The sequence below is a fragment of the Variovorax sp. P4_B11 genome, assembly GCF_056402355.1.
The window spans coordinates 1-56,253 of the sequence record NZ_JBFUHO010000011.1 but is presented as its reverse complement, the minus strand read 5'-3'; the positions used below and the strand labels follow the sequence as shown (position 1 = coordinate 56,253).

General features: G+C 64.5%; 52 protein-coding genes and 3 pseudogenes (1 of these 55 only partly in view). 27 read left to right on the top strand and 28 right to left on the bottom strand.

Annotation, left to right across the window (positions count from 1 at the left end; genetic code table 11):
• From AC1DYD_RS12995 to AC1DYD_RS12980, 4 genes are all read right to left on the bottom strand, one after another.
• Positions 1-187, bottom strand: the beginning of a protein-coding gene (locus AC1DYD_RS12995) for a metal ABC transporter substrate-binding protein (protein WP_478173148.1). 731 nt of this gene lie to the left of the window's left edge; only the first 187 of its 918 coding nucleotides appear in the window; it begins with the start codon at positions 185-187; its stop codon lies off the left edge, out of view.
• 41 nt (positions 188-228) lie between these two features.
• Positions 229-1,623: a hypothetical protein gene (locus AC1DYD_RS12990; RefSeq protein WP_478173147.1), complete on the bottom strand. Its 1,395-nt coding sequence runs from the start codon at positions 1,621-1,623 to the stop codon at positions 229-231.
• Between the two features lie 508 nt (positions 1,624-2,131).
• A complete protein-coding gene (locus AC1DYD_RS12985) occupies positions 2,132-2,305 on the bottom strand; it encodes a hypothetical protein (protein WP_478173146.1) in 174 nt (57 codons plus the stop codon).
• A 414-nt stretch (positions 2,306-2,719) separates the two neighbouring features.
• Complete coding sequence (locus AC1DYD_RS12980; RefSeq protein WP_478173145.1) at positions 2,720-2,890, bottom strand: hypothetical protein; 171 nt, start codon at positions 2,888-2,890, stop codon at positions 2,720-2,722.
• Between the two features lie 77 nt (positions 2,891-2,967).
• Between AC1DYD_RS12980 and AC1DYD_RS12975 the strand changes: the two genes are divergently transcribed.
• The 3 genes and pseudogenes from AC1DYD_RS12975 (at position 2,968) to AC1DYD_RS12965 (ending at position 4,330) form a co-directional block, all read left to right on the top strand.
• Complete coding sequence (locus AC1DYD_RS12975; RefSeq protein WP_478173144.1) at positions 2,968-3,534, top strand: hypothetical protein; 567 nt, start codon at positions 2,968-2,970, stop codon at positions 3,532-3,534.
• Positions 3,535-3,683: 149 nt separating this feature from the next.
• Positions 3,684-4,016: pseudogene (locus AC1DYD_RS12970) on the top strand (hypothetical protein); the annotation flags it as partial.
• Between the two features lie 8 nt (positions 4,017-4,024).
• Complete coding sequence (locus tag AC1DYD_RS12965) at positions 4,025-4,330, top strand: NIPSNAP family protein (RefSeq protein ID WP_478173143.1); 306 nt, start codon at positions 4,025-4,027, stop codon at positions 4,328-4,330.
• A gap of 41 nt (positions 4,331-4,371) precedes the next feature.
• Here the strand turns inward: AC1DYD_RS12965 and AC1DYD_RS12960 are convergent, their stop codons facing one another.
• The 3 genes from AC1DYD_RS12960 to AC1DYD_RS12950 all read right to left on the bottom strand — a co-directional run bounded on the left by AC1DYD_RS12960 (position 4,372) and on the right by AC1DYD_RS12950 (position 6,848).
• Entirely contained in the window at positions 4,372-5,025 is a 654-nt protein-coding gene (locus AC1DYD_RS12960) for a glutathione S-transferase family protein (RefSeq protein ID WP_478173239.1), read from the bottom strand.
• A 170-nt stretch (positions 5,026-5,195) separates the two neighbouring features.
• Complete coding sequence (locus AC1DYD_RS12955; protein ID WP_478173142.1) at positions 5,196-5,603, bottom strand: putative quinol monooxygenase; 408 nt, start codon at positions 5,601-5,603, stop codon at positions 5,196-5,198.
• Between the two features lie 207 nt (positions 5,604-5,810).
• Complete coding sequence (locus tag AC1DYD_RS12950) at positions 5,811-6,848, bottom strand: hypothetical protein (protein WP_478173141.1); 1,038 nt, start codon at positions 6,846-6,848, stop codon at positions 5,811-5,813.
• A 67-nt stretch (positions 6,849-6,915) separates the two neighbouring features.
• Between AC1DYD_RS12950 and AC1DYD_RS12945 the strand changes: the two genes are divergently transcribed.
• Positions 6,916-8,232 carry a M16 family metallopeptidase gene (locus AC1DYD_RS12945; RefSeq protein ID WP_478173140.1) on the top strand — a complete coding sequence of 439 codons (1,317 nt, stop codon included), beginning with the start codon at positions 6,916-6,918 and terminating at the stop codon, positions 8,230-8,232.
• A gap of 144 nt (positions 8,233-8,376) precedes the next feature.
• On the top strand, positions 8,377-8,802 hold the full coding sequence (locus AC1DYD_RS12940) for a hypothetical protein (RefSeq protein WP_478173139.1): 426 nt from the start codon (positions 8,377-8,379) through the stop codon (positions 8,800-8,802).
• A gap of 27 nt (positions 8,803-8,829) precedes the next feature.
• Here the strand turns inward: AC1DYD_RS12940 and AC1DYD_RS12935 are convergent, their stop codons facing one another.
• The 5 genes from AC1DYD_RS12935 to AC1DYD_RS12915 form a co-directional block, all read right to left on the bottom strand.
• Positions 8,830-9,141 carry a type II toxin-antitoxin system RelE/ParE family toxin gene (locus tag AC1DYD_RS12935; protein WP_478173138.1) on the bottom strand — a complete coding sequence of 104 codons (312 nt, stop codon included), beginning with the start codon at positions 9,139-9,141 and terminating at the stop codon, positions 8,830-8,832.
• Positions 9,138-9,437 (bottom strand): YlcI/YnfO family protein, encoded by a 300-nt coding sequence (locus tag AC1DYD_RS12930; RefSeq protein WP_478173137.1) that lies wholly within the window; start codon positions 9,435-9,437, stop codon positions 9,138-9,140. The genes AC1DYD_RS12935 and AC1DYD_RS12930 overlap by 4 nt, the downstream gene beginning before the upstream one ends.
• A 156-nt stretch (positions 9,438-9,593) precedes the next feature.
• Complete coding sequence (locus AC1DYD_RS12925; protein ID WP_478173136.1) at positions 9,594-10,226, bottom strand: PIN domain-containing protein; 633 nt, start codon at positions 10,224-10,226, stop codon at positions 9,594-9,596.
• Positions 10,227-10,247: 21 nt separating this feature from the next.
• On the bottom strand, positions 10,248-11,417 hold the full coding sequence (locus tag AC1DYD_RS12920) for a hypothetical protein (RefSeq protein ID WP_478173135.1): 1,170 nt from the start codon (positions 11,415-11,417) through the stop codon (positions 10,248-10,250).
• Between the two features lie 230 nt (positions 11,418-11,647).
• Positions 11,648-13,492 carry a 3'-5' exonuclease gene (locus tag AC1DYD_RS12915; protein ID WP_478173134.1) on the bottom strand — a complete coding sequence of 615 codons (1,845 nt, stop codon included), beginning with the start codon at positions 13,490-13,492 and terminating at the stop codon, positions 11,648-11,650.
• 542 nt (positions 13,493-14,034) lie between these two features.
• Here AC1DYD_RS12915 and AC1DYD_RS12910 point away from each other — a divergent pair.
• Positions 14,035-14,460, top strand: coding sequence for a hypothetical protein (locus AC1DYD_RS12910; RefSeq protein ID WP_478173133.1), 426 nt, complete (start codon positions 14,035-14,037; stop codon positions 14,458-14,460).
• Positions 14,461-14,833: 373 nt separating this feature from the next.
• Here AC1DYD_RS12910 and AC1DYD_RS12905 read toward each other — a convergent pair whose 3' ends face one another.
• Positions 14,834-15,649, bottom strand: a complete 816-nt coding sequence (locus tag AC1DYD_RS12905; protein WP_478173132.1) for a DNA-binding transcriptional regulator — start codon at positions 15,647-15,649, stop codon at positions 14,834-14,836.
• Positions 15,650-15,772: 123 nt separating this feature from the next.
• On the opposite strand from AC1DYD_RS12905, the gene AC1DYD_RS12900 reads away from it, so the two are divergent.
• From AC1DYD_RS12900 to AC1DYD_RS12860, 9 genes are all read left to right on the top strand, one after another.
• Positions 15,773-16,765 (top strand): Bug family tripartite tricarboxylate transporter substrate binding protein, encoded by a 993-nt coding sequence (locus tag AC1DYD_RS12900; RefSeq protein WP_478173131.1) that lies wholly within the window; start codon positions 15,773-15,775, stop codon positions 16,763-16,765.
• A 19-nt stretch (positions 16,766-16,784) separates the two neighbouring features.
• Positions 16,785-18,560 (top strand): FAD-dependent oxidoreductase, encoded by a 1,776-nt coding sequence (locus AC1DYD_RS12895; RefSeq protein ID WP_478173130.1) that lies wholly within the window; start codon positions 16,785-16,787, stop codon positions 18,558-18,560.
• The gene (locus AC1DYD_RS12890; RefSeq protein ID WP_478173129.1) at positions 18,560-19,510 is read left to right on the top strand and encodes a 3-carboxyethylcatechol 2,3-dioxygenase; all 951 of its coding nucleotides are present in this window, start codon (positions 18,560-18,562) and stop codon (positions 19,508-19,510) included. Before AC1DYD_RS12895 ends, AC1DYD_RS12890 begins: the two co-directional genes overlap by 1 nt.
• Positions 19,511-19,525: 15 nt before the next feature.
• Positions 19,526-20,314, top strand: coding sequence for a 2-keto-4-pentenoate hydratase (gene mhpD, locus AC1DYD_RS12885; protein ID WP_478173128.1), 789 nt, complete (start codon positions 19,526-19,528; stop codon positions 20,312-20,314).
• A 46-nt stretch (positions 20,315-20,360) separates the two neighbouring features.
• Entirely contained in the window at positions 20,361-21,311 is a 951-nt protein-coding gene (locus tag AC1DYD_RS12880) for an acetaldehyde dehydrogenase (acetylating) (RefSeq protein WP_478173238.1), read from the top strand.
• An 11-nt stretch (positions 21,312-21,322) separates the two neighbouring features.
• Positions 21,323-22,390, top strand: a complete 1,068-nt coding sequence (gene dmpG, locus AC1DYD_RS12875; protein WP_478173127.1) for a 4-hydroxy-2-oxovalerate aldolase — start codon at positions 21,323-21,325, stop codon at positions 22,388-22,390.
• Positions 22,391-22,423: 33 nt separating this feature from the next.
• Positions 22,424-23,293, top strand: a complete 870-nt coding sequence (locus AC1DYD_RS12870) for an alpha/beta fold hydrolase (RefSeq protein ID WP_478173126.1) — start codon at positions 22,424-22,426, stop codon at positions 23,291-23,293.
• Positions 23,294-23,464: 171 nt separating this feature from the next.
• A complete protein-coding gene (locus tag AC1DYD_RS12865; RefSeq protein ID WP_478173125.1) occupies positions 23,465-24,577 on the top strand; it encodes an alcohol dehydrogenase catalytic domain-containing protein in 1,113 nt (370 codons plus the stop codon).
• A gap of 20 nt (positions 24,578-24,597) precedes the next feature.
• Positions 24,598-25,137 (top strand): cupin domain-containing protein, encoded by a 540-nt coding sequence (locus AC1DYD_RS12860; protein ID WP_478173124.1) that lies wholly within the window; start codon positions 24,598-24,600, stop codon positions 25,135-25,137.
• 917 nt (positions 25,138-26,054) lie between these two features.
• Here AC1DYD_RS12860 and AC1DYD_RS12855 read toward each other — a convergent pair.
• Genes AC1DYD_RS12855 through AC1DYD_RS12840 form a run of 4 tightly spaced genes read right to left on the bottom strand, consistent with a single transcriptional unit; the run spans position 26,055 to position 30,303 of the window.
• Positions 26,055-27,470, bottom strand: coding sequence for an FAD-binding oxidoreductase (locus tag AC1DYD_RS12855; protein ID WP_478173123.1), 1,416 nt, complete (start codon positions 27,468-27,470; stop codon positions 26,055-26,057).
• The gene (locus AC1DYD_RS12850) at positions 27,467-28,372 is read right to left on the bottom strand and encodes a DUF1932 domain-containing protein (protein WP_478173122.1); all 906 of its coding nucleotides are present in this window, start codon (positions 28,370-28,372) and stop codon (positions 27,467-27,469) included. Before AC1DYD_RS12850 ends, AC1DYD_RS12855 begins: the two co-directional genes overlap by 4 nt.
• Before the next feature lie 36 nt (positions 28,373-28,408).
• Positions 28,409-29,293 carry an amidohydrolase family protein gene (locus tag AC1DYD_RS12845; RefSeq protein ID WP_478173121.1) on the bottom strand — a complete coding sequence of 295 codons (885 nt, stop codon included), beginning with the start codon at positions 29,291-29,293 and terminating at the stop codon, positions 28,409-28,411.
• 17 nt (positions 29,294-29,310) lie between these two features.
• Complete coding sequence (locus AC1DYD_RS12840) at positions 29,311-30,303, bottom strand: Bug family tripartite tricarboxylate transporter substrate binding protein (RefSeq protein WP_478173120.1); 993 nt, start codon at positions 30,301-30,303, stop codon at positions 29,311-29,313.
• A gap of 170 nt (positions 30,304-30,473) precedes the next feature.
• On the opposite strand from AC1DYD_RS12840, the gene AC1DYD_RS12835 reads away from it, so the two are divergent.
• On the top strand, positions 30,474-31,706 hold the full coding sequence (locus tag AC1DYD_RS12835) for a LysR family transcriptional regulator (protein WP_478173119.1): 1,233 nt from the start codon (positions 30,474-30,476) through the stop codon (positions 31,704-31,706).
• A gap of 621 nt (positions 31,707-32,327) precedes the next feature.
• Complete coding sequence (dctA, locus tag AC1DYD_RS12830; RefSeq protein ID WP_478173118.1) at positions 32,328-33,653, top strand: C4-dicarboxylate transporter DctA; 1,326 nt, start codon at positions 32,328-32,330, stop codon at positions 33,651-33,653.
• 748 nt (positions 33,654-34,401) lie between these two features.
• On the opposite strand, the gene AC1DYD_RS12825 is transcribed toward dctA, so the two are convergent.
• On the bottom strand, positions 34,402-34,611 hold the full coding sequence (locus AC1DYD_RS12825) for a transposase domain-containing protein (RefSeq protein WP_478173117.1): 210 nt from the start codon (positions 34,609-34,611) through the stop codon (positions 34,402-34,404).
• A gap of 63 nt (positions 34,612-34,674) precedes the next feature.
• The gene (locus AC1DYD_RS12820; protein ID WP_478173237.1) at positions 34,675-35,112 is read right to left on the bottom strand and encodes an IS66 family transposase; all 438 of its coding nucleotides are present in this window, start codon (positions 35,110-35,112) and stop codon (positions 34,675-34,677) included.
• Between AC1DYD_RS12820 and AC1DYD_RS12815 the strand changes: the two genes are divergently transcribed.
• Positions 35,111-35,182 (top strand): hypothetical protein, encoded by a 72-nt coding sequence (locus AC1DYD_RS12815; protein WP_478173236.1) that lies wholly within the window; start codon positions 35,111-35,113, stop codon positions 35,180-35,182. The two genes, AC1DYD_RS12820 and AC1DYD_RS12815, sit on opposite strands and share 2 nt — an antisense overlap.
• Before the next feature lie 229 nt (positions 35,183-35,411).
• Positions 35,412-36,101, top strand: a complete 690-nt coding sequence (locus AC1DYD_RS12810; protein ID WP_478173116.1) for a TetR/AcrR family transcriptional regulator — start codon at positions 35,412-35,414, stop codon at positions 36,099-36,101.
• Between the two features lie 651 nt (positions 36,102-36,752).
• Here the strand turns inward: AC1DYD_RS12810 and AC1DYD_RS12805 are convergent.
• From AC1DYD_RS12805 to AC1DYD_RS12775, 7 genes are read right to left on the bottom strand one after another with little or no spacing between them, the layout of a single operon-like run.
• Entirely contained in the window at positions 36,753-38,720 is a 1,968-nt protein-coding gene (locus AC1DYD_RS12805; protein WP_478173115.1) for an AMP-binding protein, read from the bottom strand.
• A 53-nt stretch (positions 38,721-38,773) separates the two neighbouring features.
• Positions 38,774-39,583 carry an SDR family NAD(P)-dependent oxidoreductase gene (locus AC1DYD_RS12800; RefSeq protein ID WP_478173114.1) on the bottom strand — a complete coding sequence of 270 codons (810 nt, stop codon included), beginning with the start codon at positions 39,581-39,583 and terminating at the stop codon, positions 38,774-38,776.
• A 56-nt stretch (positions 39,584-39,639) separates the two neighbouring features.
• A complete protein-coding gene (locus AC1DYD_RS12795) occupies positions 39,640-40,812 on the bottom strand; it encodes an acyl-CoA dehydrogenase family protein (RefSeq protein WP_478173113.1) in 1,173 nt (390 codons plus the stop codon).
• Complete coding sequence (locus AC1DYD_RS12790; RefSeq protein WP_478173112.1) at positions 40,793-41,935, bottom strand: CaiB/BaiF CoA transferase family protein; 1,143 nt, start codon at positions 41,933-41,935, stop codon at positions 40,793-40,795. The genes AC1DYD_RS12795 and AC1DYD_RS12790 overlap by 20 nt, the downstream gene beginning before the upstream one ends.
• Positions 41,922-42,866 (bottom strand): acyl-CoA dehydratase activase, encoded by a 945-nt coding sequence (locus AC1DYD_RS12785; protein WP_478173111.1) that lies wholly within the window; start codon positions 42,864-42,866, stop codon positions 41,922-41,924. Before AC1DYD_RS12785 ends, AC1DYD_RS12790 begins: the two co-directional genes overlap by 14 nt.
• A gap of 28 nt (positions 42,867-42,894) precedes the next feature.
• Positions 42,895-44,238, bottom strand: coding sequence for a 2-hydroxyacyl-CoA dehydratase subunit D (locus tag AC1DYD_RS12780; RefSeq protein ID WP_478173110.1), 1,344 nt, complete (start codon positions 44,236-44,238; stop codon positions 42,895-42,897).
• Positions 44,239-44,292: 54 nt separating this feature from the next.
• The gene (locus AC1DYD_RS12775) at positions 44,293-45,438 is read right to left on the bottom strand and encodes a 2-hydroxyacyl-CoA dehydratase subunit D (protein ID WP_478173109.1); all 1,146 of its coding nucleotides are present in this window, start codon (positions 45,436-45,438) and stop codon (positions 44,293-44,295) included.
• Positions 45,439-46,549: 1,111 nt separating this feature from the next.
• Between AC1DYD_RS12775 and AC1DYD_RS12770 the strand changes: the two genes are divergently transcribed.
• The 4 genes from AC1DYD_RS12770 (at position 46,550) to AC1DYD_RS12755 (ending at position 48,426) form a co-directional block, all read left to right on the top strand.
• Positions 46,550-46,849 (top strand): hypothetical protein, encoded by a 300-nt coding sequence (locus AC1DYD_RS12770; protein WP_478173108.1) that lies wholly within the window; start codon positions 46,550-46,552, stop codon positions 46,847-46,849.
• Between the two features lie 135 nt (positions 46,850-46,984).
• Positions 46,985-47,146 carry a hypothetical protein gene (locus AC1DYD_RS12765; RefSeq protein ID WP_478173107.1) on the top strand — a complete coding sequence of 54 codons (162 nt, stop codon included), beginning with the start codon at positions 46,985-46,987 and terminating at the stop codon, positions 47,144-47,146.
• A gap of 399 nt (positions 47,147-47,545) precedes the next feature.
• Entirely contained in the window at positions 47,546-47,686 is a 141-nt protein-coding gene (locus tag AC1DYD_RS12760; protein WP_478173106.1) for a hypothetical protein, read from the top strand.
• 221 nt (positions 47,687-47,907) lie between these two features.
• A complete protein-coding gene (locus AC1DYD_RS12755; protein ID WP_478173105.1) occupies positions 47,908-48,426 on the top strand; it encodes a phasin family protein in 519 nt (172 codons plus the stop codon).
• A gap of 140 nt (positions 48,427-48,566) precedes the next feature.
• Here AC1DYD_RS12755 and AC1DYD_RS12750 read toward each other — a convergent pair.
• Positions 48,567-48,935: pseudogene (locus tag AC1DYD_RS12750) on the bottom strand (transposase); the annotation flags it as partial.
• A gap of 232 nt (positions 48,936-49,167) precedes the next feature.
• Positions 49,168-49,932: a ParA family protein gene (locus tag AC1DYD_RS12745; protein ID WP_478173104.1), complete on the bottom strand. Its 765-nt coding sequence runs from the start codon at positions 49,930-49,932 to the stop codon at positions 49,168-49,170.
• Positions 49,933-51,225: 1,293 nt separating this feature from the next.
• Here AC1DYD_RS12745 and AC1DYD_RS12740 point away from each other — a divergent pair.
• The 4 genes and pseudogenes from AC1DYD_RS12740 to AC1DYD_RS12725 all read left to right on the top strand — a co-directional run.
• Positions 51,226-51,633, top strand: a complete 408-nt coding sequence (locus tag AC1DYD_RS12740; RefSeq protein ID WP_478173235.1) for a VOC family protein — start codon at positions 51,226-51,228, stop codon at positions 51,631-51,633.
• A 337-nt stretch (positions 51,634-51,970) separates the two neighbouring features.
• Positions 51,971-52,558, top strand: coding sequence for a hypothetical protein (locus tag AC1DYD_RS12735; RefSeq protein WP_478173103.1), 588 nt, complete (start codon positions 51,971-51,973; stop codon positions 52,556-52,558).
• A 594-nt stretch (positions 52,559-53,152) separates the two neighbouring features.
• Positions 53,153-55,216, top strand: coding sequence for an NHL repeat-containing protein (locus AC1DYD_RS12730; RefSeq protein ID WP_478173102.1), 2,064 nt, complete (start codon positions 53,153-53,155; stop codon positions 55,214-55,216).
• Between the two features lie 204 nt (positions 55,217-55,420).
• Positions 55,421-56,038, top strand: a pseudogene (locus AC1DYD_RS12725) (IS91 family transposase); the annotation flags it as partial.
• Positions 56,039-56,253 lie beyond the last annotated feature (215 nt).

Below are 56,253 nucleotides of genomic sequence, written 5' to 3'. Positions count from 1 at the left end.
GGATCTGGTGCGGATCCTGCAGCGCGTTGGTGGCGACCGACACCTCGACGAGGCTGCCGCCGAGCTCCTTGGCCAGCGCGCCCCACTCGGGCTCGCAGGCGAAGACACGAAGCGCCGCGTGGGCGGGCGCCGTCAGCAGCAGCGGCGCGGCGATCAATGAAACGAGGGAGAGGCGATGGAGGTTCATGGCGTTTGCCTTGTGTTTCGATTGGGATGGGAATGGTGCCGTCAGTAGCTGTGTGCGCCGTGCGCGCCCAGGCTCATCTGGTATTGCAGGAAGACCTGGTTGTCGACATGTCCGATCTGCGCACGGTCCTGCGCGAACTGCAGTCGGATGCGGGAGAACTCGCTGGGGTTGAAGTCAACCATCACCGAGTTCTTGCTCGGGCGATAGTTGCCGAGGAACGCGATCGAGGCAGGTCCGAAAGTCGGCGTGCCGGGATCGAGCCGTTCGGTGCGCAGACCGACGCGCCAGTTCGGCATGAACTGGTAGACCCCTTGCACGTACCAGCCCGACTGCGCCACGCTGTAGTTGCCGAAGGCGTTCGCAAAGCCGACGTCGTAGAGCAGGTTGCCGTTGCGCGCGCTGTGCAGGTACTCGCCCTGGAGCTTGAAGTTGGTCCGCGTGGCGTTGCCGTCGGGTGCCCATTTCCAGACGCCGTCGATGATCCAGACGCGCGTGTTGCCGCTGAAGACATCATTGACCGGGAATCCGGCTGCGTTCATCGCGACCAGCTGCTGGTCGGTGGCCTTCGCGTTCAGCACCGAAACGCCTGCGCGCCAGTTGTTGCTGTCGCCGATGTCGCCGCCGGTGTGCAGGGCCAGCGCGCTCATCCCGGCGCCATTGCTGCTCGGCGCGGTGCCGGGGTAGCTGCTGCTGCCTCCGACCTCGGCGCTGAGCTCGACGTACTGCTCGATCGGTGCCACCCAGCTCATCTGCAGGCCGTTGTTGATGTACTGGGTGCCCAGCATGGCCTGGTAGGCCAGCGGGTTGTCCGCGAAGTCCCAGGTGTGCGCGTGCTGCGGGTTGAGATAGCCGATGTTAGAGAAGATGCGCCCCGCCTTCACCGAGAGCCCGTTGCCGAGCGAGGTCGTCTGGATGAAGGCCTCCTCGATCGACACCGAGTTGTCGGACTCGAGCGCGATGCTGGCCGCGCCGCGCAGCCATGGATCGATGTTGGCCGCGAAGCCCAGCTCGGTCTCGCCCAGGCTGAAACCGCGCTTGCCAGGCCCGATCGAGGCGTCCGCCGGCAGCGGGAAACCGGTGATCGCGTACTTCGTCGGATCCTGCGACGTGTCGATGTAGCCGCCCGAGAGAATCAACGACAGCGACGGATTGAACGCGTTGGCGCCGGCGGACGTGGCGCCGGCGGAAGCCACGGCGGTGGCTGGCGGCGGCGCGACCGCAGCCGGGGTTGCCGTTGCGGCCGAGGCCGCGGCGGACGATGTCGCTTCGGCTGCCTTCACTCGCTGTTCGAGTGCCTGCAGGCGCGCCTCGTAATCCGCGCGCATCGCGTTGATCTCCCGTCGAAGTGCGTCGACATCGGAAGACGAGGATTCGGCCGTCGCCGCGAATGGCACGGCCAGGGCCAGCGCTAGGCTCGCCCGATAGAGCTGGTTCATGGATCGACGCTCGCGGCAAGGACGTTGCAATGCATCCGCCCGGAGAAGGGCGGGTCGGTCAACAGTCAAAGCGAAGCGTGCGGTGGGGCTCGACTCCTGTAGGCAGGGGCCAGCAGCGCCTGCCAGGTGCCCCCCGAGGCGCCTTGCGGTGCCTCGTGGCGGGCGGTGAAACAAGGGAGGCACGGCGGCTCGGAGCGGAGCGCGCCGCCATGCAACGCTGCCGCCGTCAGGCAAAGCTCACATGCGAAAGAATGGGGAGGCCCTTTGTCGCCGATCTTCTGCTCGACTGTGTGCGACAGGGCATGCACGACAGAGGCGAACTGGGCCACCGGCAGCAACAGCGCGAGCCACAGCACCCACACCCGGCGGCGCGGCGAACCTGGGCGATGTCGAGGATTGCGCATGGAGGCCTGCATCTTAGTCTTGGCGCGAGGCGCCGTGATGGGCGTTGCGCATCGGCATGGCCTTCGTTGCCTACAGGCTTGCTGGCGCCGGCCGCGGCCAGCGCTCATTGAGGCGGCCTGCTTCTTCGTAGACCTGCGCCAGCCTCGACCATGCGCTGCGCCGCCTCGGTGGCAACGGAGATCTTGCCCTGTTCTCGAAGGGCGACGACCTCACGGTCCATCGACTGGATGGCCCGTACTTCAGCGGTTTGGGCGTTGACCAAGATGGGTGCGGCCAAGAATCGTTCTTGCGTTGTCCTCGGTGTTGCTCGACCAGAGCCGGCTCATGACCGCAGGCAGTCCTCGTAGTCGGGCTGCCCGCCGCGTTGCTCGATGGCTTTTGGGGGCTCCGCAAACGCCCCTCCAGCGGAAATGGGGCAGATTGACTTACAGCCAAGGCGCGAGGACGATTCGAGTTTTTTCACGCCCACAGGCGCTGGCGCGTTCGCCCAATTGAAACCACATATTCATGGAGGTCTCAATGAATGAACAGCAAGCCGAGCAACAAGCGGCTGGTTCCGACTCGACCGCGTCGTGCTCGCTTTCACCTCCCTCCCACAGCGCGGCGTTTGCGCGCATCAGCGAGCGCCGCGGCCTGTTGCGCCGCATGTGGACGTTTGCGGCGGTCAGCATGACATCCGGGTTTGCAACGCTCACGTCCTGTGGCGGAGGCTCCGGCGGCCAGACAACACTCGCTGCTCCTCAATCGCCACCTGCTCCTTCGCCTTCGCCTTCGCCTCCACCTCCACCTCCACCTCCACCTCCACCTCCACCTCCACCTGCACCTCCACCTGCACCTCCACCTGCACCTGCACCTGCAACAACGACGCCCGCCCTCGGCGCCCACGCGATCGTCTTCAACCATGACGGCGTGTCGTCCTCATCGCTGTCCACTTCCGGCATGTCCACCCGCACGACCGGAAGCACCGTGTTGGCCTGCGTCGGGCGGGGTGTGCTTTCTGCCATCGCGCCGACGGACAACGCGGGGAATTCCTTCGTCCAGCTCGATGTGGCGCACACCTACACCTTCTGGCCAAGCTCGGGGACGGTCTTGTATGCCTGCGCGCAGGCCCGGGGCCTGGTCGGTCACACGGTCACCGTGGCGAAGCCCACAGCCACCGACGAGACGACCCTGAGCGTTGTCGAGATCACCGGTGGTGGCTTCGTGCGGGATGTGCAGTGGCGCGAGGTGCTGTCTGGTCAGCCCTTGACCAGCGCCAGTGTCACCACCACCGGCCCTGCGCTGCTCGTCGCATGGTGGTGGGGCGACGCGGGTGTCGGCCCGGAGCAGACGGCCGTGCCCAACAACGGGTTCACGGTGATCGATTCGGTACTGGAATCGGGTCCATTGGTGCAGTGCGCCGTTGCCGTCAGACAGGTTGGCGTGGCCGGCACTTACAACGTGACCTGGACCCCAACGCCACAGCAAGGAGCGCAGCTGTGGGTCGTTGCCGTGGAGGCGGCCTGAGGTATCGATCGCACGTCAAGTAGATCTCGTGATGCTTGCCGGCCCGGCCACTTCGCGCATCGATGAAATCGTGCAGTCGTTCCACCGTGGGGCCTTCGTCCGAGAACGGCCCGACGTGCAGTCCCTGAGCGCACAACCCCTCCGAAACACTCGCGATGGGATCGTCGACCTACGAATGGATGCTGCGCCACGTCGTCGAGCCGGGGGCCGCATGGCCCTACACGCAACCCACATGGGTGTTCAGCAGCCGCGCGCTGCCCGGCGTGCCCTCCGCGGCCGTTCACTTCGTCCGAGGCGATGTGCGGCCGGTGCACGGCAAACCCTTGCTTCCGCGTCGCATCGTTTCGCCGTCCTCGCAACTCAAGAAGGCCAGGTTTGTCGGGCCGGGTTTGCGGAGCTCACCTGCTCGGTGTCGAGAAGGCAATCAGCCGATACTCGGCACTGACCTTCGGGCAGTTGCCCCGTTCAAACACCCAACCTGATCTCTCCCATGGTCACCTGCTACCTGCGCTATGTCATCGATCCGTTCAAGCTCAAGGAGTTCGAGCACTACGGACGGATGTGGATTCCTCTCGTCGAAAAGTTCGGAGGACAGCACCATGGCTACTTTTTGCCATCGGAAGGCGCGAACAACATCGCGCTCGCCATGTTCACGTTTCCGAGTCTCGCGGCGTACGAGGAATATCGCGCCTTGTCTGCTGCCGACGCAGAGTGCCAGGCGGCGTTCAAGTATGCGGAAGACACCCGCTGCATCCTCAGCTATGAGCGCAGCTTCTTCAGGCCTGTCTTCGAGTGAGTCGGCCGGGATGACGGCTTCGAAGCCAGCACGGCACGCATTCAGGCGGCCGGCGGCTTGCCGGTGTTGGTCGCCAATTGAGCGGCGAAAGCTCGCTGGTAGGCGGGCCGCGCTTCGCCGCGGGCGACATAGGCAGCCAGGTTCGAGAATTCGCCCAGAAGGCCCGATGGCTTCAGCCTGAGAAGCACCGACACCATCATCAGGTCGCCCGCGCTGAAAGCACCGTCGAGCCAGTCGGCATTGCCCAGGCGAGCGGAAAGCGGGTCCAGCCGGTTGCGGACACGATCCGCGACCAGCGGGATGCGCTCCTTGCTCCAGGGCTTGTCGCCCTCCACAAGCCGGGCGATTGCGAGCTCGAGGATCGGCGGCTCCACCGTATTGAGCGCGGCAAACATCCATGTGATTGCGCGCGCCCGTGCATTGGCATCCTTGGGCAGCAGGCCCGCACGATGCTCGGCGATATGGAAGACGATCGCGCCTGTCTCGAACAGGGCGAGATCGCCTTCCTCATAGGTCGGAATCTGGCCGAAAGGATGAAGACCCAGATGCGCAGGTTCCTTCATCGCACGGATCGAAACAAGGCGAACCTCGTAGGGTTGGCCCACTTCCTCAAGCGCCCACCGAACGCGCGTATCACGCGCCAGCCCCTTGCCGCCATCGGGCGATCGTTCATAGGCGGTAATGAAGATGGTCATCGCGAGGCGCCTCCTGCCGAAATCATCGGCCAATGGGCACCGCGTTGGCAACAATGAGCCGCGCAGTCGCCCGCCGCTCACGGGGTGCAGCAGCGGAATGCCATCGTCGTCCTTCTCCTGCGGGCGCAGCAGCTCGGTCGCCATCGCACGCCGGGCATCGCCGACAACGATCATTCGCCCTGCGAGGAATGTCCCCGGGGGCCCTTCGGCACGTCATTGAGAGGCGGAACGAGCGCTCTCCACGCCTGAGGCATGGTCCCGACCTTGTTCGAGCTCGTGACCTCGTAATGGCGCACGGTCGGCTCGCGGTCGAGAAGTTTTCGCTGGTCCGACGGATCGATGGTGGATCGTCGAAGGTCGTCCCCGACATGGGCGCCGATGTCTTCCATGGAGTTCCAGACGGAGACGAAGGCGACCTCCGTGCTTCCATCACCGAGATCCCGAAACAATGCGACGGCACGCTGGCAGCCTGAAGCGGACCGGTACTCCTTGAGCTTGGTCCGCTCGAGGTGTTCCCGGCATTCTTCGCGCAGGGGCGTCAGTATCCAGAACGTCCACGCGCGAAGAATCATGTCCATCCAATGTTTTTGTGTCGATGCGGTTCGATGTGGCGCCTGAAGGCTGGCGCTTCGCCACCCGCCCTATCTTGCACAAGATGTCAGAATCTTCGCAGGGAAAAAGTCGCGCTTTGCGCTTCCGTGTGGGACGACCTTCCGATCTCCGGCTGCGCCGCGATGGACAGCGTCTTCGCGTGTCCGATCTGATCGGTCGGGCCCAGCGGCTGTCTACGAGCGCTTGGCATTGGAGAGCAAGGCCTTTGCGGCTTCTATCCGGGAAGCCAAAGGCGCCGTGTCGTCGTTCATGACGCCTCTCAGAAAACGTACCGCTTCGGCGTCCCCTTGCTCGCACGTCCGCACTTCGGCCGGCACGGGTGACTTCAAGGCAGCCGGTTCGCGAGACGCATCCCCTTCGATTGCGCCAAGCTGATTCAACGCGGCTTCGAAAGCAACTTCTTGGATGGGCTCGAGCACGCGCAGAATCGTCGCCTGGCCTTCGCCGCTGGGCGGAAAGTCCAGCCACGGCGTATCGGCAAACACCGACGCCAAATCGGGGGCGACGAACGCCGACCAGCGATCCGGGCTGATCTCGACGGGCGGCGCAGCCGGGAATCCAGCCGCCTCGGTGGCCAGGCGTACCTGCGTCGACACGACGTCTGACAGGTATCGTGCACGGAGGCCCTGCAGAAAGTGCTCGCCGGCACGCCGCGAAATCGGCGACGCAAGGGAGAACCACAGCTGCAGTCCGTCGACGCCCGAGACCGCGATGGCGGGGGGAGGAAGGTCGAGATCCGATTGGACACCCTTCCAGACGGAAGAAAGCTGTCCCCAGCCCCCGGGTAGCGCCAGCTCCAGCACCAGGGCGCGGATGCCACGCTGGCGCCCCACATCTCCGACACCCGGGGCGGCGCCATCTGCGGCGTTCGCGCCCAGTCCGTACAGGCGATCAAGTTCGAACTGCAATTGATTCATGCCAAGCATGCTAGTCGACGAGGGTTTGCGCACCGCACTTCTCTCGATCTGCGAGCACCCACCGGCATCGAGCCCACAGAATTGGGAACAAACGGATCCAACGCCTCCGGCGCTGCGCGCCAGCTGCTCTTGCTGCAGGCTCATCACGCGCAGGAAGTCGGGGATGGTGGCGGCTTCATCCGCATCGAGCATGCCTTGCCACTTGCCCTCGTGAACGATCAGCTGCGCGTCGCGCTTGAGGGCATCGACCACCTGCAGCGTCTGGTGGCGCGGGCGCAGCGACAATGCACCCATGACTCAAGGCAAGCGCATCTCGGCAGACATCGGCGTCAGGCTGCAACAGCCGGAAGGCCGCTGAGCCATGGTCCCACTGCAGGCGGAGCGCACCACCACGGTCCTCCACACGCTTCCCAACGGGGTGAGGCTGCTCGCCATTCACATTCCCCATGTGCAGAGCGCCAGTGTGGGCGTGTTCCTGCGTGTCGGCTCCCGGGACGAGACGCCGGTCAGCAACGGCATCGGCCATGTGCTGGAGCACATGGCGTTCAAGGGGACCGCCACCCGCTCCGCTCAGGCCATCAACCTGGATGCGGAGCGGCTGGGAGCGGATGTCAACGCGTTCACGGGCAAGGACACCACCGGCTACTTCATGACCGGCCTGGGCCGGCACGCGGCGCAGCTGCTGCGCATGACGGCCGACATCGTCTTGAACAGCACATTTCCCGACGGTGAATTGCAGCGCGAGCTGGAAGTGATCCGCCAGGAGGCCATCGAGTACGAGGAGGATCCGCTGGATAGCGCCAGCGAACTGCTCGACCGCGCGATCTGGGGCGACGACCCGATGGGCATGCCTGTGATCGGCACCGTCGGCAACATCGAAGGCTTTACCCGGCACGACCTGGTCCGCCACGTGCAGTCCCACTACGTGGCGGAAAAAACCGTCGTCGCGGCGGCCGGGAACTTCGACGTCGAAGCCTGGGTGGCGCTCGCGGGGGAACTCTTTGCAGCGATGCCCGCGTCGGCCGACCTGCCCGTGCCGCGACAGCCGACGCCCGCGAAGTACGTCGGTCATGCCATGGCCCGGCGCTTCACCCAGGTGTCGCAGGTGTTCCTGAACATGGCCTACCCGCTGGCGCCCGCGCGGCAGGAGGAGATGCCGCAGCAGCGCTGGCGCCTTGCGGCATCGCTGGCGGCCAACCTGTTTGGAGGCGGGATGTCGGCGCCCCTGGTCGACACCGTGCGGGAGCGGCTCGGCCTGGCCTACACGGCCGATGCCACGCTGGACAGCGGGGACGTCTGGGCCAACTTCGTGGTGCATGCGGTCACGACCCCGGACAAGCTCGACGCGCTGGTGACGGCGACCGGCGGCCTGCTGCGCGCGCAGGCCGCCACCATCGATCCGGTGCACCTGGAGCGGGCGAAGAACCAGCTGATCGTGTCCCGCGTGCGCGCAGGGGAGCGGACCTACGCGGCGATGGAGCAGGCCGTCGAAGAGCTCTTCGCCAGCGGGACCGTGACGCCGATGGCCGAAGCGATGGCGATGATCGACGACATCGGCGCGGAAGAAGTGCGGGCGGTCTTCGAGCGGATGCTGGCCACCCCCCCGGCGCTGGCGATCACCGGCAAGGGCGCCAGCGCGCGAACCGCGCGGCAGCTGGCAGCGCGCCTGGCTGCCTGACGCCGTTCTGCCTGCGAGCAACTGAACGGCATCGCGCCCACAGAATTGGGGATTCGGGCACCGGCGCTCGGGCCTAGCCTACTCGGCGCTGGCAACAACCCGCCCAGGCGCGCCTGTGGGCCATTTCCATAGAGGAGGAAGTCGATGTCCGCAAACCCGAACGCGAACTGGAGTGCCTTCGACCTCTGGCGCCAGTGGTTGCGACAGCCGCCTGGTGCCTTCGTCCAGCCCATACTGCCCGGCTGGTCGCTCAACATCAACAGCCACAACTCCACGGCGCCCGAGACCGAGGTCGACATCGTTGCCAAGCACAGCTACGGTCGCCAGATCGGCCGCATCTCGGATGCGCTTCGCGTGCTGATCCTCGATGCGCACCCCAAGCCGCCCGAGACCGGACCGCTGGGGGAATTCATGACGATGTGGGACGAGATCGAGAAAGTGAAGCTCGACGGCGCGGCGGAACGGCTTGGGCGGATCGCGTCCGACCTGGCGTTGCTGAAGGACAAGGACCACGCTGAATACCTGCAGCTGCGCGATGCCTTGCGGCGGGCGCTGAAGCAAACGGATTGAACGGCTCCGGCGGCGCGCCGACAAAAGCTAGTGGTCATCGTCTTCACGCTGGTGGCGGATCGCGGCAACCACGATTTCCTTGTCGCTGACGATTCGAAACAAGGCCACATACCCCGACGCTCCAAAGGGAATGAACAACTCTCGCTCGAGTCGGTCTTCGTCAGCGATGCGGCAGGTGAAGGGATTGGTCTCCAGGATTCTGATTTCCACGCGAATCGCGGCGACAGCGCGACGCGGCAGATCGAAGTCTCCGTATTGCAGCGCTGCTTCAATGAGAAAGTCCTCAAGACGCATGAGATCCTCGTGGGCTTCATGCGTGAGGGCGACGGTGTAGGTCACGAGCGAGAGGCCGTGCCGCGCTTCGCCTGCGCGAGCTCAGCGACTCGCGCATCGAGGCGTGCCTGCATGGCGTCGAGCGCATCCTTCGCCGAGTAATACTCGCCGCTCTTGCTCGCGCGCTTCAAGGATGCGCGGCCTCTCTCGAGAAAATCCTGCTGCGATCTGCGCCGCTGTGCGGCTTGCACTGCTGCGTTCTCCGCAAACTGCGACAGCGTTTCTCCCGGTCGCAGGACGCTTTCAATTTCTTCGCGCACGGAAGGCTCCACACGCACGGGCGGCAACTGGGCGGTTTTCATGGCTCAGCTGTAGTGCAAATGCTATGCAGAGCCAAGCCCGTTTCCCATGGAACTGGACTTCACGCCACCCGCATCACCCGACGGGGCCGCGTGGGATTGCGTCCCGCCGATTCGCTGGATCGCCGGCGCGGCGGCGTGGGCTCTTCCCAAGCGATCTCAGCCCGCCTTGAACTCCTCCGCGGCTTGAACGTAGCTCAGGGTGCCATCGACGACCTCGATCACATCCATGGTCTCCAGCTTGGCAATCACGCAAGCCACTTTGTCAGGCTCCGGCTGCTGGCCGATGCGCGACTGGATGCGTGTCTTCAACGCTGCCAGGTTGCGCGGTCTGCTGGAGCCGCGAATGTCCTTCAGCATGCCGTCGCACACGATTTCCACAGACCTCTGCTTCCCGCCCTCAGGTCCGCACTTCGGTGCGGGTGCGATGGCCACGGGAACGACATCCAGGCTGTCCACACGCTCGACCGCCACCCCCTTCGATCGGGCATGCGCAACCGCGGGGTCATAGTCGCCGTCGCCGGCGACGATCAAGAATCGTGCGTTGCCCTCGCGCCTGCCAACCAGGTAGCCGAGATACAGCACGAGGTGGAAATCGAGCGAATTCTTGCCGGGCCTGGAGATGTCGACGATGGATACCTGCACGCCCAACTCCTGGTACCGCGGAAGCATGTTGATTTCATGCTCGCCGAAGAAGATCCAGGCTTCGCCGTTGGCGCCCATCCACGACGCCACGCACTCCGGCGACGGCTTTCGGTTCTGCAGATCGATCAGCAGGTAGGTCTTGTTCATTGCCGCACGCATGGGCAACTTTCAACCGAGGCGACTGAAAAGCTCAGCCGCATCCTTGTGTGCCTCCGCATCCTCGGTCGGCTCAAGAGGTTCGAGGCGGACGCCCTCGATGCCGTCGACGTACAGGGGCCCGCCTTGGTCGTCGTCGTAGAGCTCGCCGTCATAGAGGCCGCCATCGTGATAGGCATTCAGGTTGTTCTTCATCAGATCGACGTCCAACAGCCGCGCAAAGTAGATCCATTTCCAGCATGTCCGCAGATCGTGGTCATTGAACTGCTCGATCAACGTGCGCATCGCCTCGCTGTCTCCGGCTTCGGCAGCACGAGTCAGCCAGTACTCGACATTCGGCTGATCGAAGCGATAGGCGAGATCGACGAGGCGGCTGGGATCGCCGCCCGCCTCGGCGGCCCGATGGAAGCAGGTCGCGTCATCTCTCTGTTCTGCCAGATCCATCAGCGCGTCAGGGTTGCCGAGTTCGGCGGCTCGTTCGAGATGCTGCTGGACCACTCGATCAGGGCGCTCAGGCGATTCGCTTCGGCGCAAAGCAGCCGCGTAGGCGTCCGCCCATTCCTTCTCCACGCCGTGAAGCTCCGTCCCCTCTTGCTGAACGCGGTACCAATGGGCACTTCCCTCCTCCGCTTCATCGTCGAAGTCATCGACGTCAGAGCTTGCCAACAGCGCCAACGCGTAGTGCGCGCGGTGATCGTCCGAGGCAGCGGCACGCTCCAGGCTCTCTCGCAGAACAGCCGAGTAGGCGTCAGCATCCCAAAGCGCCCGATCGAAATCTACGTCCCTATCCTCGTCGTCGAATTCCTTACCCTCGTGATTCGCATGGAAATCGTTGACGAAGCCGTAGCCCTCTCGGGCCGACGCCACCACGTCGTCGAGATGGCGCACGCGGATTCCTCTTTCTTCGACGGCGCGCCTGATCGTCGCAGCAGCGACAAGCGCCACTTCCGGCGCGTGCCCGAGCTCAAGGGCTCGTGTGCCGGCGTCGCCGAAGGATCGCTTCTTTGCGCGAACGCGATAGTCGGGGTCTTCGTCGAAGACATGGTTAGCGCACAACGCGGCGTACGAGTCGAAACCCAGCGTCGCGGCCAGAACCTGGTAGACGTGTCCGAGCGAGAACGAGGAACCCGCTGCCGCCTTGATGGCGCATTGCGCCTCAAATGCAAGCTTCTTGATAGTCATGGCAATCCTTTCGTAGTGGCAACACCGCGACGAAGCGAACGCACACGTTTAAAGCCTCGACGCGGCAGCGCCAAAAGGAAATTGCTGATGACTGAGAAGAGGGAGAGCCTTGTTTTACTCGTGTGCAAGTACGGTGGGCACCGGCGCAAAGTTTAGCGATTTGGCCGATGGTTGGCACTTCTGCGTTGCAGTTTCGCAACCGCTACGCGGCACGAGAACGCCTTCGACGGTCACTGCCTCACCGCATTCGCCACGATCAACCGCGAAGTCGCCCGCGTCGCCCCCACATAGAACAACCGCATCTCCTCCAGCGGATCGCCCTCCTCCGCCTTCGCGCCGGCCGGGTCGCCCGCCACAGCCTGCCGCGCCCCCATCACCGCCACCACCGGAAACTCCAGCCCCTTGCTCGCATGCAGGGTCATCACCTTGATGGTGTCGGCCAGCGGGTCGAAGTCGTGCGTGCCCTTGCGCACCTTGTGCGGCAGGCGGCGGCGGGTCAGGGCCTTGGCGCATTCGTCCATCAGCGCCCAGCTGCGGCACAGCACCGCCATGTCGCCCCAGGCGTGGCCTTCGTTGTGGGCGCTGGCCATCAGCTCGGCGATGCGCTCGGCCTGCTCGCGCGGGGTCGGCAGGTTGATGACGATCGGCTCGGCGCCGTCGCGGCCGCAGCTCACGGGGTGCAGCAGCGGGATGCCGTCGTCGCCGTTCTCCTGCGGGCGCAGCAGCTCTGTCGCCATCGCGCTGGCGACCTGCAGGATCTGACGCGTGTTGCGGTAGTTGATTTTCAGGATGGTGGTGCGGCCCTGCGCCTGCACGCCCACGCTCTTGAAGCTGAAGGGCTTACCGCCGCGCCGCTTGTCGTAGATGCTCTGGGCATCGTCGTACAGCAGCAGCAGGCTGTTGGTGTGGGGGTCGACCATCTGCGTGACCAGCTTGAGCCATTCGGGCGCGAAGTCGTGGCCCTCGTCGACCAGCACCGCCAGGTACTGGCCCGAAGGGATCATGCGGCGGTCGACGCCGTCGATGACGTTCTGCACCATCTGCTCCATGAACGCAGCCGTGGGCAAGCCATTGCGCGGCAAGGGCTGGCCGAAGGCCACCAGCTGGTCGCGGCACCACTTGTGGAAGTGCCGCACATGCACGCGCCCGTCCAGCTGCTTGGCCCGCATCACGGCCTGCAGCTTGACCGCCAGCGGCTCGTTGTAGCAAAGCACGAGCACCGGCTTGGCCGCGTCGGCGTTGCCAAAGGCCTTGGCCAGGTACTCGGCGCGGTAGCCGAGGATCATGGTCTTGCCGGAGCCGGCCACGCCGTGGATCACGCGGTGGCCGTCGCCGAGGCTGCGCGCCAGCTGCTCCTGCTGCAGGTCCATCACGCGCAGGAAGTCGGGGATGGTGGCGGCTTCGTCCGCATCGTCGAAGGGCGACGCAGCGAAGAGCGTGCCCTGCTCGGCCACGCGCACTTCGGGGAACAGGTTCCAGCGCACGCGGTCGATCTGGGGCAGCGAGAGCGTGCCGCGCATGAGCCGCGGGAACATCTCCCACAGCCGGCGCTGGAAGGGCTCGGGCTCGCATTCCTCCAGCATCTCGTCGGAGCAGATCACGCGCTGCGGCTCGATCGCGTTGCCGAGGCCCGCCGCATCGAACTGCTTGCGCGTGATGCGCGTGAAGACCACGCCGTAGCTCCACGGGAAGGTGAGCATGCCTTGCCACTTGCCTTCGTGAACGATCAGCTGCGCGTCGCGCTTGAGGGCATCGACCACCTGCAGCGTCTGGTGGCGGGCCTGCTCGATGGGGTTAGGCACGCTCTTGGGCACGCCGTCGGGCGCGATCAGCCAGTCGCCCCGGCTCGCCTTTCGGATGGTGTCGAGGCGCCAGTCCTTGGTCTCCAGAATCAGCAGGCCACGGCGCGGGTGCAGCACGACGAAGTCGGGATGGCACTGCTTGGGGCCGATGGGCACGTCGTACCAGAGCAGGTAGTCGTCGTCGAGCTTCTGCTGCAGGCGCTCGGCGAGGCGGCGCTCGCCGGAGGTCATGCGGGCGACGCAGGTGCTGAGGGCGGGGAGGAGGACGGCCATGGGGCTCTGAGGGCGATGAACTGGGCATCATGGCGGTGTCGAGTCTTGCTCGGCCGCGTCTTCGTGATCATTCAGGCCGGGACTGTGCAATATGACCGACCTTGAGCGGGGGGCGAAGCTGATCTCGATAGATATGACAGCAATGCAGCGGGAGCCGTCGTTCCCAGCTCGCCGATCTATGACTCAGATCGGCCAGGAGCGGGTATCTGTGAACGGCAGCTGTCCGGCAGCTCGGCTCCCTCGGTTTGCACCAAGCGAATGACAGGACTACCATGTTGCTGACCGCCCGGGGGTGTCAGCCGTTGCGCTCGGCAGGCTGTTTCACTTGACTCGGTGTGGTCTCGATGAGAGTTGAGAGCGGCCAAGAGCTGGAGAACCGTGATTACTCAACGCAACTTGTCCGTCGGACTGCCATTGGGGTTCGCTCTGGGGTCGCTCACGCGAGTGCGGCCACGCCCAAAGGTCATCGCTTGGCTCAATCCATACCTCAGAGCTAACAATGCCCCCGGTGCGGAGCAGTTCCATGGTGCAAGGCTCACATCATGAGTGACCGGCGCATCCTCATCGTGGCGCACCGGACCGCGGCCTCGCCCAAGCTGCTCGCCGCGGTCGCCGAGCGGGCTGCACGCGAGCCGTGCGAGTTCACGCTCTTGGTTCCTCGGCCGTATTGGGACCCGGACACCGAGGAGGCGGCCATCACGCTCGAGCTCGCGATTCCGCTGCTCGACACGGCCGCGGGCTCACATGTGCAAGGGATCGTCGGGGCCACCGACCCGTACGAGGCCGTGCGCCAGACACTCGAGCGCGAGAAGTACGACGAGGTCATCATCTCGACGCTGCCAGAGCGGATCTCACGGTGGTTGCACCTCGACCTTGCCCACCGCATCGAGAGGTTCGGCGTGCCCGTGAGCGTCGTAACTGCGGACCAGGCGGAGCGCACCCTCTCGCCAGGAGCCGGGTCGAGCTGATCGGATGCCGCGCGTCGATCCGAGCCGCGCCTGACTGCGTCTGGATCAGCTGATGCCGGCGATTCAGCGCTTGCGTTTGCACTTCTCAACGGCAGCTTTGGGTCAGGCAATCCTGAACTTCGAACGACGGCAACGGGCCCATCCTTGCCGCTCAAGCTCCGCACTTGAACTTCAGCTATCAGTCTGGAGCACGCGTTCGAGCTTGGACCTCGAACTGGAACTGCCGGCCATGACCAGACAGTCACTCGCCCGCCTGCTAGGACCGGTCTCGCTCGTTTACTTGCCGTTGGCTACTGGGCGGAAGCGCCCTTCGCGAGCCAAGAGGCCTACGCCGAAATCAAGGGTTTACCCGTAAACCCTATCGAATGCGTGGTCAGCCGCGAGGCGAACTCGCTGCTCCTCTGGAGATCTCATCTGCCAGCGTGCGCAGCAGCGGCACATAGCGCGTGGCAATCTCGCGATCTGTTACGGCGTTGTTTTGCAGAACCAAGTTGATCGCGCCGATTGCGTGCTCGCCGATTCGTATCGGGAAGCCCACGGCCGTCACGCTGGCCTCGGTGAGCCATTCCCCCTTGTTCATCGCGTATCCACGTCGTCGAGTCTCCCGCAGGACCCGCTTCACATAGGCGCCGTCGCGCGCCATTTCTCCAATGGCGTCGGTGCGTTCCTGCAGCAACGATAGCGTGGCCTCGCGCTCTTCGTCTGCGCACCAGGTCAGCCACGCTCTGCCGAGCGAAGAGACGAGCATAGGAATGCGAATGCCGATCGTCGCGCGGTGTTGCGAGAGCATGCTCACCCGGTGGGTGGATTCCCGCACGATCATGAAACCACCGTCTGGCGTGGCCAAGTCGCTCGGCCATGAAAGGGCGCGTAGATGCGCGCGCATCGCTGGTGCTGCCACCCGGTCGATCCAGTCGGCGCCCACGTACCCCTCGGACAAGCGCCTCACTTCAAAGCCCAAGGCATAGGACAACCCGTCGTCCTTGTGGTGCACCAAGCCTTCTGTCTTTAGTGTCTCGAGCAGGCGCTTGACGGTGGTGCGGTGCAGCCCGGTGACGCGAGCCAGTTCCACGACCCCGCCAATGCCGCCAGGCATCGCGTTCAAGGCCCGCAGCACGGCCAGCCCGCGGCTCAGGCCGCGCACCTCCCGGTAGAGGGTCGAGTCCCCAAAATTTGCGGATACGGGCATTCGTCGCTTTCGTTCGGTGCACTGTGTGCACGGACTATACGACTTGAGGCCCCCCTCAGACACTGCCAACCAGTCGCAAGGAATGCGACGACAGAAGCCTCACCCACCCTATCAGGAGACAAGATGTCCATCACTCGCCGTGCCCTTTGCACCATTGCCGCACTGGGTTTCGCCGCCAGCCCATCCTGGGCACAGGAGTGGCCTGCCAAGCAACCCATCAAGATCATCGTGCCGTATCCGGCCGGCGGAAATGCCGACTCGGCGGCGCGTGCGGTCGCAGAGGCGGCGTCGGCCAATCTCAAGCAAACCATCATCATCGACAACCGCCCCGGTGCCTCCTCAATTATTGGCACGGAAGCCGTGGCCAGGGCGCCGGCGGACGGCTACACGATCGGGGTGGTCTCGGATTCCCACGCCATCAACCATGCGATGGCCAAGCTGCCGAAGGCCGCCGACGTGCTCGGCGCCAAGGTGCCCTACGACGCGCTGAAGGACTTCGTTCCGGTCTCAGGAATGATCATCGTGCCGCTGGTGCTCGTCGTAAATCCCAAGGTACCGGCTCGCACCGTCAAGGACCTGGTCCAACTTTCCAAAGACAACAAGAACTCGGGCCTGAATTTCGGCACCATGGGAACGGGAAGCCCGTGGTTCATTCACATGCACCAGCTGCGCGGCTTGACCAACGCTGACTTTGTGGACGTGCCCTACAAAGGTCTGGCGCCGGCGGCCACGGATCTGTTGGCGGGACAGATCGACACGATGGTCATGCCGGTGCACTACGCGCAGCAGTACATCAAGGCGGGCAAGCTGGTGCCGATTGCCACGCTGGGCGCGCAGCGCCATCCGCTGCTGCCAGAGGTTCCGACCTTGGCCGAGAGCGGCTACCCCGGCTTGGCGATCTCTAACTACCTCTTCTTTGTGGCTCCTGCAGGAACGCCGCAAGCCATCGTGGACAAGCTGGGCCGCGAATTCAACGCGGCGCTCAAGCAGCCGGCGATGAAGGACAAGCTGGGTATCTCGGGTGACCCCTATCCGGCGGACTCTGCCGAGCTCGCAGCACGCGTACGCCGCGACATCGAGACCTACGGCTCGGTGATCCAGGCAACCATCAAGTAACCAAGCAGGGAAGCCAATCATGACCCGATCGCAAGAGTTTCAAACTGACGTGCTGGTGGTCGGCACCGGCCCGATGGGGGCGACGACCGCCCTTGCACTGGCAACGTATGGCGTGCGCGTGCACGTGGTCAACCGCTACAACTGGACGGCCAATACACCGCGTGCGCACATCACCAACCAGCGCGCCATGGAAGTGCTGCGCGACCTGGGCGTCGAGCAAGAGGCACGGCGCGATGCCACACCCTGGGAATGGATGGGCGACACCCTATTCACCACCAGTCTTGCCGGACCGGAGATTGCCCGGTTGCGCACCTGGGGAACCGGTGACGAGCGCATCGGGGACTACCTGCAGGGCAGCCCCTGCCCGATGATGGATCTGCCGCAGGACAAGATGGAGCCGCTGCTGGTGAAGAACGCCGTCGAGCGCGGGGCGATCTTTTCCTTCAACACCGAGTACCTGAGCCACGAGCAGGACACCTCAGGCGTAACCGTGAAGCTGCGCGACGTGCTCACCGGCCGCGAGTATCAGGTCAGGGCGCGTTATCTTGTTGGCGCGGACGGGGCCAAATCGAAAGTCATGGACGATGCGGGCCTGAAAGTGGAAGGACAGTTGGCGCGCGCCGCTACTGCCTACGTGCTGTTCACGGCCAACCTCACGCGCTATGTGGCTCACCGACCCAGCATCCTGTACTGGATGGTGACGTCCGACGCCTCCTTCGGTGAAATCGGCATGGGACTTTTGCGAGCCATCAAGCCGTGGAACCAATGGATCGCCGGCTGGGGTTTCGACATGTCGAAGGGCGAGCCCGATTTTTCGCCCGAAGAAGTCCAGCGCAAGGTGCGCGCGCTGGTCGGCGATCCGGAGCTCGACTTCAAGATCGACAGTACGTCAGTCTGGTACGTCAACCAGGCGCATGCACCGGTCTATTCGTCCGGTCGTGTCTTCTGCGGTGGCGATGCGGTCCACCGCCATCCACCCTCGAGCGGCCTGGGCTCGAACACGTGCATGCAGGACGCCTTCAACCTGGCCTGGAAGTTGGCGTTCGTGGTCAAGGGGCACGCCGGCGAGCAACTGCTGGACTCCTACACCCTGGAGCGCGCCCCGGTCGGCGCGCAGATCGTGAAGCGCGCCAACCAATCGCGACTGGACTATGCCCCGCTCCAACAGGCCTTCCGCAAGGCAGGTTCACCGGATCCGCTCGCCGCGGGGATCGACGAACTCGCCGATCCAGGTCCGGCGGGCATCGCTCGGCGCTCCGCGTTGGCCGAGGCATTGAAGCTGAAGAACTACGAGTTCAATGCCCAGGGTGTCGAGCTCAACCAGCGCTGCGTGTCGGAGGCCGTCATTCCGGAGGGCGACGCAACCGCAGAGGTCTGGAAGCGCGACCCGCAGCTTCACGTCCAACCCACAACGCGCCCCGGCGCCAAGCTACCTCACGCCTGGCTCGTAGGACAGGACGGCCGTCGCGTGTCCACGCTCGATCTGGTCGGCAAGGGCAAGGTCTCTCTGGTGACGGGGATCGCTGGCCAAGCGTGGGCGGACGCTGCGAAGGAAATGAATTTGCCGTTCCTCCGCACCGTCGTGATCGGAGGCCCGGCTGCCCAGGACGTTTACTGCAGTTGGCACGCGGTGCGCGAAATCGAGGAGGCAGGTGCCTTGCTGGTGCGACCTGATGGTGTCGTGGCTTGGCGCCAGCATGCTGGGGTCGCCGACTCCGCGCAAGCCAGAGAGGAGCTTGAGCAGGCCCTGGCTTCGCTGCTGGACCAGAAGTCGCGGGTGTTGGAGGCGGCGTGATGGAACGCGCTTTCCTGGGCATCTCGCATTCACCGCTGATGGGACTCAACCCCGTCGCACCGGCGGTGGAGCAAGCCCTCAACGCCGCCATCGCCAGCGCCCGCGATCAGGTATTGGCATTCGCACCGGAGCTCGTCGTGCTCGTTGCGCCGGATCACTACAACGGCTTCTTCAACGAGCTGATGCCGCCGTTCTGCATTGGCACGCAGGCGCGCTCGGTGGGTGACTATCTGACGCCGGCTGGCGACCTCCATGTGGATGCCGACGCGGCGGTGGCATTGGCCACACGACTGATGGATGAGGACTTCGACCTCGCCGTATCACGCCGCATGCAGGTCGATCATGGCTTTGCACAGTCGCTGCAGCTTCTGTGGGGTGGCCTCGACACGCCGCCGGTCCTGCCGATCTTTCTTAACGCGGTAGCCCAGCCGGGAATCCCGCGCCTGCGTCGCTGCCGCGCGCTGGGTCAGGCGATCGGCCGCTTTCTCGACAACGAGCCGCGGCGCACCCTGCTGATTGGCTCCGGTGGCCTCTCGCATGAGCCGCCAGTCCCCACGCTCTCGCATCCGGATGCGGCCGTTCGCGAACGCATCACCCGCCGGAGCGAGCCGACGCCGGAGGAGCGCGAGGCCAAGACGCAGCGTGTGATGGCCGCTGGCCTCGCGCTGGCAGCGGGCGACAGCGCCATGAAGCCCATCAACCCGGAATGGGACCGCCGGTGGATGGACGGTCTGGTCGATGGCGCGGCGGGTCTCGCTGCGCTGTGCGCCATGAGCGAGGACAGCATCGAAAAGGAGGGCGGCCTGTCGGCGCACGAGTCCAAAAGCTGGCTCGTTGCGCGCAGCGCCCTCGCCGTGGACCGCCCGCTGACCTGCGCCTTGCGCCATTACCAGGCCATCCCCGAATACATCGCCGGCTTCGGCCTCATGTTGCTGAAGCAACTCAACTGAACAGGAGAAGCAAAAATGGACCCCCGCATCGAACAGTGGGCCGAGCGCTTGCGCATGGCCGAGGCTCAGCGAGAGCCGATCGCCCCGTTGCGCGACGAACTCGGCACGGACCCGGACGGCAGCCTTGCCTACGCCATCCAGCAGGCCAACGTCGCGCATGCCGTGGCGCAGGGCCGGCGCGTGGTGGGCCGCAAGATCGGCCTGACATCCCCTGCAGTGCAGCGCCAACTCGGCGTGGATCAGCCCGACTTCGGGACGTTGTTTGCCGACATGCTCTATGGGGACGACGAAGAAATCCCGCTCTCGCGCACGTTGCAGCCCAAGGTCGAGGCTGAAGTCGCGCTGGTCCTTGAGCGTGACCTGCTGGCAGCTGACACCACACTGGTGGAACTGATCGGGGCCACGGCCTATGTCCTGCCGGCTATCGAGATCGTCGGCAGCCGCATCGCCAACTGGAACATCCGGTTTGCCGACACGGTCGCCGACAACGCCTCCAGCGGTCTGGTCGCGCTCGGCGGCGTACCCACCAAGCTCAATGGCCTGGACCTCAAGTTGTGCGGCATGACGATGGTGCGCGGCGACGAGACCGTGTCGAGCGGCAGCGGTGCGGCGTGCCTGGGCCATCCGCTCAACGCAGCCGTCTGGCTGGCACGCAAATTGGCTTCGCTTGGCCAGCCGCTGCGTGCGGGCGACCTCGTCCTGACGGGCGCGTTGGGTCCGATGGTGCCCGTTCTGGCTGGCGACCACTTCGAGGCACGGATTGAGGGAGTGGGCAGCGTGCGTGCGCGCTTCTCCGCAGCATGAGCAGCCCAATCACTTCTCACATCGCTCCATCCAACAAGGAACATTCATGACCCGCAAATTGAAAGCCGCCATCATCGGAAGCGGCAACATCGGCACCGACTTGATGATCAAGATCCTGCGCCATGGTCGCCACATCGAAATGGGGGCGATGGTCGGCATCGACGCCGCATCCGACGGCTTGGCACGTGCTGCACGCATGGGCGTGGCCACCACCCACGAAGGGGTCGAAGGTCTCTCGCGCCTGCCCGTCTTCGATGACATCGACATCGTCTTCGACGCCACCTCGGCGGGCGCTCACGTCAAGAACGACGCCTTCCTTCGCAGTCTCAAGCCTGAGATCCGCCTTGTGGACCTCACGCCCGCAGCGATCGGTCCGTATTGCATTCCCGTGGTCAACGGCCAGGCGCACTTGGACGCGCTCAACGTCAACATGGTCACGTGCGGCGGCCAGGCCACCATCCCGATAGTCGCTGCAGTCTCTCGTGTGACGAAGGTGCATTACGGCGAAATCGTCGCCAGCATCTCGAGCAAGAGCGCAGGCCCCGGCACCCGCGCCAACATCGACGAGTTCACCGAGACCACGTCGAAGGCCATTGAAGTGGTGGGCGGCGCTGCCAAGGGCAAAGCCATCATCGTGCTGAACCCGGCCGAGCCACCGCTGATGATGCGCGACACCGTCTACACCTTGAGCGACTTCGCCGATGAGGACGAAATCGCCGCGTCGGTCGAGCGCATGGCCGCAGACGTGCAGGCTTATGTGCAGGGCTATCGCGTCAAGCAGCGGGTGCAGTTCGACCGAATCGAGGCCGAGCACCCCATCCGCATTCCCGGCGTCGGTGCCCGCATGCACGGTCTGAAAACGTCCATCTTCCTGGAGGTGGAGGGCGCCGCCCACTACCTGCCTGCTTATGCCGGCAACCTCGACATCATGACCAGCGCCGCCTTGCGGACCGCCGAATCCATGGCCGAGCGCATGCTCGCCGCCGTGCCAGCCTGAAGGAGACAGCGATGAGCCACCAACCCGAAAAGAAAATCTACATCTCTGATGTGACCCTGCGTGACGGCAGCCACGCCATCCGCCACCAGTACAGCGTCGAGCAGGCCAAACAGATCGCCAAGGCGCTCGACGAGGCAAAAGTCGATTCCATCGAGGTCGCCCATGGCGACGGCCTGCAGGGCGGCAGCTTCAACTACGGCTTTGGCGCCCACACCGATGTCGAGTGGATCGAGGCGGTCGCCAGCGTGGTCAAGCACGCGAAGATCGCAACGCTGCTGCTGCCAGGGATCGGAACCGTGCACGACCTCAAGGCCGCCTATGAAGCAGGAGCGCGCATCGTGCGAGTTGCAACCCATTGCACCGAGGCCGACGTATCCAGGCAGCACATTGAGTACGCGCGCCATCTTGGCATGGAGGCCGTGGGCTTCCTAATGATGAGTCACATGACGACGCCGCAAGCGCTGGCGCAACAGGCCAAGCTGATGGAAAGCTACGGCGCGACCTGCTGCTACGTCGTGGACTCGGGCGGTGCGCTGAGCATGAACGAAGTGCGAGATCGCTTCCGTGCATTCAAGGAAGTGCTGAGGCCCGAAACGCAAACGGGCATGCACGCGCACCACAACTTGAGCCTGGGTGTGGCAAACAGCATCGTCGCGGTGGAAGAAGGCTGTGATCGCGTTGACGCGAGCCTGGCGGGAATGGGCGCCGGGGCGGGCAACGCGCCGCTGGAAGTGTTCATCGCAGCGGCCGCACGCCTCGGTTGGAACCACGGCACTGACCTCTACAAGCTGATGGATGCGGCCGACGACATCGTGCGCCCCTTGCAAGACCGCCCGGTGCGCGTGGATCGCGAGACCTTGGCGCTCGGCTATGCCGGCGTGTATTCGAGCTTCCTGCGCCATTCGGAAGTGGCCGCCAGCAAGTACGGCCTGAAGACCGTGGACATCCTGGTCGAACTGGGCAAGCGCCGCATGGTCGGTGGCCAGGAAGACATGATCGTTGACGTGGCCCTCGACCTGTTGAAGGGTATCGAACACGAGCGCGTTCACCAACCGCCCACCATGAGCGAAGCCGCCTGATCCCCATCTTCAATCAACATCCGAGACCAAGTCATGTCCACCAAAAACGCTCCGATCACCGAATCCGACACAAGCCGCTTCGTCCGCATCAAGGAAGACGATCTTGACCTGCAACTGCACTACAACGACGCCGGCAGCGGCGCCGAGACCGTCGTGATGCTCCACGGTTCCGGCCCTGGTGCCAGTGGATGGGCGAACTTCAACCGCAACGTCGAGCCGTTCGTAACCGCCGGCTACCGCGTCGTCTTGATGGACTGTCCGGGCTGGAGCAGGAGCGACCCGGTGGTCAGCACCGGCTCGCGCTCCGACCTCAACGCACGAGCGCTCAAGGGCCTGATGGACGTCATTGGCCTCGACAAGGTGCACATCGTCGGCAACTCGATGGGTGGGCACAGCGCCGTGGCTTTTGCGCTGGCCAACCCCGAGCGCGTAGGCAAGCTCGTGCTTATGGGCGGCGGCACCGGCGGCCTCAGCCCGTTCGTGCCCATGCCCACCGAGGGCATCAAGCTGATTGGCGCCCTGTACCGGGATCCCACGATCGAGAACCTCAAGCGCATGATGAACGTGTTCGTCTACGACACGAGCAACCTGACCGAGGAACTCTTTCAGGCGCGCCTGGACAACATGCTCAGCCGTCGCGATCACCTCGAGAACTTCGTCAAGAGCGCTGAGGCCAACCCGAAGCAGTTTCCGGACGTGGGGCACCGGCTTGGCGAGATCGCATCTCCCACACTGGTGATCTGGGGCCGCGACGACCGCTTCGTTCCGCTGGACATCGGCCTGCGGCTGGTGACGGGGCTGCAAAAGGCCGACCTACACGTCTTCAGCCGCTGCGGCCACTGGGCGCAGTGGGAGCACGCCGACAAGTTCAACCGCATGGTGCTGGACTTCTTGGCGCGCTGAGCCCACTCGGGCGCTGATCTTTCCTCGGACGCCGCGTTCGATGCGTGGCGCTTGGACAGCCGCGTCCGTAAGTCAGCGCGAATCGAAGAGAGCGACTGACGCTCGTCAAGCGATCCCCCGGCCGGGCGTAGCAGTCCGGTCATTTTTCCCTCAGTTCAAACGGAGATAACCATGGCCAAGATGATGAATGCTGCGCGTCTGCACAAGATCGGTGAACCATTCCAGGTTGACACGATCCCGGTGCCCGAAGTTCGACCCACCGACGTGCTCGTCGAAGTGAAGGCCGCCGGCGTGGTGCCGAACTTGCGCAATGTAGTGACCAGCTATCCGAAGTGGTTCCCCTTCCTGCCGTTGCCCGCGCTGCCCGCGATCTACGGCCTCGACTCGGCCGGGGTGGTCGCGCAGGTGGGCAGCCAAGTCCGCGCGGACATCAAGCCCGGGGACCGCGTGTATGTGAATCCGGGGCTGTCTTGCGGAAGTTGCCTTGCATGTCGGCGGGGCGACCACATCAACTGCACGGCCTACACGTTCCAGGGCTATTTCGGCTTCGGCCCGGGCTCGCAGCAGCTCTTCGAGGACTATCCATACGGAGGCTTCGGCCAATACCTTACGGCACCCGCCGCCAACCTGGTGAAGCTGCCAGACAGCATCAGCTTCGAGCAAGGCGCTCGCTTCGGCTATCTGGGCACCGCCTACTCGGCGCTGCGCAAGGCACAGTTCTCCCCAGGTCAGACGGTGCTCATTGACGGCGCGACGGGCACGCTGGGGTTGGGCGCTGTCATTCTTGCGCTGGCCATGGGCGCGGCCAGGATCTTCGCGACGGGGCGCAACACCACGCTGCTCGAAAAGCTGCAGCAACTGGACCCGCAACGCATCGTCCCGATCGCTCTCGGATCGCGGCCGACTTCCGAGATTGTGATGGAAGCGACCGGGGGTTTCGGTGTCGATGCGCTCATCGAGGCGCTAGGCCCCAACGCCGCGGTGGCGACGGTGCTCGACTCGTTCAACGCACTACGCCGCGGTGGGAAGGCGATCAACATCGGCGGCGTCGCCGATCCCATACCGCTGGAACCGTTCCCCCTCATGTGCCTGCAGAAGTCCTACATCGGCTCTTTGTGGTTTACGACCGCTGAAGGCCAGGACATGGCGGCGATGGCCCACGCGGGCACGCTGAACCTCGGAGTGTTCGAGCACGAGCGCTTTCCGCTCGAGCGTGTCAACGATGCGCTGGATGCGATCGACCAGCGCAGCGGCGGATTCACCAACGTCGTGATCATGCATTGAGCGGCACAAAGGAGCACACCATGCACATCCGACGCATCGTCACCGGCCACGACCGGAAAGGAAACGCCGTCTTCGTATCGGACGCGGCTGCACCGCGTACCACCGAGTTCGAGCACGTTCCAGGCTTCGTCACTTCGTTGTTGTGGGAGACGGCTCCCAACGCGACAGTGCCCGCGGGCGAGGGTGACCCGGCAGTCTCTGCCGCGTCATGGACGCCGCCGCCAGGTGGCACGAACCTGATGTTCATCACGTTTCCTCCCGACGCTGTGATGATGACTCCCGACTTCGATCCAGCTGCCGCCGGCGGTGAGTACATGCGAGTGCTGCCCGGTTTGGCTGAGAAGTTCGAGATGGATCACCCCGGCATGCATACCTCCGACTCCGTTGACTACGGCGTGTTGATCGACGGCGAGCTACACCTCGAACTCGACGATGGCGCTACGAAGAAGCTTGCGCCGCGCGATGTGGTCGTCCAGAACGGCACACGCCACGCCTGGCGCAACAAGAGCGACAAGCCGGCGACCATGCTGTTCGTCCTTGTCGGGGCAAAGCGCTCCTGAGCTGGGCATCGGAGTCCTGGCCCCGACATCTCCGACCGCTTTCGATCGCACAGCTGCCGCTCGTAGGTCGAGGGTGGATGGCGGGTCAGGGCCCTGTCTCGCCGGTCGCCGTCGAACGCTGGAGGGCAGCTGTGCAGCGTGTGCTGCCATTCCCGGCCGGTCGGCGAACTTACGCTGTGACGCCGAGTGCGGTCATTCAGGCGCCGACAGCACCTCAGAATCTACGACCGGTCCCAAAGGTATTACGGAAATCGCCCGAGCTGCCCCCTCACCGACTGCGCCAACCCGGCTTCGGACAGTCTGAACCGGAAGTCCCACCACACCCTCAAGGAGCAGCTCAGGCCTGATGCCCTGGCGCCGCATCACTTATCGAGGCTAAACGAACATCATGATCGATGGTCGAAGCGCCCGTGCAACCGCAGGGTCACGTCTCTGTCGTGACCGGTTTTGCAGATGAGGCGCTTCGCCAAGCGGGAACCTGCCAGCGCGCCTGGCGCGCATGCAGCATGAGGTGCCAGCTTCACGGACCCGCCGGATAGGACTTCATCGCCGCAGGGCAGCGAGCTCTGGCGCAGGCCGACATGACTGGACATTTGAGGCCTGATTCCCAAGCGACTGGCGAGCAATAGGCCGGCGACCATGGTGGCGCTTGTGGTGATTGGGGCCCGAAATCGCCGCTCAGCCGCCTGGACGCTCAATGAGGTAGCGGCTTGCGATATGGACGCCGGCCTCCGGCATCAAGGAGCCGCCGGTGCCATGGCGCTCGCGACGCCCCGGCCGCGAGCACGAGTTCGCGTCCTCGCTTGGTAGCTGACCTTCGCATGATCGCGCTGTTGGCCAAGGGCTGCTATCGGCAAGTTTGGCGAACAGGCAGTCCCGGCCGCGCAGCAGTCGCATCTGATTTCGCTGAGTTCCGCTCATCCGGCGTCTTCGGTCGCTCGCAGCACTTTTCCCGGGTTGAGCAAACCCAGCGGATCCAGTGCCTGCTTGATACTGCGTTGCAGACGCAACTCAATCGGCGGCTTGTAGCGGATGGCCTCATCGCGCCGAAGTACACCCAGCCCATGCTCTGCAGATATAGAGCCGCCGTAGCTCGAGACCAGGTCATGGACGACGCGGTTGAGCGGAGCCTCGCGCGCCGCGAACTCGGCTGCCGGCATGCCGCCCAACGGCGGCGAGAAGTTGTAGTGGAGATTGCCGTCCCCGAGATGCCCGAATGCGACGAGCCGCAGCTCCGGGGCGTGGCGGCGCGCGGCCTCGCCCGCTTCGGACAAGAATGAGTCGATGGCGGAAATGGGCAACGCGATGTCGTGCTTGATCGTCGGCCCCTCGGCGCCTTGAGCCTCGGAGATCCCTTCGCGCAACATCCAGAGAGCCTCGAACTGCGCCAGCGAGGCTGACACGGCGGCGTCTTGCAGCAGGTCGCGCTCGAGCGCCTCCTCGAGCAGTGACTGCAGAGACGCGGACGGTTGCTGAACCGCCCCCGTCTCGCTGACTTCGATCAGTACGTACCAGGGGGTTTCCGCGGCGAAGGGCGGGCGGGCCGACGGCAAGTGTCGCAGGACCAGCCCCAGGGCGACATCCGAGATCAATTCGAACGCCGTGAGCGATGTGGCCAGGCGATCGCGTGCCATCGTCAACAGCTCGAGCGCCGCCTTGGGCGATGCCACCGCCGCCAGGGCGCAGCTTTGGTGCGTCGGCAGCGGAAGCAGCTTGACAACTGCCGCCGTGATGATGCCCAGCGTGCCTTCGCTGCCGATGAACAGGTCGCGCAGGTCGTAGCCGGTGTTGTCCTTGCGTAAAGCGCGCAGTCCGTCCCAGCGTTCGCCATCGGCCATCACCACTTCCAGGCCGAGACAGAGTTCGCGCGCGTTGCCGTAGCGAAGGACCTGCACGCCTCCGGCATTGGTGGCGAGGTTGCCGCCGATCGTGCAACTGCCCTCGGCCGCCAGGCTGAGCGGGAACAGCCGACCGGCTGCGCGCGCAGCCTCCTGCACCTGCTGCAAGGTGCAGCCGGCCTCCGCCGTCAGGGTGTCGCTGACCGTGTCCACGGCACGGATGCTCGTCATGCGGGCGGTCGACAAAACGACCGCACGGCCACTGTCGTCGGGCGTCGCCCCCCCAGACAGTCCCGTGTTGCCGCCTTGGGGCACCAGCGGCAATCGTCGCGCGTGGCACCACCGCACGACCGCTGCGACGCCATCGGTGGTCGATGGCTGCGCCACGGCGAGCGCGCGACCGGTCCAGCGTCCACGCCAATCGGTCAGGAACGGCGCCATTTCATCCTGCTTCGTGAGCCATCGGCCCTCGAAGACGGGCTGCTCCACGCTCATGGCGCAGCGCCCCTGCCTGCCTGCGCGATCAGGCGGTCCGCATACGCTTCCCAAGGGCTGCTGCCATCCAGGCCCTTGAAAACACCGTCTCGCGCTAGTTGAGCCACCCAGTCCTGCTTGCTGGCGATGGCTGCGGTCATCATCGGCTCGAAGCCGGCTTCCTGAACGGTACGTGCGGCCTCGCGCATTTCCTCGGCGCGACGCTTGCCATGCTGCACCACGCGGCTGAAGAAGTAGGCGCCCTGCTCCTCCCAGTCGATCTGGGGAAAAGTCTCCTTCAGGGTGGGCAGCACATGCGCCTCGACCCCATGCCGGCGGGCCGTCGTGTAGCTCTCGATGACCAGGGCTTCGAGGCCCTTGATCATGATGCTGCGGCTCATCTTGATGGCCGATGCCACGCCGAGGCTTTCGCTCACGTGGCGGGCGTCCATCCCCCAGGCCACCAGCGTCACGGCAAGCGCCTCGGCCCCGGCACCGCCCAGCAGCATGGGCACGCGAATACCGTAGGGCGGGACCGAAGTCATGACGCCAGCTTCGACGTAACCGACGCCGACCGCTTCCAGCGCGTCCGCGGCGAGCTTCTTGGTACCGGGCGATGCAGAATTGAGGTCCAGGAAGCGCGCGCCGGCCCTCGCGTGGCCCGAGACCGCTTCGGCCACAGCCAGCGTGTTGGAGGCGGTAACGGCCGAGATCAACAGGTCGGCCCTGGCACACAGATCTTCCAGGTCGTCTGCGACGCACATTCCGTCGGCCTCTGCGCCAGCACGCGCCGCGACGCCGGCTGCCTCGTTGAACTTCAAGTCCCAGACCCAGATTGCGTCGATGTCACCTTGGGGCAGCAATCCGCGCCCAAAAATGCCGCCCACCTCGCCGTAGCCGATGATGCCCAATGTCATGCCCATGATGCGTGTCCTTGTCAAGAAAGAAGAGAAGTCGGTTCAGTCGAAGGCGTACAAGCGAGCGGGATTGGTCACGAGCACTCGCTGCAGCGTGTCGGCATCGCCGTAGTGCGCGAGCAGATCGACCAAGTCGCCGTCATCCGGCATCTCGCGCACGTTGGGGTGCGGCCAGTCGGTTCCCCAGACGGTGCGATCCGGCGCCGCTTCAAGAAGCTGCCGAACAAAGGGCACCACGTCGGCATAGGGGAATGCGCCGCCGCGCGCGAGCTCGGCCGAAATGCGCTCAGGGCCGCTCAGCTTGACCCAAGCGCGCGGGTCGGCAAGCACTGCGAGCAGCGCCAGGCACGCCTCCTGCCGCAGTCCGCCCTCCACGGGCGTGCGCCCCATGTGGTCGATCGCGAAGGGGCACTGCACACGGCCCAGCAGGGGCAGTTGCTCGAGCAGATCCTGCGCGCTGAAGTGCAGCTGCACGTGCCATCCAAGCGGTGACAGGCGCTCGGCCAGGCGCAGCACGGCATCCGGATCGGGCGCATCGCCCAGGTGCTTGATGAAATTGAAACGGACGCCGCGCACGCCGCCGGCATGGAGCTCGCCGAGAGAGCGATCCGTGATGTCGGTATGCACCAACGCGACGCCGCGTGCGTGCGTCGGATTGCGCTGGATGGCATCCAATACCGCGCCATTGTCGAATCCGTGGACCGTCGCCTGAACATAGACGGCGCGCTCGATGCCGAGCAGCCGGTGCAGTGCCTCGACCCGCTCGACCGGCGCCTCGTCCGGGGTATAGGGCCGCAACGGGTCGAATGGAAAGCGGCTGGCCGGTCCATAGACATGGACGTGGCTGTCACAGCTGCCGGATGGCAGTTCGATGCGCGGGCGGCGTGGCTGTACCAACGGCGAGGTGACCTTGGGCGGCGTGTTCATGGGTCTCGCCCTGTCCGTCATTCCGCCCGAATGCCCGCAACGCGCACCGTCTCGCGAGACCGCTCGTATTCCTCGCGAAGGAATGTGCCGAAGGCTGCCGGTCCACGCATTGCAGCGGTGGCCGGTTCGACACCCAGCGCCTGCAACCGTTCGCCCATCCCGGGCGCCGCCAAGGCGGCCTCGGCGGCAGCGACCAGCTTGCGCAAGGCGGGTTCAGGGGTCCGCGCCGGTGCCAGCAGTCCGACATAGCTGAAGGCAGTGAAGCCTTGCGCACCGCCCTCAATAAAGGTCGGGACGTCCGGCGCCAAGGGGCTGCGCTTGGGCGCGGCCACAGCCATGATCCGGGCCTTGCCCGATTTGTGAAACGGCAAGGCGGTCGAGAACTCCATGGAGGCCGTCTGCACCGTCCCTCCGAGCAGGTCCGGCACGAGGGAATTGCCGCCACGGTATGGCACGTGCACCAGACGGGCACCGGTGGCCGTGTTGAAGCGCTCCATGGTCAAGTGCGTCGCGCTGCCAATGCCGGAGGAGCCGCAGCTCACGGCCTGCCGCTGCGAAAGCGAGACGAGTTCCTTGAGCGTTCTGGCCGGCACATCGTTGTTGACGAGCAGCACATGCGGCACCACGCCGGCCAACGCGATCGGCGAAAAATCCTTGAGCGAGTCGTAGACCTGCTTCGCCTGGACGAACGGATTGATGGTCAGCGGGCCGTTCGAACCCACCAGCAGCGTGTAGCCGTCGGCCGGTCCCTGAGCCACGGTGCCTGCGCCCAGACTCCCACCTGCGCCCGCCTTGTTGTCGACCACCACCGCCTGACCCAGCAGCGGCCCCATCGCGGCCGCAAGCAGTCGGCCCACGCCGTCGACGTTGCCTCCCGCGTTGAAGGGAACGACGAAGCGAATGGCGCGCTCCGGATACTCCGCAGCACGGACGGGAAAGGGAAGAGCGACGGCCCCAGCCATGGCAGCCAGGGTGCGGATCACGTCACGGCGATGGGAATCGAAAGTCATTTGTGTCTCCAACTTGGGGGCTCGTTCGGGGGAAGGCTGCCGGTGCTTTCCTATCCCGACAGCCGAGTCCATTGTGAATGAGCAAGGGTCCAGGCAAGGTTGCTTTCTGGCCCCCTGAGTGTTCGAATCTGTTGATCGATATACCCCGCTCGTGGCATCATGAAAGCACGATGCAGACCCACGAAATGCTGCCGCTTCGGCACCTTCGCGCCTTCGCCGCGGTCGCGCGGGCAGGCAGCGTGCGCGCAGCGGCGGAGACGCTGCTTCGCGCTGCCTCGGCGATCAGTCGCTCCATCGTCATCCTCGAGAAGGCGCTCGCGTCGCCGTTGTTCGAGCGACGTGGGCAGGGCATGCTGAACACGCCTGCGGCGGATCTGGTGTTGAGCCGCTTCGAAGGAATCGAACACGAGTTGTCGGTCGTCATGGACGAAGCGACGTCCGCCCGCGGTCGGGCGCGTTCGCCGGCGACGCTGGAGGTCTTGTTCGATGAACGAAGGCTACTCGCAGCCTCCTTGCTGGCGGATGTCCACCACATGCCCACCGTCGCGCGCCAGCTCGGTGTCACCCAGCCCGCGATCAGCGCGGCGGTGGCACGCCTGGAGGAGGTGCTGGGCCAAAGGCTGTTCCTGCGAACAGCGCGAGGGCTCATAGCCACGGATGCGGGCGCACGATGGCTGATGCGCTTCGATCGCGTCCTGGCGGAGTTGCGACATATCGAAGATGACGTCTGCGCCGCCCAAGGCAGGCTCGAGGGGCTGGTCACAGTCGGCACATTGCCGCTGGCCCGCACGCGCCTGCTTCCGATGGCGATCGACGCGTTGCTCGCACAGCATCCGGGGCTGCGCGTCCATTCGCTCGAGAGCCCCTACGAACAACTTTGCGCCGGCCTGCTTGGAGGAAAGGTAGATTTCATCGTGGGAGCTTTGCGGCCCATCACCGATCGAGACCTTGTCAGCGAGGCGCTTTTTGTCGATCAACTAAGACTTATCGCATCCGCTCGCCACCCGCTCGCTAGCCGCGAGCGATTGACATTTTCCGATCTACGCGAATACCCGTGGATCCTGTCCCGACCAGGCACTCCGCTGCGGGAATCGCTCGCAAATTATTTCGTCCAGCATGGCGAGGCGCCGCCTCGCGCAACGGTCGAAACCGGCGACCAGGCACTCGTGCGCGGAATGCTGCTGCGGGGCCGCATGCTGACTGTTCTGTCAGTTCACCAACTTCACTACGAGATCGAAGCCGGCCACCTTCAGGCCCTGCCATTGCCGATGCCCGGCCTCGAGCGAAGCATCGGAGTGACGATGAGGGCAGGCGCCCGCCTTTCGGCCACGGGGCAGGCGCTGCTGTGCGAGATCCGCCGCCTGACTATCGCCGGACGCACTGATTCGCCCTCGCCACCCTGACAGTGGATGCAGTCTCGCTGCGAAACAAACAGCTACTTGGTTGCCAACGGACTGAAGGAGCCAAACGTCGGGACCATGCCATCCCGAACGCTTCCTGAACCTCATGAATCGCGTGATCGGAAAATGGTGCAGACCACATCGCAAAAGAGCAGTCACAACCTCGCCGTTTCTTCCAACTAAACCGACAGTTCGTTCGGTCTCGATGAACGACAGCTTCCAGGTCGGGGCCGGTGCCCCTCGGAACGACGAGTGTGCCTGGATCGAACCGCATCCGCTCAGCGCAGAGCAAGCCTTCTCAGGTGCCGCAGAGCGAGCATTTGACGAGCCATCAATGCATTCGAACGAAGTTGACGGCCGAAAGCAACCGTGACTCGCCCGGAGTTTCGCAAAATTCGATCCGACGCGGGCAGAACCTACGGACGATACCGTAGTGGCCAGCAGACGGGGCACGCCGTCGACATGTGTTCGACGCAACGTCGATGCTTCGCATCCGACGCAGCGCGATGGCACGCAGTGCAATGGCAGTAGCGATCAACTGTTCGCCTGGGCGACCACCGCGGATTCGCACGCAAAGTCGTCGTGCGGGTGCCTGACTGAAGCAGCAGACTAAAGGAGACAACTTTGAACTCAGAAAACGTCACAGCAGTTTCGCCGCAGTCCCGGTCGCGTCGAGCCTGGTACAAGCAGCTATGGGTCCAGGTGCTCATCGCCATGGCGGTTGGGATCGTCGTGGGTCACTTCTATCCCACGGCTGGCCAGCGCTTGCAGCCGCTCGGCGATGGTTTCATCAAGCTCATTCGAATGCTGATCGCGCCCATCGTCTTTTGTACGGTCGTGCTGGGCATCGCCAAGATGGGCGACATGTCGAAGGTTGGAAAGGTTGCCATCAAGGCTCTGATTTACTTCGAGGTGATGACGACTGTGGCGTTGGCCATCGCGATCGTGATCGTCAATCTCTGGCAGCCAGGTGCTGGAATGAACATCAACGCCGCCGCACTGGATGCAGGGTCGGTCAAAATGTACGTTGACCAGACCAAATCGCATGGCGTGGCCGACTTCCTGCTGGACATTATTCCCTCGGCGATGGTTGGCGCCTTCGCCGAGGGCAATGTGCTGCAGGTGCTCCTGATCTCGGTGATCATGGGTAGCACGCTGGTGGCCATTGGACCTCGAGCAAGGCCCGTGATCGACTTGCTCGAGATTGGATCGGAGATGCTCTTTCGCGCCGTTGCGCTTGTCATGTGGGCCGCGCCCCTCGGTGCCTTGGGAGCGATTGCATTCACTGTCGGCCGCTATGGCGCAGGAGCCCTCGCTTCCCTCGGAAATCTGCTCGCCTGCTTCTACTTCGTCTGCCTCGTGTTTGTCCTCCTGGTCTTGGCGCCCCTGTGCAAGTTTTTCGGCTTCAGTCTCTTTCAATTGATCCGATACCTGCGGGAGGAACTGTTGATCTGCTTTGCGACAACCTCCTCCGAAGCCGTGCTGCCGCGCATGCTGATCAAGATGGAGAACCTCGGCTGCAAGGCCAGCGTCGTCGGTCTCGTGATTCCGACTGGTTATTCATTTAACCTCGACGGCACTTGTCTCTATCTAGCTACCGCAGCGCTCTTTCTCGCACAAGCCACAAACACGCCGCTGGACATCTATCAGCAGTTGCTCCTGCTGGCGGTGTTGTTGCTGACGTCAAAGGGAGCAGCCGGGGTCGCCGGCGCGGCCTTCGTGGTACTGGCAGCGACGCTGTCGACGATTGGATCAATCCCTGTGACGAGTGTCGCTCTGATCCTTGGCGTTCATCGTTTGCTGGCTGAAGGGTTGGTGCCTACCAATCTGCTCGGAAATGCAGTGGCCACCATCGTCATTTCGAAGTGGGAAGGCGCCCTGGATAAAGGCCGTCTCGATTCGGTCCTGGCAGACCGTTCCGGTGCATCTCCTCTGCAGCCGGCCGGCTAACCCGCCAACACCTGCCCGTTGCCTGACGATCGCTCAGCCGGCGGACAGCCATCTCTTGTAAGCTACCTGCGCCGCTGGTCACGGCCTTCCAACCGCATTGGTTACGAGTCGTGAACGAGAGGATAGCTCGGGCGCACGTGGCGTGCGCATGGCCCTGGGTCGTCTCGCGATCAAGCTGGCGCCCTGCCTGCGGGGCGACGATCCAGCCCATGTTCGCGATCTTCGACCCGCTTCCCTGCTGCTTCTCGAATGCGAGTCGAGCGGATCTACCGTCCGCCTTGGCGACCTACCCTGCCTGTCGTCGGCGCCATCGTCCGGCAGGTATGCAGCGGTAGCTGTCTTTCCCTGCCGCTCGGCGAACTCACGCTATGAGGCCTGTTCCGGTCGTCAAGGAGCCGACGAGATCGCGGCGTCGACGACCGGTTTCAAGGTGATGCAGACATAGTTCGTCGCCGGCGCGCCACAGTATTCGCGCTTCGTTCCACGATGCTGCCCGCTCGCAATGAGCTGGTGAACAGCCAGTTGTTCCTCTTATGCGGAGCTCCGCATAAACGCAAGAGCGATTCATCGCCTCATGGAAGGAAGCATCGAATGACCATGCCCACGAGCGGCTTTAGCGCACTCATCTGGGCGGGCGAAATGTTGAACGAAATCGCCCGCGAGCGCGACAAGCATCGAGAATGATTCGGCACCGCGTTACCAGAGGAGTTGATGCGGCAGGCATTCGTGGTCTTGCCCAATAGGTCGCCTACGTAAGGTCAGTGTGAGCTTCCTGCCGTCCCATCTTGACGGCAGTGCCGGTCAATCGGCGAGATCGTTGATCTCGTCGCCGGCCCGCCAGCGGTGTGGCAGCAACTCCTCGATCCGGCTGTTCCAGGGTCGGCAGTCTCGCGAGGACGTCGCGCAGGTACTGCCAAGGGTCGTGCCCTTGGAGCTTGGCGGACTGAACCAGGCTCATCACCACGGCCGCGCGCTGGCCGGCGAGTGCGCTTCCGGCAAACAGCCAGTTGTTTCTTTCATGTCAGGGCTTGATCTGCCGCTCCAGGAAGTTGTTGTCCAGCGGCACGTTGCCGTCGTCGAGATGACGGGTGAGCTGTACCCAGTGGTTGAGGCTGTAGTCGATCGCCGCGGCGATGCTGCTGCCGTCGGGCACGCGGCGCCGCTCGAGTTCGAGCCACAGCTTGAACTCAACCCACAGCGGCTTGGTCAATTCCTGCCGCCCTTCATGTCGATGGTCCGCAGGCATACCCGCGAAGCTCCCCTCGACGTGGTAGATCTTGCCCAAGCGCTTGATCGCCGCTTCGGTGACTGGGCTCGTCCCTGCCTTGGCCACCTCGTCAAACTGGCGTCGGGCGTGCACGACGCAACCGGCGGCCACGCGCTTGGGGTAGCCGACGACAAGACCAGCACCGAAGCCCCCACGCCGACCCACGCCGAGGGAGCTACAACTGCTCGGCATGCTCGACCGGGGGCTGAGCAACCAGCAGGTGGCAGACCAGCTCGCGCTCTCGCTCACCACCGTCAAGTGACATCTGCGCAATCTCTACGCCAAGCTGGGCGTGGGCCGTCGCTCGGCCGCGCTGGCCAACGCCCGCGCCCACCGCTTGCTGCCGCGGTGAACAACAACGTCCGGTCATGGTCAAATTGACCGACGTTCACCTAGTCTAGTCGAGCGCAACGCCCCACGAGCACCGGGGATCGGTCTCTCGGGGCGTCTGATTCGCACGTGCACAACACGCCTCAACCACAACATCTACGATGCCTTCCCGCCGCCCCAAGAAGAAGACGATCACCCGGCTAACGCCCGATCTGCGGATTTCCGAGATCGTTGCCACCTCCCTGCAGATCATCCTGGAGAAGGGCTACGAAGGCCTGCTGACCACGGAGGTGGCCCAACGCTGCGGTATCTCCGAAGCCACCATCTTCAAGTACTTCCCGACCAAGCGGGATCTGCTGCGAACCGTCACCGAACAATGGTTCGGCGAAGTGCTCGATCAGATCGAGGGCACCGACAACAGGGCCTTGCCCATCGCGGCCCGGCTGCGCCAGGTGATCTGGGAAAGCCTGTCGATCATCCGGCACGAGCGCGCGTTGTCGCGTTACATCCTGATGGAACTGCGCGCCGACCCCACCTACAAGTCGATGCACGTCTATCAGCTGAACCGGCGCTACGCGAGCCGGGTCATCTCGGTGCTGAAGGATGCGGTGCAGTCGGGCGAGTTCAGGGCCGACATCTCGCTGGCAGTGGTCAGGAACATGATCTTCGGCAGCATCGAGCACACGACCTGGGCCTACCTGCGCGGCGAGGGTGATTTCGACGTCGACGAGGCGGCAGATCAGATTGCCAGCGTGATCTCGCGCGGCCTGCTGGTCGATCCGGCAGCCGGCACTCGCACGCCTCGGTCGAACGCCAAGAAGGCCGCGAAGAAGATCACCGCTGCCAAGTAGGGCGCCGACGCAGCCACGACCTGAGCCGCCTCAGGACGGCTCGCAACTCGGTGCGCACCCGCCAGCGGCCGGATTCCCGCGGCCAGCAGTCAGTGGCATCAAATATTCCCCAGTCGTGGCAATCGAATTTACCCCGCCCATTCACGCCAAGGAGCGACTGATGGAAGAAGTGGAAGATCGATTGGTGGAGTGCGCGCCGGATCACCACTGCACTGGATGGCATGCGCGACGAATCGGCGGAAAACCGAGAAGTCGACCATGTGTTGCCCATCGCAAAGGTCCTGCCAGGCCAAGCCTGCGTTGGCGAGTACTGTCGCCGCCCGTATGCCGGGACTGTTCAGGCAGTCCATGATGCTTCGGACGTAGACGGGGTGCGCAAACGGGATGGCTGCCTCGCACTTGGCTGTCATGGCTCGGTCGTTACATTCGATTCGATGATGTGGCAAATGAGCAGCTTGCAGTCGCGCTAGCCGCGCCCGCGTCGCCGATGCGGGTGGCGCTGGGTCGCGAATGGGGTCTGTCTTCCTCATGTTCTCTGTACATTCAGCGGTCGACGGGTAGACTATCGCCGCCCTGCCATCCGTTCGGTGGCGCGCTGTTGGATTCCTGGTCAATCAGGCGCTGGCGGGCAGCTGCGTGGCAGCGGTCGGATCAGGCCAGCGCGATCCGATGCGCGAACGAATAGGCGCCCAGCGCCTCGGACAAACGATCCAGCGTGGGCTGCGGATCGCCCGTGTGCAGACTCACCTGCAACACGACGCATGGTCTCAACCCGGTGTCATCCACCCGGACATCAATCTGTGCCTGATCACCGAGCACCTGGCGCGCCACCGAAGCCGTCACACGCGACATGGCATCCATGCGCAGCGTGGGCTTGGAGATCTTGCCCACGGCTGTCAGGGGCAGTTCGGGCAGGAAGATGATCTCGGCCGGAAGCGCCGCGCGCTCCTGGATGTGCTCGCGGCAGAAGTCCATCAGCACCGCCGGTGTGACGCTGTGGCCCTGCTTGACGGTCACGTAGGCGATCGGCATCTCACCCTTGGCCGCATCGGGCCGCCCGATGGCCGCCACCATCAGCACCGACGGATGGGTGCAAAGCACCTCCTCTATGAGCTTGGGGTCGATGTTGTGACCGCCGCGGATGATGAGATCCTTCGCGCGACCGAACAGCCAGACGAAGCCCTGCGCATCGATGGTGCCGATGTCGCCGGTGTTGGCCCAGCGCTGGCCATCGGGCATGCCGGTGACGAAGAAGTCCTTGTCGAGGCTTGCATCGACGTACCCCTTCGAGACGCCCGGCCCGGACACGGCAATCACGCCGCGCTCGCCCGGCCGGCATTCGCGCACGAAGCGGTTGTCGGCGTCCACCTCGATGGCCTTGACGGGCTGGTACGGCAGGCGCAACCCCACCGAGCCCACACGCGGCTCCCGGCCGTCATTGAAGTTGGCCGTGACCACGCCATGCAGCTCCGACTGCCCCCACACCTCGCGCAGCCAGATGCCGAAGCGCTCGTGGAAACCCCGCATCAGCTCCACCGGCACGGTGCTTGCGCCGCAGTTGAAGGTGCGGATGCAGTGCCCCTGCGACGTCGCCTCTGGCACGGCCAACAGCGCGGCCGCAGTGGTGGGCGTGGCCAGCACGTTGGTCATGCGGTACTGGCGCGCGATGTCCCAGAAGTGCGGCACCACCTCTCGGTTGCGGAAGCCGTCTGTCGTCAGCGTCAGCAGCGTCTGCCCGTACAGCACCGTGCGCAGGCCGATGACCCCCAGCCCGCCGATGTGGAAATTCGGCATCGCGTGGCCGAACACCCCATCGGGCTCCGGCCCGGTGAAGGCCCCAACCAGCCACGAGTTGAGCAGGTGGCCGCGGTGGCTCATGCGCACCAGCTTCGGTGCAGCCGTGGTGCCGCCGGTCGGCAGGTAGGTGGCCTCGGCATGAGGATCCCGGATCGGCGTGAACACGAAGCGACCCTTCGGTTGCGCCGCCACCAGGGTGGCGTAGTCGCGGCCGGGATCGGCACTGTCAAACTCGACCACATGCTTGAGGGTGGGCACCGCGCGGCAGATTTCATCCAGATGGTCCCAGGCCCCAGGGCCGTACTTGGCATGGGTGGTCACCAGTACCGTGGCACCCGCTGCGTTCATGATCGAGGCGATCACTCGCGTTTCCAGGTACGGGTTAATCGGGCAGGCCACGCCGGCGGTGCTGGCGCCCCAGGTGGCGATCAGCCCCTCAGGCAGCATCGGCAGGATGATGGCCACCGACGGGCGCTCGCCTTCGGACAGGGTGTGAAACAGGTTGGCCGCCTGCTCAATCGAGGCCACCAGGTCACGGTAGCTGATGATGCGAGGCGCGGCGGTCAGGTCGGCGCTGAGCAGCTGGATGATGGCCGGCTTCTCGGGATCCGCCTGCGCTGCACTGGCGATGCAGTCGTGGATCGTGGCGCCCGGCAGCAGATCGGCAGGCTCGTGCGCCTCGATGGCCAGCACGTCTTCGCGCGACTTCAGCCAGGCCCTGGCCAACCGCCCGGGCGCCGGCGCGGCCCCGGGCAACCAGGGGCCATCGCAGCGCCGGGGGCTCTGCGATGGGACCATCCGGGTGGCGATCAGTTCGTCCATGCTTGTCTCCTTTACCGATGTTGTCTTGGTCTTCATCTGCGAACCGAGTGGGGCTAGGCGATGCTGATGCCGCCGTTGACGCTGATCGTCTGTCCCGTCAGCCGGGCGCCCTGAGGGCTGGCGAGGAACACGATGAGCCCGGCCAGGTCATCGGGCTCGACCACGCCCAGATGCGCCTGCTTGACAGCACTGCCGAACAGCTTGGCGCTGAACGGGTCGGCCATCACCCGGTCGTAGGTGAGCGTGCCCTGGATCAGCGACGGGGTGAGCGTGTTGACCCGGATGCCGTTGCGCTTGGCTTCGAGCGCCAGGCCGCGCGAGAACATCGCGATGCCGGCCATCGCGGCGCCGATCACCGATTCGCCGGGGGTGGGCACCTTGCAGGCATCCGAGGCTATGTTGATGATCACGCCGCCGCCACGTTCGCGCATGCCGTTCAACACCGCCCGGCTCATCAGCAGCGGGGCGAGCATCTGTTGCACCAGCAGGGTCTCGATGTCCTCGATCGGCAGCTCATGGAACAGCGTGGGCACGAACGTGGGCACCGTCGAGTTGACCAGCACGTCGATGCTGCCCAGCTCGGCCGTCACCTGCGCCACCGCGCCGGTGACCTGATCGACATGATTCGCATCGGCCGACACGAACAGCACCTGCACCTCAGGGTGCGCGTTCATCATCATCTGACGCGCCGCCTGACCCCGCTCGACGTTGCGCCCCAGCAGGGCGATGCGCTTCACACCGGCCTCGGCAAACCGCCGCGCGGTGGCGAGGCCGACACCCGAGGTGCCGCCGGTGATCACCACCCCGCTGGCTTCGAGACGGGGGACAAAAACTTCCTTCGAGGGGATGCTGGGCGTCGACATGCGGAGAGCTCAGTGAAGAGGAGAGTGAGGACGTGTGTCTGGTGACGATGACAGGCTCAATCGTGGAAGGCATGCTTGGCCACCAGCAGACGCTGGATCTGGTTGGTGCCCTCCCAGATCTGCGACACCTTGGCGTCACGCATCATGCGTTCGACCGCATAGTCCTTGGTGTAGCCGTAGCCCCCATGTAGTTGCACCGCGTCGCTGGTGACCGACATGGCGGTGTCGGAGCAGAAGGTCTTGGCCATCGAGGCGAACGAGCGGGCACGATCGTCATTGGCATGCGCAATGCTCACCGCGCGGTACAGCAGCGAGCGGGCAGCCTCGACGGCAATCGTCATGTCGGCCACCATGCCCCGCACCATCTGAAAGCGCGACACCGCGGTGTTGAACTGGGTGCGCGTGGAGGTGTAGCGCACCGCCTCGTCGAGCGCGCCTTGCGCCAGCCCCAGCGCCTGGGCCGACACCAGGGGCCGTGTATAGGTGAGCGTCTCCATCATGTAGTGGTAGCCCTGTTCGGGATCGCCCACCACGCGATGGTCGGGCAAGAAGCACTGGTCGAGAAAGATGTCGGCCAACGGGCTGCCGCGCACGCCCATCTTGCGTTCGTGCCGGCCGATCGAGAACCTCGGGTCGTCACGGTGCACCATGAACACGCCGTAGGCCCTATCGCCCACCTTGGCCAGCACCGCGTACCAGGCCGACCAGCCCACATTGGAAATGAAGCGCTTCTGGCCCTGCAGCCGCCAGCCCCCGGGCACACGCTCGGCGCGGGTCTTCAGGCCCGGCAGATCGGAGCCGCCCCCCGGCTCGGTGAGGCAGAAGCTCGCACCATGCGTGCCGGCGGCCACTGCCGGCACGATCTCCTGCTGGAGCGCCAGGCTGCCGAAGCGGATCAGCGGCGTCAGCGCTGCCCAGGGAATCAGCATCACCAGGGCCGAGGAGCCGCACACACGCGACACCTCCTCCACCGCCAGGACCTGGGCCATCAGGTCGCCCTCACCGCCGCCCAGCAGCTCGGGGAAGGCCAGGCCGCACAGCCCCATGGACTGGAAGGCCGCGATCGCCTCCACCGGCAGGCGGGCGTCGTCATCCACCGCCGCCGCATGGGGCTGGATCTCGCGCTCGGCCAGCCGGCGTACCTGGCGGCGGAATTCGTCGAGGGTCTCGTCCTGGTTCACGGTGATGTCTGGATGAAACACGGCCGCGTCAGCCGACGATGTGGTCACGCCGCAGCGCCGCGACTTGCGCGGCGGTGACGCCCCAGTCGGCCAAGGCCTCGTCGGCATCGGCGCCGGTCTTGGCGGGAGGGCGCGAGATCGCCGAAGGCGTGCGGCTGAAGCGCGGCGCCGGTTGCGGGTTGAGCACCCCCTGCACCTCGGCAAACAGTTCACGCGCCACGTTGTGGGGGTGGGTCACGGCCTCGTCCATGTCCAGCACCGGGGCAAAGCAGGCGTCCGAGCCCTCGAACACCGCGCACCACTGCGCCCGGGTGCGGGTCTTGAACACGGCCGCGAAGCGCTCACGCTGCGTGTCCCAGCCGCGCTGGTCGTTCTGCCCGGGCAGCGCCTCGTCACCCAGACCGAGGCGCGTGAGCAGCTCCCGGTAGAACTTGGGCTCGACGCTGCCGATGGCGATGAAGCGCCCGTCCTGGGTTTCGTAGACGTCGTAGAACGGCGCCCCTCCGCTCAGGAAACCGCGGCCACGCTGCCGCGGCCAGACCTTCATCTGGTCGAAGGCGCGCTGCATCGTGAGCAGGTTGGTGACGCCGTCGACGATGGCCGCGTCCACCACCTGCCCGTGGCCGGAACTGCGCGCCTGGATCACCGCAGCGAGCACGCCCATGGCCAGGTAGAGCGAGCCACCGGCGAAGTCGCCCACCAGATTGAGCGGGATGGACGGCGGCTGGTCGCGCCGGCCGATCGCGTCCAGCACGCCAGTGATGGCGATGTAGTTGATGTCATGCCCCGCCGTCTGGCTCAACGGGCCGGTCTGGCCCCAGCCGGTCATGCGCCCAAACACGAGGCTGGGGTTGAGCTGCAGACACGGGTCGGGGCCGAGCCCGAGCTTTTCCATCACCCCCGGGCGGAAGCCTTCGATCAGCACATCGGCGCGGCCAATCAGCTGCTTGACCGTGGCCAGCCCCCGCTCGGACTTGAGATCCACCGCGACCGACCGCTTGCTGCGGTTGAGCAGGTCGAGGTGGGTGGGAGTGTCCACGCCCAGGTCGCTGGCCGCCAGCCGGTCGATGCGCAGCACGTCGGCGCCCATGTCGGCCAGCAGCATGGCGCAGAACGGCGCCGGCCCGATGCCCGCCATTTCGACGATGCGCACGCCATCAAGCACGCCCATGAGGTGCCTCCGCAGGCTGAGCGAGGGCGGGCCTGAAGACGATCGGCTTGGCCTGCTTGGCCGGACACGCCGGTGCGCAGCTTTGCGGCGCGGCCAGGTCGCCGATGTCGTCGTCGCCCAGCAGGATCTTCCTGCGTTCGGCTTCGTCCAGGCGCAGGTCGTCCAGGGCAAACAGTGCCGCGCCCAGCGCGCCAGCCAGTTGCGCCCCTTCGGGGATGATCAGCTGGGTTTCCAGCGCCTTCTGCAGGTAGTGCACCGCGGCCACGTTCTGCGCCACACCGCCGGTCATCACCAGCGGGTCACGCTTGCCCACCCGGGCCACCAGGCCCACGGTGCGGTTGGCGATGGACTGATGCACCGCAGCCAGCACCACCGGCTTGGTGACGCCCTCAGCCAGCAGCGAGATCACCTCGGTCTCGGCGAAAGTGGCGCACATGCTGGTGATGCTGACCGTCTCGGTGGCCTCCAGGGCGATGCCGCCCATCCGCTCCAGGTCGATGTTCACCGCGCGGGCCAGCACTTCGAGGAACTTGCCGGTGCCGGCGGCGCAGCGGTCATTCATCGCGAAACGTGACATCAGGCCATTGGCATCGATGGCGATGACCTTGCTGTCCTGTCCGCCGATGTCGATCACCACGCGGGCCTCGGGCACCAGCGCCACAGCGCCGCGCGCATGGCAGGTGATCTCGGTGATGGTGCGGTCGGCGATGTCGAGCATGCGCCGGCCGTAGCCGGTGCTCACCACTCGGCCCACCGCCGACTGCACGATGCCGGCCTGACGCAGCGCCTCGGCCTGAGCGATGCGCACGCCCTCGTCACTGACGGCCCCCTTCTGCGAGATCGCCGAGCCGGCCACCTCGCCATCCTCGTCGAGGATGACCACCTTGGCTGTGGTGGAGCCGAAGTCGATGCCCATCGCGTAGCGCTGCATGATGTGTTCCTCGCTCTGCCTCACCACCTCAGCGCATCCGGGCCCGGCTGGCGTCGATAGCTTCGAGCATGGCCTCGACACGGCTGTTGACCATCTCGTCCTTGTAGAACGATTCGTCCACCATGTCGCCCTCGAACATGGCCACCGGCAGGCCCAGGCGCTTGCCCACGGCATCGGCGATCATGTGCTGCGGGTACGAGAAGGCACGACAGGTGCGCGCCGCATGCAGGATCAGGCCATCGATCTCGTAGAACTCGCAGTGCTCCACGATCTTGTCGATTACCTGCGGGGCCGAGATGCTGATCGGGCAGGTGAGGTAATTCTGCGCCATGCCGTCCAGCGGGTCGCGCAGGTCGATCACCTGCGGCTCCTGCCAGAAGCCCATGTGCGTGTAGCGGCCCGCCACCATGCAGGCGTCATAGCCGGCGAACTTGTCGGACAGCCAGCCGATCTTGTTCCAGTTCATGATGCCGTCCCACCACAGGCGGTACTTCTCCACCGGCACCGAGCCCACGCCCTGGGCAATGCGCGCTTCGATCTCGGCCTTCTTCTGCTCGAAGTAGTGCACGATCTCCGGCCCGCCGGGCAGGAAGTTCACCGGGGCGATGCTGTTGGTCCACTCGAAGAAGCTGGCCGGCGAGGGGCGAGCCTTGCACAGCTTCATGGCTTCGAGGCGCAGCTCGGCGGCGCGCTTCGTGTAGCCCATGATCTCGCTCAGGCGATCCCAGTCGTACGGCTTGCCGGTGATGCCCTCAATGAAGCGCACGCAGTCCTGCAGCTGCTTCTTCAGGAAGGCCACGTTCTCGCGGAACTCCGGGCCGCTCATGTACTGGGCCGACGGCTTATTGCCCCAGGTCCATGGCAGCGACATGTTGTAGATCGGCACCTGCTTGCCGAAGGTGCGGTACAGCTCGTTGTCCCACTGCTGGCCAGTGCTGCAGAAGGGGTAGGCGCTGATGATCATGTCGGGCTCGGGGATGCGCGAACCCAGCGTGCGCGCATCCACGTCGAGCAGGGTCTGCGCCTCGACCGTGGAGCTCTGGTTCATCACGCCGCAGCCGATGTGGGTGCGGGCATAGGAACAGAGCTCGCGGTCGTAGCCCAGCGTTTCCATGTGCGCCTGGGGCGCGGCCGATTCCTTGCGGGCGGCCAACAGCGCGGCGGCCGCCTCGCCGTGGCACCAGGCGATGTCGGCAGCCTGCAGGATGGGGTTGAGCTGGATGCCTTCGGTCCAGCAGACCAGCTTGCCCTGCTCCTTGGCGCGGAACAGATCCTCCCAATACGCGTTCACCATCTTGTTGTTGAGCTTGGTGGACTGCAGGCGGTTCGCCTTCTTGACCGGCGGCACGCCGCTTTCGATAACTGTGCTCATGACTTGTACTCCGTTGAGGAGGGCTGCTGCGGCCCTCCGGTTGTCTGAACGATGTCAGGCCTGCAGCTTGATCATCTCGGCGAAGGACTCGACCTTGGTGCGCAGGTTCTCCAACGGCACGCCTTCGTGTTCCGTCTCCACCAGCAGGTGCGACAGGTGGTGCTGCTCGAACAGCTGCCTGATGCGGGGATATTGGAAGTAGTGCGGCTCGCAGAACTTGGCCAGCAGCACGATCAGGCCACGGGCCTGGCTGTCCTGCACCTTCTTCAGCAGCCAGTCGCTCAACTCGACACCCGGCGCAATGCGCGTGGGACACGGCGCATTGCGGTTCTTGTCGAGGTAGGCCGTGGCCAGGCCGACGATGGGGTCGCCAATGGCTTCATCCACATCGGTGGAGACATAACGGTAGCCGTGGTACAGGTCATCGTCGACGATCGAGAAGCCGCACTCCTCGATGAGCGCGAGGATTTCGGGCCGCGGCGCATGGCACATGTGGCCCGACACGTACAGCGGCAGCTTGCGCACCTTGGCCGGGCCGGCGGCTTCCAGCGCGGGCAGCAGACCGCGCAGCATCGCACTGTGTTCGGCCTTGTCCATCACCATGCTCGACTTGATGACGGCCTGCATCTGCGTGGACGACAGGTCGATGGCCCCGCTGCGGCGCAGGTCGTAGAGCTTGCGGATCAGCTGCCGGTTCTCGTTGAAGACACGGATGCTGCGGCGCAGGTCATCTTCGCTGATGGAGATGCCGTACAGCTCCTCCAGGTCTTCCAGGAAGGCGCGCAACGTCTTGATCGAGTTCTCCAGCGACCAGGGCTGCTCCACCGAGGCGATCAGCTGATGGAAGTGGATCGTGGTCTCCGGACGGGCGATGCGCACCACATCGGCTGCGCTCAGCAGCTGCACGCAGTGATCCACGAACAGGATCGCATCGAGGAACGCGATCTTGCCTTCGGTGACCTGATCGACCAGGCTGCGCGTATAGCCGCAGAAGAACGGCGCCAGCGCACCGCCGCCGCTGGTGATCGGATCGGGCAGCTCCTGCACCAGCACGGGCAACGCGCCCGCGGCATGGATCAGTTCGGCCGGGCAGTGCATGGGCAAGGTGCCCACGACCCTTTGACCGCGCTGCTTCGCCTCGATGGCGCGCTGGTAGGGTTGCTCGGCCACGGACCGCAAGGTTTCAAGGATCGGATTCATCTGTGACGTGCCAACAAGTTCGGGCGACCCAGGCACGATCGCGCGCCTGACGTGCCCTTCGCTAGGGAGTTCAACGGGCCGGCGATCTGCATCGCTCGCCCCTCGCTTGGGTTCGATTCCATTATTAGTGAGTCCAACTCACCATGTCAACAACCCTCGCGCCATCTGGCGGTGCCAAGCCACGTCCGGCAGCCTCTCGGTGACCCAATTTCAAGCGGGGTTTCGTAGGGAAACATCAGCATTTATTGGTGATTTCCCTTGGTCGGGATAACGATGAGACCCGGTCGTCGTGCCAGGCACGTTGATTTGTTGAGTTTTACTCACTAGCATCGATGATCCACGCACCAGACTGCGCTGGCGCCCCGCCTCACAGCCCCTCGAACAACGGCAGGTTTCCGATGCATCCCGTTCAACTCGTGAGTTCGTGCGAGGGTGAAGTGACGCGCGTCTGTCAGGCCATGGTGCCGGAGATCTCGCAGCAGATTCACGCGCTGGAAGAGCGCATCAGGCATGCCGAGACCTGGCTCAAGTCGTTTAGGGATCAGCGCCTATCTCGCAAGCCTTGGCCCGTGGATCACCCTGCTCCAGGGCGCCATCTTTGTAGTTTGCGTGCTCTTGTTCCGCCAGGGCATCTGCGGCTGGATCAACGAACGCAAGGCGCGCGGGGAGAAGGGCGCGAGCGGCGGCATGCCAGTGGAACAAGCCGTCAAGCCTGGCTACAGTCGCCGATAGGAATAGGGATTCACGTCCCGGCGGGCGACTGCTGCTGGCTCTGGCGAACAGTCCAACGCCGCTGACACTCAGGGATCTCTAAACCAGTCCGACCTCCCGGCGTCGCGCGCACATCCGTACCTGGTGAGTTTTGGGAAGCTCGGACTGATCGAGCAGGAGGCCGAAACAGGCCGCTATGCGCTGGGGCCCGCGGCGTTGCAATTGGGATTGACATGCCTGCACCAGTTGGACCCCGTAAGAACTGCATTACCCGTCGTGCAGCAGCTCGCGGCATCGACCGGACACGCCACTGGCTGTTTGGGGCAACTTCAGACCGACCATCATTCGGATGATCGAAGCTCGCGAGCCGCTTCATGTCTCCATGGGCGTCGGAACAGTCATGTCCATCCTCGGCACCGCCACGGGCCGCGCCTATGCTGGCGTGATGCCAATGGATCGGATCCTGAAGTCCATGGCCGTGGCGCTGGGAGATCCGGGGAAGGAAGGCTCCGCTGCTAAAGGCGACCGCCAAAGAGGTGGAGGAAGCAGTCGCAGAAATTCGAGAACACGGTTTGGCACGTGCCGAGGGAAGCCCATTCCTGGCGTCAATGCCTTCAGTGCACCGGTCTTTGATCACGAACATGAGCCGGTGCTCGTGATCACCGCGTTGGGACATCAGGACAGTTTTTCGGCCGACTGAAACTCCAGCGCTGCGAGCGCCGTTCGCAATGCAGCGGCGGAGATTTCCAGTCGCCTTGGATGGCGCAGCACGTACTTCCGGTAGGCGCAAACCAGATTGGCCAATTCATAGCAATTTGGCCCGACGGAGAGCCAGGTGGATGCGCTGCTGTGGGCCCCCGCGATCCGTCCGCTGTCGCCGAACTCGGATTTCCTCGACGATGTCGGCGAAGGTCAAGTTCCGAAGGTAGACCGGCCGTTCGCGAAGAAAAGTGCCGAGGTCAGCTTTCGTCAGCCGCCGACATTCGACAGGGCATAGGCGAATGGCGGCAGCCAGTCTGAAGCGCCAGTTCGCGTCGGCCGCCCGATGCCCGGTCAGGGCCGAACTGAGCATGGGTCGACGCAAGGCGAATGACGGTTCCTGCTTTCGGGTTTAGCAGGCAGTCGACCAATTCGCGTCCAAGCTGGTAATCAGGGCGCTGGCCGCAACAGCCCATCCTGAGCTGAAAACCTTCCTATCGTCCTGAAAGCTATCTGGGCGCGCCGATCTTCCAGGAGCAGGTGATGCAGATCGCGTGCGAAGAACGGCGACTTGTCGGTGCGAAGTTCGGGCAACAAGTATGGTGCAGAACGTCGCGACGACCAAGCTCCCTATGTGCCGCCGCCAGAACCTGCCAGCGCGACAAGCCATGCGCGCGAGTTCCAACGCGGGGACACAGTGACGTTCGACGACCGAGATGGTCGCAACATCACTGGCGTGATCGTGCGCATCAACCAACGCACGGCGACCCTCGGCACCGGCGATGGCGGCACCTGGCGGGTACCGTTCCAGGCGCTGCGTCATGTGCTCGACGTCTGAGCATCGTGGACCCGTTCAACCGGCCCGGGTCAAGAGGGCCTTGAGGCCGCGCTTACAGATGTGAAACCTTTTGCTCGTAACCAACGGAATCTGGAATGCAGCACCCGCTTACACAAATGCCGCTCGAGCTGTCACAAAACCAGCGCATGCTTGAGGTCAATGGTGCACCGCAGCAAAGCGACATCAGATCCCACCGACCACCCCACCGCATGAGGCTTCACATGACTACCGCTGCCGAATTCAAAGCCGCGCAAGAATCCAGCATCGACACTTTCTTCCGTCTTGCTGGCAAGACGTTCGAAGGCATCGAAAAGCTCGCCGAATTGAACCTTCAAACCATCAAGACGCTGGTCAGCGAAGCGCGGGAAGCCGCTCTGACCGTGCTGTCGATCAAGGATCCGCAGGAATTGGTGACGCTGCAGTCGGGCTTGCTCAAGCCTGCCGGCGAGAAGGCCGCCGCCTATGCCCGCCACGTGCGCGAGATCATTGCCGCGACCAGGGCCGAGTTCACCAAGGCGGCCGAAGTGAGTGTCACCGAGGCGCGCAGGACGCTATTGGCGGCGGTCGACTCTGCTGCGAAGAGCGTGCCCGCCGGATCGGAACACGCAGTGGCGCTTGTGAAGACTGCCGTCGAAGGTGCGAGCAGCGCCGCCGAAGGTATGCAACTGGCTGTCAAGCAGGCGACCGAAGTGGCAGAGGCCGGCTTCGACAACATCATCGATGTGGAACCAAAATCCTAGGGAGCCCCGTCCGCACGCGGCGGGGCTGGACCAGACGACGCCTTCCGACTTTGAAGCCCCGCCAATGAAGGCACTTCCGCCATCGGAGCCTTCCCAGGGTGAGAGAGCGATTCAAATGGCGCGGCGGGCGGACGCTAACCGAAGTGATCGGCGCCCGGGTCGTTGTACTCGCTGCCGTCACGAAGCATGTGATACGCGGCGGTGAGCATCGAGGCGGCCACGGCGAGGATGGCCTTCTTGGCTCCGCGGCGAGCCTTGATGCGCACGAACTGCGCACGCAGGTAGCTGGTCTTCACGCGCACCGCGGCCCAGGCGGCGGTCACGAGGGTGGTCTTGATCCAGGTGCCGCTCTTGCGCACCCGGGTGGATCGGCGCTTGCCGGCGCTCTCGTCGCTGCGCGGACACAGGCCTGCCCAGGAGATCAGGTGGCCGGCACTGGGGAAGCGCGACATGTCCACGCCGATCTCCGCCACCACGACGCTGGCCGTCAGGTCACTGACCCCGGGCATCGCGAACTCGGCCTCCAACACGTACCACACCGACTTCCAGTACACGCCGGTGGCTTCCATGGCCACGTGGGTGCAGTCGTGCTCGGCCAGCCAATCAGCCAATTCGAGCAGTTGGGTGGTCGTGGTGCCGAAGCTGTGCACCTCCTGATGCATGGGCGGGGCGACGCACCGCACGCAGGCCACGATGGGGTCGGGCCCGCCCGATGACGAACTCAGACAGGGGCAACCTCACCTAGACGTTGAGCTCGTCGTGCAGCGCCACGAATTCTTGAGCCAGCTTGTGACGCGGCTCAAAGTAGATCATCGGCGTGGCGTGCTGATGGCTCTCGCGAATCTTCACGGATTGCGAGAGATAGGAATTCAGGACCGGATGGCCCTCCTCGATCAGCTCATTCACCAGCTGCTGAGGAAGCACGGCGCGGGGCTGGAACTGGTTGATGACGATCCCTTCGACGCTCAGGGCGCGATTGTGGTCGTGCTTGATCTCCTTCACGACGTCGAGCACCGAATACAGTGCGCGGCGCGAGAAATCGTCACAGTCGAAGGGGATCAGGCAGCGTGCGGCTGCGATGAGTGCCGATCGCGTGAAGAAGTTCATCGCTGGCGGCGTATCGATGTACACCGCGTCGTACCCGTCGAGCTCCTTGAGAGCATCGCGCAGCTTGTAGATCTTGTGGCGGGACTCGAGCTTGCTCGTCAACGAGTCGAGGTCAGCATGCGACGGGATGATGTCGAGGTTCTCGAACTCCGTCTCATGGATGAATGATTCGAACTTCGGCTCCTTGAAGCTGTAGCTCAGGGCCGACTCGAAGAAGGTGGCAATATTGGGTTTTGCGTCCTGCGCCTGCTCGCCCAACAAATACTGGCTTGAATTTCCCTGCGGGTCGAGGTCGATCACGAGAGTGCGCAACCCCTGGGAGGCGCTGACGCCGGCGAGATTGCAGACGATCGTAGATTTACCCACGCCACCCTTTTGATTGAACACCACGCGCAACATCAGTTTGTCATCCTTGGGAACGATGCCCGCAAGTCTATGAGATTAGGGGGCTTGCCGTCCTAACGAGATGGCGAAAGCCAAGGAGTGTTGCGACGAACTCACGCCATCTGAACGAAGCGCGCAGTCGTTGCAGCTCGCTGTTGAGAACGCGGCAATGTCGGGGCGCATTCTCGACATCGACGGCTTGTCGCTCCGCAGCCGCCAGCAAACGGTCATGAAGGTGCGGTCCGAAAGGCGGTCGCGCGTCAGCGACCCCGGCCGTCACCGGCCACTCAGACCGGTATCGTCGACCCCCAATGAACGCTGACTTTTCAGTCTCCAGCCATTGAGGCTCGAAAAGCAGCCTTCGCGGTACGCATCATCGACGCGTGAAGGCTGCCCATCTTCGGATATTTGGCCGTGGGGCGCGTGTGGAGGCACCGCAAAGAAATCCTCGTTCCACGACAGTTCGACCGACTGTTTGAAGTCGAACTTGGTGTCGAAGGCATATTGCGACCGACAGCTCCGAGCGCATGCTTGGAAGGCGATGGCGAATGACTTCCTGCCCTGCGGATTGCGTGCCAAGGGGACGGCTGGCTGGAGCTTTAGCGGCACCTATGGCCGCTCCGGTATGCGACCCCAAGCCTGACCGAAGACGCTCGACAGCACCAGTGTTTCAGGGTCTTCGAGGTGGCGCCTCAGAAGGGCTGTCAACTCGTTCAATTCGCGTTCTCCGATCAGTTGTTGATCGAGGACCCTGGTCCGCGCGTTCTCTATGAAATCAATCAGCAGCATGCGACGCCCATGACCCACCGGGTATGCGTGTACCCACGGTTGCACGCGAATATCCACCAACCCGGCTTCGCCCATCAAACGCGGCACCTTCGAGCCGATCGTCCGGTCAATCCCTCAGGCCTACTGTTAAGGGCATGATGATCTGGCCGGCGAGGCCGGCTCTCGCGCCCGGGGGTTGGGCCAAAGGCGCGGTCCGGCGCAATGACGCCTGCGTGCTGGCGCACACGGAGAATCTGGCCAGTGTGCGGGCCGCATTCGATGAAGTGCTTTCCCACTTCGCCACCGAGCCGATGACGGATCCGCCCCGCCTGGCCTTCGCGGCCACCATGGAGCAGAAGATCGCCGAAGGTAGGGCGGCGCAGCGCAACAGTGGAGGCGAGCCACCTCAGCGGTGCTTCGGTGCAACTCTGCAGTCGCCTACATGCGGTCGAACCGGCGATTGTCGCAGGTCCGATCGGCAGCGCTTGGAGCCGGCCCTCAGCGGTCCAATCAGTCGGGGACCAACCTAAAATGCAAGCCATGATCCGCATCCGCGAAATCGACCACCTTGTTCTGCGCGTAACAGATCTCGAAGCGATGCTTCGCTTCTATTGCGAAGCCTTGGGATGCACCATTGAGCGCCGCGAAGACGCACTGGGATTGGTTCAACTCCGCGCCGGCAGTTCGCTCATCGACCTGGTGCCAGTTGACGGCAAACTTGGCCGGGCTGGCGGCGCTGCGCCTGGGCCGGAGGGCCGGAACATGGATCATTTCTGTGTGCGTATCGAGCCGTTCGACGAGGTGGCCATCCGGCACCAACTGGCCCAGTATGGCTACTACGCAGGCTCCCTGGAGCAAAGGTTCGGCGCCGAGGGGCAGGGCCCGTCCATCTATGTCACGGATCCGGAGGGCAATGTGGTCGAGTTCAAAGGCCCGCCGGGTGGCTAAAGCTACTGGACCATCAACAGATCCTTGCAAGCCTTGGCGTGCGGTCCGCCCATCGAGTTCAAGCGTCGATCGTCGCGCGTGAGCGGCGCTCGGGCGGCTGCGCGTTCGGGACCAACCTGCGCCCGCAATCTGGAATGCAGAGTCCGCGCCGATCCAAATCTCAGCCAATCTTGCCGCAAGGTGCGCATCGATGCGATCGAAGCGGCGTTGGATGTGGCGGGTATCGGGTGCTGCGGCCCAGGCGACCGCAGCTCTCGCCTATCATCCCGTGCAAGCAATCCCCGCCCGGCCCATTGGCCCGCGCCCAGGGACTTCACCGCGGCACAGATCGACCGCCTTGGATTCCAAGACGCCGCTCACCTTCCAATCGCCACCCCCGATCTCGAGCATCCGCCGGGGAGCTTGGTTGCGTTCGTCTTGTCCTGCCCAGGCAGGGAGGAGGCCCGTCACGGCCACCCCGACGGTCGGAACAACTGGGTACAACCTTGCAAGCCTGCTCCAGGAGCTTCGCGGCATCGGTGATGAAAGCTCCACCTTCAAGCGGCGCGACATCGACCCCTCATGGCTCTGGCACGGCCGCGTCACCATCGCGAACGTGTGGCCAGATCCCCTCTGGCGATTCCCCAGTGATGAGCGGTCCGAGGCAAGCATGAGCGAGATCTCGCAGTCGGACAACCTCCGAAGACTCTCGGCCATCCTCTATTCGCACTGCTTCATCGTTCTCTGCGGCAACAAGGCGATGGAGGCCTTCGAGAGGATGCAACTGACCTACCCCATGACGCACGATGCCGAGGTGCTGCGCATCGCTCATCCGGGCGCCAGGGGGCTCAATTCCGTCCGCAAGGGTCACGGACTTACCCACCAGCAGAAGCTTCGCCTTCTGGCACGCGTGATCGCTGGGGTGCCGGAAACTGCGCCGACTTGAAGCGGCTTGGATTGGCTAAATGAGCCGAGGCCGTCGCGACACTTCAATAACTGGCACCGGCCCAATGCCTGCAGAGCAGCGTTTGCGGCCCTTCCCTGCCGCCCGGCGAACTCACGCTGTAAGCCCGATTCCTGTCATCCCGATGCCATGGGGATTTCAGCATCGACGGCCGGTTTCAAGGTGGTGCAGACATAGCCGTTGCCGTTGCCGTTGCTCAAGCTGGACCCCGCCTCGGCGACCAAGGCCCATCGAATGGCAGCTATCCAATCAGCCGGAATGGAACTCCGGGCCCACTGCCGTCGTAGCACTCTGGCCCCTGAACGTCCGTTCTTCACCCGAGAGCCGGCCTTGTGGCACGCAAAGTCGGGAATCGGCAAGACCTTGGCCACGAATGTTTGAATGCTCGGGGATAGCACTTCAGGGCATCACGTACGTGGAGCTAGGTGGCCGCCGGGATATGTTTCCTTTGTCAGCCGCTCAAGAATGTCGTGCCGTGTCTTCACGCTGCTCGTTCTCCCGATTCCACGGATGCGCGTAGCCAAGCCGCTGGGTCGCTTTTTCACCGCTCGCGTTGCGTCCTCCTGGAGTTGCTGTATGTGCAAATTGCGTTTTACATCACGCCTCCTTCGCGGCGCACTCGTCACCGCCGCAACCGGCTTGCTATGTGCTCTGCCGAGCTTCGCGGCCCAGACCATGGACGGCCAGGTCCTCGGCGGCGGTGCCCCCATCGGCGGTTCGGTTGTTACGCTGTGGGGCGCAAGCGCCGCCCAGCCGGTCGAACTTGCGCAAGCCAAGACCGATGGCAACGGTCGCTTCACCATGGCGGTTCCTCCCAATGTCGCACCAGGCTCTAGTCTCTACCTGGTCGCGCAGGGCGGGCAGCCGAAAGCGAGCAAGGATGCAAGTGAAAACCCCGCGATCGCATTGATGGCCGTCCTCGGTGCCGAGGCGCCCCCCAAGGTCACGATCAACGAGATGACGACCGTCGCGTCCGTGTGGACGCATAACCAATTCATCGACGGGACCGCAATCAAGGGCCAGCCACTGCAACTGAAGATCGCCGCAGGCAACGTGCCGAGCTTCGTCGATTTAGCGACCGGAGGCTGGGGTGGCGTGATCCAGAATTCGCTCAACAGCAGCCAGACGCCGACGATGGCGAATTTCGCGACGCTCGCCAACGTGCTCGCCGGTTGTGTTGCTCGCGAAACACCGGACGCATGCGGAAAACTTTATGCTGCGGCCAAGGGGCCGATGGGGACGACGCCCATTGACATGCTCACTGCGGCGCACTCGATAGCGAAGTACCCGTGGTATCAGCCGGAGCGCGTGTTCGCGCTGCTCGAAGCGTTCTATCCGGTTCCCAAGGGCAAGAATCTGCGGCCAGTGCCCTACATGCCGTATCTCCAGTTCGTTCCGAGCGCGTGGGTGTTGCCGCTCAGGTTCGACGGTGGCGGCTACCTCGCCGGCGGCAAGGCGATGTTCGACGGAGACGGCAACCTCTGGGTCGGCGATAACTTCAGCATCGGCTGGCAGGCGAGCGACGCGCTATGGCAAGGTCCTGCAACAAAGTTCGACCCCAACGGGAAGCCGCTGTCGCCGGCCACCACCGGCTTTACAGGCGGCGGCATGGAGGGCGGAACCTTTGGCGCAACCATCGACCTGAAAGGCAACGTCTGGCTGTCGAACTACGGCAGCCAATCCATCACCGTTTTCGACAAGGACGGCAAGCCGCTGACCCCGCCTGAAGGCATCAACTTCGGCGGTCAACTCGGTCTGATGCAAGGCGTCATCACCGCGCCCAACGGCGACGTGTGGGCGTTGGGCATCTCCAAGCGCCAACTGCTGTATTTCCCCAAGGGCGATTGGAAGAACGGCAAGATCGTCTGCGAAGGCGACAGTGCAGAACCGTGCAAGTCATTCACGGCGCCGTTCCACCTGGCCATTGACCAGCAGGACCGGATCTGGGTGTCGGACAGCTCACTCCATGTATTCCGTTTTCCGGCATCTGACCCGACCAAGACGGTGCGCTTCGACGTGCGCTCCAACAACAGCGGACTCAACATCGACAGCCAGGGCAACGTCTGGGTGACCAACCGTTTCGGGTCCGATCCGCGCGGCGTGGCGAAGATGGTGGACATGGCGGCGCATCTAAAGACGGGAGGTCTCCTCTCCGCGTCCGATTACCTGACCAAGACCATGTCAAAACAAAAGGGCGGTGACGGCAGCGTCACCCTGCTACGGCCTGATGGCAAACAGTTCCCAGGCTCGCCATTCAAGGGCGGCGGTCTGCCCGGCCCTTGGGCGGTGGTCGTAGACGGCAACGACAACGTGTGGATCAGCAACTTCGCGATGCCGGCGAGCCCCATCGTGGAGTTATGCGGCGTGCGCACCGAGAATTGCCCGCCCGGCATGAAGACTGGCGACCAGATCTCGCCACCGGGCGGCTACGTTGGTGGCGGCCTTCAGCTGCAGACAGACATTGCAGTGTCGCCCGCGGGCGATGTCTGGGCGATGAACAACTGGCAGAACATCGACAGTTGCTACCCCGGCGCCACCGAGGCGCTGTTGACACGCTGCGGTGGACAGGGCGTCGTGATCTTCTTCGGCATGGCCAAGCCGGTCCGCGCGCCGCAGATCGGTCCGGCGCGCGGGTACTGACGCCTGTGTGAATCTCCCCGCGCTCATGGCGAGGTAATCCATGAACCGCACATGGGCGGCGCCTTGGAACTTTCCCGGTCGATCCTCTGCGACGAACGCCAGCAATCAGTCTTAGACCGGACGTAGCGGGCAAACGCGCGATAGTCCGGTCATGGCCGCAGGACTAAACCGCTCTCGCGGTAGGCGCTCCGCGCGACGCCCGAGTGGTTGATCACCCAGTTGCTGCCACCGTTGCCAGTGGAGTACTACCACGTGGTGTTCACGCTGCCGGCGCCGATCGCCGACATCGCGTACCAGAACAAGGCTGCGCTCTATGGGCTGCTGTTCGACCTGGCCGCCGAAGTGTTGTTGACGATCGCCGCCGATCCGAAGCACCTGGGCGCCAGGATCGGCGCCACGCTGGTCCTGCACACCTGGGGCTCGGCGCTGACCCACCACCCGCATGTGCACGGCATCGTGCCTGGTGGCGGGTTGGCGCCTGATGGCAAGACCTGGGTGGCGTGCCGTGCGGGCTTCTTCCTGCCGGTGAGGGTGCTGTCGCGCTTGTTCCGGCGGCGCTTCCTGGAGGAACTGCAGCGGCTGCACGCCAGCGGCAAGCTGAAGTTCTTCGGCGAGCATGCGCAACTGGCCGATGCGAGGGCCTTCAAGGCCTGGCTCGCGCCGCTGCGCAAGGCCGAGTGGGTGGTCTACGCCAAGCGGCCCTTCGCCGGCCCGCAGGCCGTGCTGGCCTATCTGTCGCGCTACACCCACCGCGTGGCGATCTCCAACAGCCGGCTGCTCGCGCTGGACGAGCGCGGCGTGAGCTTCCGTTGGAAGGACTTCTATGGGGACTCGTTCGTCAAGCCTTTTTGATCAACGGTATTTCATGGCAGTCCCTCGGTATAGCTGAGCGGATGAGACAGCTGCACGGAGCGTTGGCGATGCATGCCGATCCGAGGTCGGGGTGTGGCGAGCGTTCGAGCCAGTGGCTCGGACGAACTTCTATCCGTGCTGGGCGTGAACACCCAGCACCTCATGCTGCATGCGCGCAAAGCGCA

What these genes read in the sequence shown, in the direction of transcription:
- AC1DYD_RS12990 (WP_478173147.1), bottom strand. Translation starts at nt 1,623, where the DNA reads ATGAACCAGCTCTATCGGGCGAGCCTAGCGCTGGCCCTGGCCGTGCCA.
- AC1DYD_RS12975 (WP_478173144.1), top strand. Translation starts at nt 2,968, where the DNA reads ATGTCCACCCGCACGACCGGAAGCACCGTGTTGGCCTGCGTCGGGCGG.
- AC1DYD_RS12965 (WP_478173143.1), top strand. Translation starts at nt 4,025, where the DNA reads ATGGTCACCTGCTACCTGCGCTATGTCATCGATCCGTTCAAGCTCAAG.
- AC1DYD_RS12960 (WP_478173239.1), bottom strand. Translation starts at nt 5,025, where the DNA reads ATGACCATCTTCATTACCGCCTATGAACGATCGCCCGATGGCGGCAAG.
- AC1DYD_RS12955 (WP_478173142.1), bottom strand. Translation starts at nt 5,603, where the DNA reads ATGGACATGATTCTTCGCGCGTGGACGTTCTGGATACTGACGCCCCTG.
- AC1DYD_RS12950 (WP_478173141.1), bottom strand. Translation starts at nt 6,848, where the DNA reads ATGGGTGCATTGTCGCTGCGCCCGCGCCACCAGACGCTGCAGGTGGTC.
- AC1DYD_RS12945 (WP_478173140.1), top strand. Translation starts at nt 6,916, where the DNA reads ATGGTCCCACTGCAGGCGGAGCGCACCACCACGGTCCTCCACACGCTT.
- AC1DYD_RS12940 (WP_478173139.1), top strand. Translation starts at nt 8,377, where the DNA reads ATGTCCGCAAACCCGAACGCGAACTGGAGTGCCTTCGACCTCTGGCGC.
- AC1DYD_RS12930 (WP_478173137.1), bottom strand. Translation starts at nt 9,437, where the DNA reads ATGAAAACCGCCCAGTTGCCGCCCGTGCGTGTGGAGCCTTCCGTGCGC.
- AC1DYD_RS12925 (WP_478173136.1), bottom strand. Translation starts at nt 10,226, where the DNA reads ATGAACAAGACCTACCTGCTGATCGATCTGCAGAACCGAAAGCCGTCG.
- AC1DYD_RS12920 (WP_478173135.1), bottom strand. Translation starts at nt 11,417, where the DNA reads ATGACTATCAAGAAGCTTGCATTTGAGGCGCAATGCGCCATCAAGGCG.
- AC1DYD_RS12915 (WP_478173134.1), bottom strand. Translation starts at nt 13,492, where the DNA reads ATGGCCGTCCTCCTCCCCGCCCTCAGCACCTGCGTCGCCCGCATGACC.
- AC1DYD_RS12910 (WP_478173133.1), top strand. Translation starts at nt 14,035, where the DNA reads ATGAGTGACCGGCGCATCCTCATCGTGGCGCACCGGACCGCGGCCTCG.
- AC1DYD_RS12905 (WP_478173132.1), bottom strand. Translation starts at nt 15,649, where the DNA reads ATGCCCGTATCCGCAAATTTTGGGGACTCGACCCTCTACCGGGAGGTG.
- AC1DYD_RS12900 (WP_478173131.1), top strand. Translation starts at nt 15,773, where the DNA reads ATGTCCATCACTCGCCGTGCCCTTTGCACCATTGCCGCACTGGGTTTC.
- AC1DYD_RS12895 (WP_478173130.1), top strand. Translation starts at nt 16,785, where the DNA reads ATGACCCGATCGCAAGAGTTTCAAACTGACGTGCTGGTGGTCGGCACC.
- AC1DYD_RS12890 (WP_478173129.1), top strand. Translation starts at nt 18,560, where the DNA reads ATGGAACGCGCTTTCCTGGGCATCTCGCATTCACCGCTGATGGGACTC.
- mhpD (WP_478173128.1), top strand. Translation starts at nt 19,526, where the DNA reads ATGGACCCCCGCATCGAACAGTGGGCCGAGCGCTTGCGCATGGCCGAG.
- AC1DYD_RS12880 (WP_478173238.1), top strand. Translation starts at nt 20,361, where the DNA reads ATGACCCGCAAATTGAAAGCCGCCATCATCGGAAGCGGCAACATCGGC.
- dmpG (WP_478173127.1), top strand. Translation starts at nt 21,323, where the DNA reads ATGAGCCACCAACCCGAAAAGAAAATCTACATCTCTGATGTGACCCTG.
- AC1DYD_RS12870 (WP_478173126.1), top strand. Translation starts at nt 22,424, where the DNA reads ATGTCCACCAAAAACGCTCCGATCACCGAATCCGACACAAGCCGCTTC.
- AC1DYD_RS12865 (WP_478173125.1), top strand. Translation starts at nt 23,465, where the DNA reads ATGGCCAAGATGATGAATGCTGCGCGTCTGCACAAGATCGGTGAACCA.
- AC1DYD_RS12860 (WP_478173124.1), top strand. Translation starts at nt 24,598, where the DNA reads ATGCACATCCGACGCATCGTCACCGGCCACGACCGGAAAGGAAACGCC.
- AC1DYD_RS12855 (WP_478173123.1), bottom strand. Translation starts at nt 27,470, where the DNA reads ATGAGCGTGGAGCAGCCCGTCTTCGAGGGCCGATGGCTCACGAAGCAG.
- AC1DYD_RS12850 (WP_478173122.1), bottom strand. Translation starts at nt 28,372, where the DNA reads ATGGGCATGACATTGGGCATCATCGGCTACGGCGAGGTGGGCGGCATT.
- AC1DYD_RS12845 (WP_478173121.1), bottom strand. Translation starts at nt 29,293, where the DNA reads ATGAACACGCCGCCCAAGGTCACCTCGCCGTTGGTACAGCCACGCCGC.
- AC1DYD_RS12840 (WP_478173120.1), bottom strand. Translation starts at nt 30,303, where the DNA reads ATGACTTTCGATTCCCATCGCCGTGACGTGATCCGCACCCTGGCTGCC.
- AC1DYD_RS12835 (WP_478173119.1), top strand. Translation starts at nt 30,474, where the DNA reads ATGCAGACCCACGAAATGCTGCCGCTTCGGCACCTTCGCGCCTTCGCC.
- AC1DYD_RS12825 (WP_478173117.1), bottom strand. Translation starts at nt 34,611, where the DNA reads ATGAGCCTGGTTCAGTCCGCCAAGCTCCAAGGGCACGACCCTTGGCAG.
- AC1DYD_RS12820 (WP_478173237.1), bottom strand. Translation starts at nt 35,112, where the DNA reads ATGCCGAGCAGTTGTAGCTCCCTCGGCGTGGGTCGGCGTGGGGGCTTC.
- AC1DYD_RS12810 (WP_478173116.1), top strand. Translation starts at nt 35,412, where the DNA reads ATGCCTTCCCGCCGCCCCAAGAAGAAGACGATCACCCGGCTAACGCCC.
- AC1DYD_RS12805 (WP_478173115.1), bottom strand. Translation starts at nt 38,720, where the DNA reads ATGGACGAACTGATCGCCACCCGGATGGTCCCATCGCAGAGCCCCCGG.
- AC1DYD_RS12800 (WP_478173114.1), bottom strand. Translation starts at nt 39,583, where the DNA reads ATGTCGACGCCCAGCATCCCCTCGAAGGAAGTTTTTGTCCCCCGTCTC.
- AC1DYD_RS12790 (WP_478173112.1), bottom strand. Translation starts at nt 41,935, where the DNA reads ATGGGCGTGCTTGATGGCGTGCGCATCGTCGAAATGGCGGGCATCGGG.
- AC1DYD_RS12785 (WP_478173111.1), bottom strand. Translation starts at nt 42,866, where the DNA reads ATGCAGCGCTACGCGATGGGCATCGACTTCGGCTCCACCACAGCCAAG.
- AC1DYD_RS12780 (WP_478173110.1), bottom strand. Translation starts at nt 44,238, where the DNA reads ATGAGCACAGTTATCGAAAGCGGCGTGCCGCCGGTCAAGAAGGCGAAC.
- AC1DYD_RS12775 (WP_478173109.1), bottom strand. Translation starts at nt 45,438, where the DNA reads ATGAATCCGATCCTTGAAACCTTGCGGTCCGTGGCCGAGCAACCCTAC.
- AC1DYD_RS12770 (WP_478173108.1), top strand. Translation starts at nt 46,550, where the DNA reads ATGTCCATCCTCGGCACCGCCACGGGCCGCGCCTATGCTGGCGTGATG.
- AC1DYD_RS12755 (WP_478173105.1), top strand. Translation starts at nt 47,908, where the DNA reads ATGACTACCGCTGCCGAATTCAAAGCCGCGCAAGAATCCAGCATCGAC.
- AC1DYD_RS12745 (WP_478173104.1), bottom strand. Translation starts at nt 49,932, where the DNA reads ATGTTGCGCGTGGTGTTCAATCAAAAGGGTGGCGTGGGTAAATCTACG.
- AC1DYD_RS12740 (WP_478173235.1), top strand. Translation starts at nt 51,226, where the DNA reads ATGATCCGCATCCGCGAAATCGACCACCTTGTTCTGCGCGTAACAGAT.
- AC1DYD_RS12730 (WP_478173102.1), top strand. Translation starts at nt 53,153, where the DNA reads ATGTGCAAATTGCGTTTTACATCACGCCTCCTTCGCGGCGCACTCGTC.